Below are 57,671 nucleotides of genomic sequence, written 5' to 3'. Positions count from 1 at the left end.
TTGATTTTAGGCTGGCATCGCTTGCATAAAGCCAGGATTACTGTAAGGAAATGATAAATTTAAATAGTAACCTTCTTTTTCAACTCCTGCTGACTCGTCTTGATAAGTATAGCTCCCAAAGTCTACTTGCGCTGTTCCAGGAGAATGTTCAAGTGGCAAGTATCCTTCATTAGAGTCATAAAGCTCTTTCTTTTTTGTGGATACATAATATTGAACGGTCCGGTACGAAACATTAAAGTCATCCCCAAACATGGCTTTTTGGCGATGAAAAACACGGGTTCCAGTATGGCGTTGTTTCTTTGGAGCTTTCATGTCCTCTTGAAGCCACTGATCGATAAGAGGTTTATAAGGATCTAATTTTGATCCTTTAACTTTTTTCCGTTCTGAAGGAAGGGAATTATCATCCTCTTTATAGGCATATTTCTGAACAGTTTTAAAATCATGATTAGTCTCTCTGGCTATGGCTTGTAAAGAGAGCCCTTTATATTGATGCAAATACTTGATATGATGTTGTTGAATCATTGAAAGCATCCTTTCTTCCTCCTCTAACTGACATTTCTCGCCAATTAGAAGGTTAGTAGAGAAGAGGGGTGCTGGCAATGATTTTTTTTCTTACTGCAGGATTTTTATTTTGCAATTTGCGCCATTTCTATTTTGCAATAAACACTCCTCAAACAATTGATCGAAGTAAAAACCCATACACTATTGTTAACTAGTAATTTATTAGTCATGTGACAATTAAACTATTACGACAATTTTCGACAGAAATTGAGAATTCTTTTGATATAATTAAAACAAAATGTAACTTTTTCTTATAAATAGTATCAAGGTTGTGGTAAAGATGATTACCAAGACAAATGGGGCAAATTTGTATGTGAAAAATAAAGACGGTTGGGCTTCTCTTTCTGATTGGGCGTATTTTTACATAAACGTAGGAAAAGTGTTTTATGATAACTTGCCGACGAAAGCAAAGGCAAGGCTAGTGTTGACATTACCAACGAGATCTTACGCAGGTGTATGTATCGCATATGGGGCTATTTTGTCATCGATATCGGATAAAGTCGATGACGAAACAATTAACGAGCATTTCCAAAAGATTAAAGGGATGGAAATCGGTACATCCGTTATTTATCGAAAACAAAGTAGAACTTATCGTGGAATTTATTCAGGGATTGAAATGGTAGAGGGGGAAGAAAGAATTAGAATTACGATTCAAGAGAAGAAGGCAGGGAATTTGACGGAAATCTTAAACCGTAAGCAATCCCTGTCTGTACAAATAGCAACCGACAAAAACTTTAGGCTTCCTAAAAATCCAATAGGTAGAGAAAACAGGGTTTCCAATTTTCTGAAAACTGGATTTAAAGACTATAACTATAATCGTCTCCTTACCCTTTCTCAGCCGCAGTTTTATTACATCGGGCGTAAAAAATGGGTAAAGGACGAAGCAATTGACACCGAGATAGCCGTGTATGATTCAAAAAAGAATGAGTACATTCAAGGTAATCTCAATGAATTGCTGCGTATGAAAGAATTTATGGGTGAACAAGATTCTTATCAGTCCCATCTATTATCTTCTAGTGCGGCCAGTCATAAATTTGATTTAATAAATTTCAGTCCTTCCACATTTACTATATTTGACGGTGCGATCAGCTATTTGCGTTGGCGCGAAAGGTTTAAATATACACATTCGATTATTATTTTAGATAGAACCGATACACAATTCGAAAGCGCTCTCTTTGAGTTAAATGATGAATATATATTATCGCAGAAGATGGACAAGGATTTTCCAATGGATATCCGACTTATTCCTAAAGGTGTCGAAATGATGTTTTGGGAGGCTTATTAAACAATGAATTCATTTCAAGCAGTCAATACAATCTATGAAATTGCCAATAAATATGAGCTTCATTTTCATCGGTTACAACACTACAGCCTAAGGAACTTTTCAACGGCACTGTATCACTTAGAGAAGGCAATTAGCCGAAGTCAATTATCTCACGACCTTTTACTAGGCGATTTAATCTCCAACTTTCGAAAATATCGTTTTTATGTAGTGGCTTCTCTAATTTCCTTTGATAATTATAATACTTTTCTTGATAAAAATAAACTAGAGCAGTTGTATAATCGATGCCGCTTGTTATTTCCAAACATTTTAGATGAATTAGAAAATTGCTATATGGCATTCGAGAGTCTTATAAAATCGGATGAAAACCCTGTATTACACTACATAAAAGAAAATATAGATACAAGGTTGTACACAGGAGTAATACTGAAAGCAACTTCTGACTATGAAGCCACGAAACAACTTATAGAATCTCTTTCTGTACAATCACAATGTAAGCTAATCGGATCACAGGTCTTAAAAACAAATACTTTTTTTGAACAGCTAATAGTTATCGGCCCTTCCCGTTGGTTTCCTAACTTTATTTATAATAGTCCTCATGCTCCTAAGATTCATACTGTCACTTATAAATGGCTAGAACGAAAATTTCAAGAAGAGTCTTATTTAGAGGGGGAAACGACAAAATCAACTATTTTTTCAGGCCGTTGTGTAACGTATCATGATCCATTCTTTCAAAGAGATGAGTTAGAAGAGGTTATTTTTGATACGAATATCGAAAAGACGGTAGACTATTCACACTTAGAACAGGAAATAAAGGCTAAAAAGCAGAAAAATGAAAATGACGAGAAAGATATAGTCGCAGCCAGGCTTGTGATTCTTAGCGGCAATAAAGGGATTTTCTTTGAAGATGTTTCTTTAAAAAATATCTTTTCGATATATTCCGATTCGGATGGCTTTACAATAGGAAGAACATCAATCAATGAAATAGAACCAAATTCATATGTTCTTGTTCGAACAGGGACAAAACAAGATTTAATTCGTACAAAGGCGGATGAAATAATTGGAATAAGTGCACAAACATACCGGAAATTTCATATGCGATGGAAAAATAGGCTTAAAAAAATTGTGCAACGTAATGGAATAGGTTCTGTTCATTTAGCATTAAAGAAACTTGGTGTAAAAAACCCGACTGAAGCAAATATTCGCAATTGGATGTCGGAAGACAATATTATGCCTGCTTCTGAAACCGATTTTAAGGCAATTTTAGAGTTTGTTAAGTTAGGAGAGGATGAATCTAAACATATTAAAGTCGCAAAGCTTTTGCGTAGGGCTCACCAGGAAGCAGGTTCATTAATTCGTAAAAAGCTTATTGAAGAAATTAAAAATACCGATTTATCCAGTTTAGAGCTTAGAGGAGAACACGTATTCAATTTGCCAGACGAAAAAGGTGTTGCCTTTACAGCGTATCGAGTAGAGCACATTTCGGAGCAAAACTACTACATTCCATCCGATGAATTAAAAGAGGTTATTTCCTTAAGATAGGAGGTATAGATGTGGATTCTATAGAAAAAACAAAAGTCGTCGATTCCTTAACTAAAATACGAAAGCGTAATGTTGAGAACCGTGAAAAAATGATTGATGCTTTAAGAATGGAGTTTATTGGTAAGGGGCCATTTGAAGGAGAGGAACTGGATTGCACTCAGGAAGTCTTTTTTGAAAATGAAGAAGAGGCATTTAAGCTTTATATTCAAAAGGGTTCCAAAGAGGAAATTATACAGCGAGGAACACCACTGACAAGGTATGGGGTTGCAATTTTATTTCCAACAGGTCAAAAGCAAATGGATGAGCAAAAGGATTCAGAAATTAGTTTTACTGATTCTGATGAGTTAAATGAAATTTTCATTGACAAGAAGGAAATAGAAAAGTTCGAAAACCGTGAAGCGGATTATAGACAAGAGGTTCTAGATGATTTTGATATTTCGACCGCGAATTCATTTCGTCCAAATAGTATGGCAGTGAGTTTTAAGGCAAACATTACCGAGCAATCGAATTTAATCGTACATGTAACGGGAGGTAGATATACTCCGAAAACGGTTTTCATTCGTGATAAGGAAAAGGAATGGTGGTTACGCAGTCCCGTTCAAGGAACATTTACTTGTTCGGGAAAAGTGCTTCTTGAAAAAACAGTAAACAACGCCGAACAAATGCAACCAATCGAGTGCCTTGATCTTGAAGTAAAAGTAATTTCGCGTCCACAGAATGATGGAACAAGACTTATAACGGTCAGTTTAACTAATCGGACAGATGGATCTAGTGAAGGTAAGATAGATAGCCTTTGTTTATTTCAATCAGCGTTTACTGTGACAATTGAACACCCTTCAGGTGCACCTTGCATTCTTCCTTATCCAGAAGGGGATATTTTTGATAACCTTGATGATGAGGAAAAATCGATTGCTCTTTTGTACCGTAATTTAAAAACTTATGCTGTCGGTCATGGGTGTGCTGCTGATTGGGGGGAAATAAAGGAAGATAAAGTGTATAGTGTGAGGACGGAATTTCTCCCGACATTTGAAACTAGGAGTATGACACCGGATATTAAACGTGAAGATGGTACAAAAATTGAAGTGTCAATGAAACAATTAGCGGGGTTATATCCCGAAAGGGATGGGTTCCATGAGCTTGAAGAAATTATTTCTTTGTATCGCCTATGGATACAAAAGCAAAGGAAACGAGTGGCTTTGCTTGATCCAAAGTTTCATAAGGTTGCTAATGCTAATTTAGATATTTGTGAAGAATGTGCTGACAGGATGGAAAGGGGATTATCGTATTTAAAAACAGACAAAGAAGCTCTTACTGCCTTCCGCCTTGCAAACCATGCGGTACTGCTGCAACAAATTACTGGTGACCGTCGCTCCGGTGTTGTTCAAGATGGTAATTTAGTTTTTAACAAACCTTATGAGGAGCCAAATCTTAACAATCTTCCTGAAACAAAAGGAAAATGGCGTGCTTTCCAGGTTGCGTTTTTATTAATGTCGATCCATTCTGCTGGAGAGAAAGATTCTGTAGAAAGAGAAATTATTGATTTAATCTTCTTCCCAACCGGTGGTGGTAAAACGGAGGCATATTTAGGCTTAGCAGCTTTTTCTATGTTTATGAGAAGAATTAAAGATAAAAACGATCATGGTGTCGAAGTATTAATGCGCTATACGTTGCGGTTATTAACAGCTGATCAATTTCAGCGTTCTTCAAGATTGATTTGTGCGATGGAGTATTTGCGTAGACAGCACGAGGATTTACTTGGAACAAAAGAATTTTCAATTGGGATTTGGCTAGGAGGAGATACAACCCCAAACACAAATGATGATGCACTAAAAGCATTAAACAAAATTAAAAATGGCAAAATAGAAAATAATCCATTTATTTTAAACGCTTGTCCATGGTGTGGTGCGAAACTTGGTGAGTATAGAGTACAGAATTTAAAGCAACGAGACAATCACTTTGGGCGAAGAAAAAAAAGAAATAACATTGCGTTTTATGGCTATAAGGGAATGGTGGATAAAGTTGTAACCCATTGCCCGGATAACCAATGCCAGTTCTCGGATCATCTTCCAGTTTATTTAGTAGATGAAGAGATTTATAAAGTGAAACCGACTTTTATTATAGGCACAGTTGATAAATTTGCAATGTTAGCCTGGAACCCGAATATTAGGACACTATTCGGGATAAATAATAAAGGCCAAAGGGAAGTATCACCACCCGGATTAATTATTCAAGATGAACTTCACCTTATTTCTGGCCCGCTAGGATCATTAACAGGTTTTTTCGAAACCATTATCGATGAACTTTGTACCGACAGAAGAAATGGAAATGTTTATCGTCCTAAAATTGTTTGTTCAACAGCAACGATTCGTCGTTATAAAGAGCAAGTAAGGTCTTTATATGCGAGGGAAGAAGTTAAGCTTTTCCCAGCACCTGCATTGGATGAAGATGATTCCTTTTTCGCAACGTATGCTGTTGATGAAAATGGGGAATATATGCCTGGAAGGAAGTACTTAGGGATAAATTCTCCAATATTAGGTTCGATGCAAACGTTACAAGTTCGGGCGTTAACCTCTTTACTTCAAGCCCCTATGACATTACCTGACGATGAAAGGGATCCATGGTGGACATTACTTATATTCTTTAACAGTTTAAGAGAATTGGGAACAACAATTACATTACTGCACTCGGATATTCCGAATCATTTAAAGGTACTGAAAAATCGTTTTGGCCTCAGTTATAACGAGGTAAGAAAATTAAAGAAAATTGAAGAGTTAACTTCTAGGCTATCTAATGATGAAGTATCTGTAGCAATTGATAAACTAAAGCAAAAGTATGATGACACAGGGAAAGTGATTGATATTAGCTTAGCCTCCAATATTATCGAGGTAGGTGTTGATATTGACCGTTTATCCCTTATGTCCGTTGTTGGTCAGCCGAAAACAACGGCTCAATATATTCAGGTTACCGGTCGGGTAGGAAGACAATGGTATGAACGACCCGGATTAATTATCACATTATATAGCGCTACAAAGCCTAGGGACCGTTCACATTTTGAAAAATTCCGCAGCTATCATCAAATGCTGTATGCCCAAGTGGAACCAACGAGTGTGACCCCGTTTTCCCCAAGAGTAATTGACCGTGCACTTCATGCGATTATGGTTGCCTATGTTCGTCAATTTGGGGAAAAACATAAAGTTGAAACACCAAGACCCTTTCCAGATGATTTAATAAATGAAATTGAAACGATTATTTTAAAAAGAGTGAAAGCAGTTGACCCTGCCGAATTGGAAAATGTAAAGCGGGTTTTTGAGAAGAGAAAAAGAGAATGGATAGGATATGGGCCTCTACGATGGAGCGGAAATCCAGATGGTGAAGATTATCCATTATTGCGAGTGGCGGGTCAATATGCAAATAAAAAAGCAAAAATTCGTTCATGGCCAACGATGATGTCAATGAGAAACGTAGATGCCCAATGTAAAGGGAAGATTACAGATTTATATGTAGAAATGGAGGAGTTTTAATCGATGGTCGATATACCAATCCGAAGAGCTCAATTGATTGCTCCTTTTGGTCCCGGTGCAATGATGGTTACAAAAGAGGGAGTATCCGTTATTTGTGCAGGATTAGATCATTGGTACAAAGATATGTACGGTAAGTATGATAATTTGGATATAGAGCACTTTAAAATTCATGAATGGCGTTTGGAAAGGTTATTACAAGTAGACCATTTCCGTTTACCTCCCGATTTTCGAAAAAAAGGCCAATCCGATGAAGGAATCAATTTATACTTGCATGTTCCCTTCCTACGATTCCCGCAATGGCATTATTGCCGCTTTTGTGGGAGGATGGAAAAGTTTAAACTCCATACGAGTTTAAATCGGCTTGAGTGTCCATGTTGTAAGGAACAAAATTATAAAAACTATTTAGTGCAAGTTCCATATGTTGCCATGTGTCAGAATGGGCACCTGCAGGATTTCCCATGGCGGGAATGGGTGCATCAATCTGGGAATCCTAGTTGCAATAAACCTATGTATCTAACAAGTACAGGGGGAACGAGTCTCGCTTCTATGGTTGTGAAGTGCGAATGCGGTGTTAAGCCAAGAAGCTTAATGAGAATTACTTCTGTCAATCCGAATGGAACGACTTATTTAAGCGAGCATTTGGACAAGGATAAGAATTCGGTTTTTACTTGTCAAGGAAAAACACCTTGGTTAGGTACAGAAAAAAGTCAGCCTTGTTCGAATCATTTACGAGCTACTTTACGAAATGCTTCTAATGTATATTTTGCAAAGGTAAAAAGCGCTATTTATATCCCTGGGGATACAGTCAAAGAAGTTGATGAGATATTGGAGATGTTTCATAGTGAAATGTTCCAATCTTATTTAAAAATACTAAATCGACATCCTCTCTCTATTGATGAGAAGATAGACGATTTAAGAGTTCTAGCAAATAAGGAATTGAGTCCTTTCACTGATAGTCAAATTAAGGATGCATTGATTCGCATTGAAACAGGTTCTGAAATTATTGAGGTAGAGGACTCTGAAGAAGTTAGCTTAGAACACAAGCTTCGAATCGAAGAATATAATGTGCTTAATCATGAAACAGATCAACATAACTTACGAATTAAAAAATCAAATATCGCAGACTATAAAGCGGATGTTTCTAATTATTTTTCGGACGTATTTTTAGTAGAAAAATTAAAAGAAACCCGTGTCTTCGCTGGCTTTACACGCATATTGAGTGAAAATGGCCTAGGAACCGAAGAATTAAAGGAAATGCTCCGCCTGCATAAACATGACGAAAGAGAAGAAAACTGGCTACCTGCCTACGAAGTATATGGTGAAGGCATCTTCTTAAAGTTAAACGAGGACAAGCTCACGAAATGGGAGCAGCGACCAGAGGTTTTAAAAAGAATAAAACCGTTAAAAGACAAAGCACGTGAGCTATACCGTGAAGGGAGAATGGAAAACAAAACTATTACACCAAGATTTGTTTTGATTCACACTTTAGCCCATCTATTAATAAACCAGCTTACCTTTGAATGTGGATATAGTACGGCTGCGTTACGAGAAAGGCTATATGTATCCAACCATAAAGAAGATAATATGTGTGGATTATTAATCTATACAGCAGCAGGAGATTCAGATGGTACGATGGGCGGATTAGTAAAAATGGGGAAACCGGGCTACCTAGAATCTATTATTAACAAAGCAATTAATAATGCAAGATGGTGTTCCGCTGACCCAGTCTGTATGGAAATCGGTTCTCAAGGAGGCCAAGGGCCTTATTCCTCGAATCTTGCTGCTTGTCATAATTGTGGACTTGTCCCTGAAACAGCATGTGAAGAATTCAACTGCTTTTTAGACCGAGCTCTTATCATAGGGGATTTAAACCTTGATACAATCGGATTTTTTAACTATTAAGAATAATAAGAAATTGTTAACTTTCTGAACACTTAAGTGCATAATAGTACATTTACAAAAAGTAAAGTGAATAAGATTTAATATTTTTCAAATTAGCCCTTAAATAATAGGCTTTCAGAATTTTTAGTCATAAAAACAGTTTTATACAGCGATCATTCTTTGATCAAAATAATTCTTTATGACTAAATGAAATTTATTAATAATCAAAATAGTTGAAAGTCTGTCAACTCTTTTCGATAATTTATTTACAAAAAGAGCCCTTATTAATTAATTGACAGTATTAGAAATAGAAATTTTCCGTTGATATGTTGTAGGAAACTGTGTACTAGTTTGGTCCTAATAAGACCCAGCATGCTCTATATACCGTAGGAAAGCAAATTTGGGCATTAAAGAAGATTTGTATATTTATAGGTATAGCCCCTATACCATAGGGGTTATCTATACAATCAAAGTAATTCGGAGTGGCAAGTGATACATTTTTACTTTCCAAAAACAAGAGATGGGGGCTGAATAAAAATATTGAGTAAAAGTCAGAAGTTGAATCTAAAAAAGGCGGTTTTTTAAGAAAGCACTTCGGTGATAAAAATGATAAGGGAAAATAGTAAAAAATAAACTATAACTCTCATGTCCATTAATTAAACATTGGGCACAGGTTAACAATGCAATAAATAAGGTAAAGTAAAGGAGTTGAAAGTTAAATGTTTCCTGACAATCTATGAAATTCATTAATAATCTGATTTGGCGCCACCTTCATTACGAAAACCTAGATGCCTTCGAAGTGCTAAATCCGAAAAAATTTGGAATCGAATTTATTAAAGGGGAAATCAATATCGGCTGTTCTCCGTGCCCTGATATTTTAACAGAAAACTTTGGAAAAAGTATTTCAATTATGTTTGTTTCAACTGTATATAGTCTTATTCATAGCTATCTTCAAAAAACTTACCAAAGAAACAACAATTCTTGGAAAGAATTTACCCAAGACTTTTATCAAGAATCATCAAAAAGGTATAGGAATTTATCCAAGACCTGAAAGGATATATGATATTGTATCATCCAAATAAAACTGCAACACGAGGTTTGCTTTACTGAATTAGTAAAGTCCGTAATGGTAAATATTGAAATTTATTATTTGAAGAGCGATGACATCAACTTTCATAAAACTATTAAAAGAAATAGAAAGCATGGGGTAAGTGTAACTGGTCGTGATACTTATTAAAATCATTTACATTTAAAACGATTTTTAATATAAAAGAATCTGATATTCATATTATTCCATTGACTTATCCTTCCATAGCAAATAACGCATACTGGTCTGAATTTTCTGCATAACCGCAATTAAGTAAACTAATAGATAATATGCCTTAAAAGCCTTAAAAGAATAGTTTTTGAATGAAAAGAATAGAAGAAGCTATTTAGAGCGTTTCAAGATGGTTTTTGTTAGCAATTCATCTAGATTTTTACCAAGAAGCAATCTGCAATATAATTCCAAAATTCCTGACTACTTACCTGATTTTCGAATAAAAGTGTTAGCAACGCTCTGGATATTTTATGAGGTTTATTACATTATATAGAATATCTTATGAAAGAGATAGAAGTCTTTTACAACTCTTACTAGCTGAAATCGGAAATTAATATGATTAATAATTTCTTGATTATTCCCACCGTTAACACAATATAATAGGAGTCCTATCGTCTCTATAATTTCAAATAAAATAAAATTCTTTTCAGTATTGTCCTCATTTGCTTTTGGAACAAATGCATGAAGTAGTTTTAAGAATTATAGCGAAAACCTTGCAAATATTTCTTGAAGTTAATTAGATTGTAAGACTTACGTATCATTTCTTTTTAAGGGTGTTGCTGGTCAAACACTTCCCCCTTTTTATTTTTTAGCCCAAATAAAAATTAAGATCCCTTTTTGATATTATTGTTTTAGATTATTTTTTGGAGGTAAATTTTATGCCAATTTACAACAAACTCGTCCGCGACCGCATTCCGGAAATTATTGAATCAACCGGAAAACAGTTTTCTACCAGAATCTTAAGTAATGAGGAATACATAAAAGAATTAAAGAAAAAAAGTTTTGAAGAACTTGAAGAGTATGTAAACACATCAAATAATGAAGATGCCATTGAAGAACTGGCAGATCTATTGGAAATCATCCATGCAATTGCCGAGTATCATGGATCCTCTTTCGAAAAAGTAGAAGAAGTTCGCAAACGGAAGGCGGAAAAAAGAGGAGGCTTCAAGGAAAAAATCTTTTTAATTGAGGTTGAGGATGAGTAAGGTTCAGTTAATTACGAAAAGACTTGGAAATCACTTAATAAAGCAAATTGAGACGTCTTCGTCAATTTGCATCTTGACATCTTTCACAATGAAGTCCGGAGTCGAATATTTAAAGAAATCTCTTAAAACGTCAGCTGCGAGATGCGCAGATATTAAGATTTGCACCGGGGACTATTTATATGTCACTCAGCCTGAAGCTCTTGAAGAGCTGCTGAATATTAGTGGCAATATTGAGATACGACTTTGGAAAAGCAACGGGACTTCTTTTCATCCAAAGGCGTATCTTTTTCAAACAGAAGAAAATGACTGTCTAGTTGTCGGTTCTTCCAATCTGTCCCGATCAGCTCTAAGCAATGGGGTGGAGTGGAATATTTCCATAAGCAATGAAAAAGATGTGTTTGAAGAGGCGTTAGAGCAGTTTTTAAAAACGTTCTACGCTGTGCAAACGGTTCCTCTAAATGGAGAAACGATTAAGGAATATAAAAGTTCTTATGAGGAATATCACAAACGCTTTCCGGGGTTTGTAAAGGAATGGTCGGAGAAAGAAGAACTGGACTTAATGCTTCCATCTGAAACAGATGATAAAGCTGCGGCTGAAGTCATCAGAGAAAAGACGGTACCATATGGGGAGATAAAGCCACGATTTGCTCAAGTGGAGGCGCTTGAGGAATTAAACAAGACGCTTGAAGAGGATTATAATAAGGCCCTTGTTGTCATGGCGACGGGGTTAGGCAAAACTTATCTAGCCGGGTTTTTTGCCCAAAACTTTCAGCGTGTCCTCTTCGTTGCTCATTTGGAAGAAATTCTTCATCAGGCAAAGAAATCGTTTCAGGCCATTATGCCGGAGAGATCATACGGGATTTATAATGGCAAAGTAAAAGAAGGAAAAGCAGATACAGTATTTGCGTCTATTTACACCTTAAGCATGAAACACCATCTTCATCAATTCCAGCCTGATGAGTTCGATTTGATCATTGTCGATGAATTTCATCATGCTGCGGCTGATTCTTATCAGAGAGTTCTCGAATATTTTAATCCACAGTTTTTACTTGGAATTACCGCCACACCTGAACGTAATGATAATAAAGATGTTTACGCCATTTGTGATGGAAACGTTGCATTCCGGCTCGACTTTTTAGATGCGATTGAACGAAAGTGGTTATCTCCTTTTAAATATTTTGGGGTATACGATGATACGGATTACAGCCAGATCACTTGGCTCGGCAATCGATATGATGAAGAGGAATTGCTGCAGGTTCAGTTAAGGGATGAAATGGCGGAAAAAATCCTTAATGTTTGGAAAGAGAAAAAGCAAACTAGAACAATTGGATTTTGTTCCTCAATAAGACAGGCTGATTTTTTATCCGATTTTTTTAATCGAAAGGGATATAAAACAGTCAGCCTGCATTCCAAACAAGTTGAAATTGGCAGGCAGAGTGCGATTGAAAAGCTCGAAGCCGGGGAACTTGATGTCATTTTTACAGTGGACTTATTTAATGAAGGTGTGGATATTCCATCTGTTGATACTTTATTGTTTGTGCGTCCGACGGAATCTTTGACCGTTTTCACACAGCAAATCGGCCGGGGGCTGCGCCTGCACCCTGGGAAAGAGCATTGTGTCATTATAGATTTAATTGGAAACTACCGAAATGCTGATATTAAGCTCAGTTTGTTTGATACTGAATCCATTGATTCAAAATCAAAAAAGATTATGCCGAAAGTTCCGGATTTTTGTGAAATCGATCTTGATCTCAAAGTCATAAATTTATTGGAAGAAATGGCTCGAAAAAAACAGCCGAGAAAAGAAAAACTGTTTGAAGACTATATGAAGCTGAAACAGGAGTTGGGCAGAAGGCCGACTTATTTGGAGCTTCACTTAAGGGGAGCATCAGATTCAGCTCAATATCGTCAGGAATTTAAGACTTATTTTGGTTTTCTGGATTGGGCAAATGAACTTTCTATTAAGGAGAAGGAAGTTTTTAGCCGGTATGAAAACTGGCTGATTGAAGCCGAAAAAACGTCAATGTCAAAGAGCTATAAGATGATAGTCTTATTATGTATGCTTGAACGCGGTCCGTCTGATTGGTATAAGCCGATCAGTCCTGTAGAAGCGGCGCCTTTTTTTCATCATTATTTAATGGAAAAAGAATACCGGAAACGAATCGACTTTTCCGATAAGGCATCCAAAAAGTTATGGGATTATAACGAGGACGCCGTCAGCAAACTGATTGCTACTATGCCGATGACAAAATGGAGCAGCAGTTCTAAAGGGTTGGTATCATTTGAAAATGGGATTTTTCAGTTAAATTTTGATGTTTTGAAAGAAGATGAAGAAATCCTTTATGACTGGACTAAGCAAATTTGTGAATACCGGCTGCACTATCATTTTGAGCGGAAGGCGAAGTAATATTTACAAGAATTCCATTTTGATTCATAGTGAAAATAGATTTATCATTTGGTTATTAGATGCAATGCTCCGAATTTATAGACGTATTTGAATAAGGAAGGTTTAGACATGATGGACTACAACTTTGAAATTTTATCCTTATTGGATAATTCCCTCGAATTTTAAAAATTACATAGTAAATTTAGCCGTTTTAATCCATTTAAAATATTGCGTGTCGATAAATTCGAGATACGGCATTCAAATGTTCTTTCATGGCTTTTGAATCCAAGTGAAAATCATAATCTCGGATCGTTTTTTGTGAAAAAACTTTTAGCCAAAACGTTTGTAAAAGCAGAGAATGAACATTTGCTGGAAAGCTACAATTTAATTCAGCTTCACAAACATTCGTTTAATGATTTAGAAGTATATCGGGAAGTTCAAACATCCAATAATAAACGAATTGATATTTTGGCTGTTTCGGAATCACAGAAAGCCGTTATTTTAATCGAAAATAAATACAAGTCTTCAGAGTCTGATGGCCAGTTAAATAACTACTTAAACTTTGTCCGTAAAAAATACAGCGGATATACAATTATTCCAATATTCTTAAGCTTGGACAGTTCCGTTCCTACGAACAAAGAGTACTTTATATTGGACTATCATGATATTTTAGATATTTTGAAAGTATATATGGACGTGAATGGAGACCAAATTTTTGAGCCAATCAAAGAATTTATTAATTACTATATTTCAATATTGCAAGACGAGCTTGTCCGTGATGAAGAGGATATTGAATTAGCCCTTCATATATACAAAAAACATAAAGATGCGATTGATTTTCTTTATGCGGTTCACAATGAAAAGGCTGACAAGTTTATCAGTAACGAAGTGTTAACTCAAATTTCGGCGCTTAGCCCTGAAGATAAATTCGGAATCGATAAAATTTATTTGAACTATCAAGAAACGATTAACTTTATTTATTCGGTCGGTAACAGCATTATCAGGGAAGCCTTTTTGGAGTTTGTTTTTCAAAATGAAATCCCTGAAAAATGCTACCGCGATCATATAAGAGTACCTTCCTTTATTTTTCCGGAATGGAGACAGCTTGATGAGATTTTAGGCGTTCCAAAAGAGGAATGGTGGTTGAACAATGCCTTCATTATTTGGTTTGAGCGGATTTGGAATAACAGATTAAAGCTTACCGTCGAGGTTGGACCTTTAGATTATGAAGAAAGATTAATCCTTCTCAATACACTGGAAAATAAAGGTGTCAAAATAAAGGAAAAATCAAAAGAAAATGGAGCTAAGTACACCCGAATCTATACTTCAGCTGTGAAAATTGAAAATTGGGCTGATAAGAGAGAAATTATAGAGGCAATGAACAGTCTTTATAATAAGAAGGATTTCCACGCTATACTCACAGCCATTTCCGGAGCAATTCATGATATTGTTTATAGACAAAATCCGATGACGAAATGATTCTTTCTGAAAGTGCTGTTCTTATAACAGATGAGGGCAGAAGAGGCAACAACTTTAAAGCAGTAAGTTTCGATCGATAGATATCAGTTTTTATTGAATGTGTAAAACAAGGAAATTTACACAGTTTATATGCAATTGAAATTATATTGGAGTGTTGGAATTGGTTTGGCTGTTTTTGTTACTTTTCATCGTATCTTTTTTCATGGGGGTCTTTGATGTTCCTCAATGGATTTTTCTATCAGTCTTTATTCCTTTTGTTTTAGCTCTGCTTTACATGTTGTATTTTCCGGTTCTATTTGAGAGAGACGTAAATAAGATCATGAATTTCTTAAGAAAATCGAAACAAGCGCACTACCAGTTTATTTACCACTATATAATGATAATGTTACGGAGGCTGAAAAAACAATTCCTCGGATCCGTTCCAAGCAAATGAAAGTGATTTCTAATTTGATACTGCTTTCGAAACAAAAAAGGCACAATGAAGCAAAAGAGCTTCTTCACCAAATGAAAGATAACGTTTATAAGTGGTATTATGGTGCAACCATTGCCTTTAACTAGGCGATCACAGCACATATGAGCAATATAAAGCACGAGTAAAGGACCCGGTTTATCGAACTTGGCTTGAAGCAGAGGAAAGAGTTTGCGAAGGTAAGAAAACGGAAGCGTTGAATATGCTTGACGAACAAATACCAAAGTTAAGAGGCCTTAAATTACTTTCTGCTATTCAATATAGAAAAGAGATTAGCGAGAAGATCTAAAACATTTTTGTTGGGCTGAAAAAGAATGGAAAATTATTTGGCACTGCCAAAAGAGAGAGAGAAAAGGATCGATTGTTTCATCAACGACAATCGATCCTTTCTTTATTATTTTGATTTATTTTGTAAGTCTCATTTTGTGATTTCACTTCGAATATTCGTTTCTTTCGAGAATTCAATCAGCAAGATGTTCAAAGGAGAGAAGGGATCTATTGGATAAAATTCTCTTAAACATGATTGACTTAGAAAATAACCCATGATAAGATAATTCCGAGTAAATCAATACGAATATAATTATTTATACCGACCAGACGAACTGGAGGTCCACATCCTTGCATTTATTGCTTGGGTTTGGACCTCCTTATTTTTGGTTGGGAAGGTTTTGTAGTTAATACATTTGTGAAAGGAGGTAAAGAGGTTGTTTGAACGCAAAAATATTGTCCCAGTTAAGGCGGTATCAGTTGTCAGTGTGGCTTTTATACTTCTTCTATGGGAAATTAGTACAAATTTGAAATGGGCTGATTCTTTGTTTTTACCGTCTCCACAATCTGTATGGATCGCATTTTTAGATCTTTTACAACAAGGATATAAAGGTGCATCCCTACTCCATCACATTTTAAACAGTCTTAATCGGTTATTTCTGGCATTGATTCTTGCTTTGGTTATTGCTGTCCCATTAGGTATCCTGTGCGGATACTCCAAATACTTTCGTGCCATATTTGATCCAATAGTTGAATTTTATCGCCCTCTTCCGCCATTAGCTTATTATGCCTTACTTGTCTTATGGTTAGGTATCGATGATAAATCGAAAGTTGCACTATTATTTCTAACCGGTTTTGCACCTTTATTCATTACAACAGTGTTTAGTGTACAGAAGGTGCCTCGTGATCGAATCAATGGAGCTCTATCGTTAGGAGCATCAAAGTGGAAGGTATTGGTTTATATCATCTTTCCAACTTGCCTGCCTGACATCATTACTGGGTTCCGAACAGCTATCGGAGTCACCTATGCGACATTGGTTGCAGCAGAAATGGTAGCAGCAACTTCAGGCATAGGCTGGATGGTTTTAGACGCAAGTAAATATTTGCGAAGCGATATTGTTTTCGTTGGAATTATTTTAATGGGGACCATAGCTATGCTCATGGACTGGATCATTAGATGGTTTCAACGCCGTCAATTTCCATGGGTTGGAGCCGAAGATTAATCATTAATAATGGAGGAACCTTACATGTCTTTTCAACAAAACATCAAATGGTTGTTATTTACTCTATTTTCGGTATTGCTGACTCTAACCACGGCTTGCTCGAATCAAGTAAACTTAACAGAGTCAAATCCTTCAACAGAGGTATCATCATCTTCAACTTCAGAGGCGATACCAAAAGAAATCCAGATAGGTTATCAAGTTTCACCAAATGGAGAACTGCTAGCGAAAGCTCTGGGTTTATTAGAGAAGAAATACCCGAATACGAAAATAAATTGGATCAAGTTTGATTCAGGACGAGATGTAAATACAGCGATAGCTAGTGGCAGCATTGATTTTGGTCTTGTTGGAACACCTCCTGGTGCCATAGGTATAGCCAAAGGTTTGCCTTACCAAGTGTATTATTTACATGATGTCATCGGGGAAAGCGAAGCATTAGTCGTGAAAAAAAGTTCAGGTATTCAATCATTAAATGATCTTAAAGGGAAAAAGATAGCAACAACCTTTAGTTCGACCTCTCATTTTAGTTTATTGGGAGCCTTAAAAACAGCAGGGCTGGATCCGGAAAAAGATAAGATAACCTTTCTTGATATGCAACCGCCGGATATCTATGCTGCTTGGAAGAGAAATGATATTGATGGTGCCTATATTTGGCAGCCTACTCAAGCGAAACTTGTGAGCGATGGCGGAAATATAATCGTAACGTCTAAGGAATTAGCGGATAAAGGGGTTGTTACCGTCGAATTTGGAATCGTTCATAAGGACTTTGTAAAAAAGTATCCAGACATTGTAAAAGAATATATATCCCTCTTGGATCAAGCTGTTCATTATTATCGTGAAAAACCTGAACAATCAGCTCAATTACTCTCTAAAGAATTGGAGCTATCTCCAGAAGAAAGTCTAAAGACGATGCGGCAAATCATTTGGTTAGATGTTTCTGAACAGAAAAAATATTTCGGGGAATCTGGCCAAATAGGACTATTAGCTAAGGTGTTAAAGGATACGGGGGACTTTATGGTTACACAAAAAGCAATACCATCTGCACCGGATGTAAATACCTATCAACAAGCTCTGTTAAGTGATCTTTACAAATAAGGGGGGGAGTTTGTGTTAGCCTTATCTTCTCCACAAATCAAAGAGCCTCTTATAGAGGTAAAGGATCTGAGTTTATATTACGAAAGCAAGAATCATACTTTACATGTTTTAGATAATATAAATCTCCAATTCTATAAAAATGATTTTGTTTGTGTTTTAGGATCATCAGGATGTGGAAAATCATCACTTTTGAATGTGCTGGCCGGGTTTCAAAAGCCTACTACAGGTGAAGTGATCATTGATGGTAAAAAACATGTGAAACCTAATTCTGATGTAGGTGTAGTATTTCAACACCATAACTTATTTCCATGGTTATCTATTGCAAAAAACATAGAGTTTGGATTAAAAATGAAATCTATTTCAAAGACGGAACGGCAGAAAATTGTTTCATACTATTTGAACATGGTTGGTTTAGAATCTTCAGCAAAATTGTGGCCTTTTCAACTTTCTGGTGGTATGAAACAAAGAGCCTCCATTGCTCGAACACTGGCTACGGATCCAAAAGTGATTTTGATGGATGAACCTTTTGGTGCATTAGATGCCTTGACGCGTGAAAACATGCAGAACCATCTTCACAAGATTTGGAAGAAAACGAGAAAATGCGTATTTTTTATAACTCACGATGTAGAAGAGGCCCTGCTGTTAGGGACGCGAATTTTAGTCATGCACCCCAATCCTGGAAGAATTGTAAAAGACATAGTCAATCCATTATCCAATCACAATAAACCATTTAAAGAACTGAAACAGTTAAGGGTATTTCACGAATTAAGAGATTATTTAATTTCAACAATAAAAGTTAATTGAGAGGAGCATGCCATATGTCAAAACTTAGAATTGATCCAACACGACCACTTAAATTCGAAAATCGCGACATCCACGAAGGACCTCGCATTTTGAGACGTCTGCCTGAAGGGGTAGAAGAGATCCCTTACTCGTTATTTGATGTGAAGCCACTAAGCCCTATAATTGGTGCTGAAATTGTCGGAGTAGACTTAAGAGAGACGATTACTCCAGAACTACAAGCAGAGTTAAATCGAGCACTATTAGAGTGGAAGGTCCTCTTCTTCCGTGACCAACAAATCACCAGTGAGCAGCAGCTGGCATTTGCTAAGCTATGGGGTGAATTGGAAGTTCATCCGTTTTATGAAGTTGAAAAGGGGCAATCAGAAGAAATCGTACGATTCGCAAGAGATAATAAGAAAGCAGGCTCCGAAAACGTTTGGCATGCCGACGTTACTTTTCGTGTCAATCCTGCTAAAGCTGCGGTATTAAGAATGATTGAAGTGCCCCCTGTAGGTGGTGACACAATTTGGGCGGATATGGGCGCAACATACGATAATCTACCCGAAGAGGTGAAGGAGCGTATCAATGGTCTCACTGCGCTACACGACTTCACTCCTGCTTTCAGTCATTTAATGACATTGGAAGAGTTAGCAGTCAAACAGGCGGAATTCCCGGCTGTGGAGCATCCAGTGGTTCGAACTCACCCAGAAACCGGTCGTAAGACTCTCTTCGTGAATCCATCGTTTACAACCCAAATTGTTGGTCTTGACCCTGATGAGAGTGAGAAACTACTCCAATTTCTATTTCGTCAGGCACATGTCCCAGAGTACCAGGTTCGTTTTCACTGGGAACCAAACTCCATTGCCTTCTGGGATAACCGGGCGACTCAACATTACGCTGTTTCCGACTATTATCCATACCCGCGTAAAGCTGAACGCGTTGCCATTGTTGGGGATCGTCCATATTAGATCTCCATTAAAGGTGGTGCATAATGGAACCTTAATAGGTTCCATTTATTGTTTGTTATAGGGGCCATTTATAAAATAGGGAGGGAAGCAAATGAGTTGGCTACTTCTTTTGTTAGGAATTCTTTCGGAGGTAATAGGTACGATGTCTATGAAATTGTCGGAAGGCTTTACGAAGCCAATACCGTCCATTTCCATTTTTGTTTTTTATGGACTAAGTCTTACTTTTGTAACATTGTCCTTAAAACATATTGATGTAAGTATTGCTTATTCTATATGGTCAGGGTTAGGAACCGCCATTATAGCAACCATAGGAATTTTATATTTTAAGGAATCTATTTCTTTAATTAAACTCTTGTCAATACTTGCGATAATCGCTGGTGTTGTTGGATTAAATATATCTGAAGAAATGCATGGAAAAAAAGCATCCGTATCACATATAGAATTAAAGAAGGATATAAATTAATCACAGATAAGATTTGGCGTAGTTTTTTAATTGAGACTTTTTAAAAATTAGAGATTTTACCGCAAGAGAAAAAGAAGACATATTATACCTAACACAGATTCACTTCATTTATTTAAAGTTTTAAAATGATATGAGCATACCTCCAGAATTTCAGAAAAGTACTTTTTTAAGCAGCTTTATCCTGTCTCTTCATCTTTGCCATGGTCGATGCGGAGGCTAAGAGGACAATGGCATTCAGATAAACATGTGTTTTAACTTTTTGCATTCCACCTACATGGACATCATAGGGTAATAACCATAAAGTTATGAACACAATATATACATGGCTGTGATTAATATGCTTAGTAAAAGAGAATTCTCAAACATGTTCGAGATAATAGCTGACACGAACCGCAGAAAAATTATAGACCATCTTAGAAAAAGCCCAAGGTCTGTTGGGGAACTGGTCGAGTTTACTCAATTAAGTCAACCAGGCGTGTCTAAACATCTTCGAAAATTACATGAAGCTGGATTGGTCAAAATTAGCAAGGAATCGCAAAAGTGCATTTATCATTTGCGTGCAGAACCACTAGTAGAAATTGATAACTGGTTAGAGCCTTACCGTAAGGCATTTACAATATAAAAAGAGAATTGAAAGAAAATGAGGTTTCTTTTGGGGGATAAAAATTCTTTAAAGTGGATTAAAAATCTTTATAGGCTATAAATTTTTTTAAGGGATAAGTTAAAAATTCTCTAAGGGGGGATGTTCTTCAGGAGAACCATGAAAGTGTTTATTGCAAAATAAAAGTGCAGAGAGTTGCAGAGAATTTGGTCTGTACAAACTTTACATGGAGAGGTGGGCATGATAGCCTTGTTCGGTGAAGTCAGCCCTTAAAATTACAGGCTTTCTGGCTTCGAAGTCAAGTCCACAGAGGCTCCATGTCAAGTTGCAATTCTCTGCATTCCCCGTTGCACAACTCTGTATTTTTCGATTGCAAAAAACACCATGAGAGCTTGAAGACCGCTTTGATTATGAGGGCTTATCCCGAAAAATGATAAAAGTAAATGGTATTTGGGAAGACCATATGCGTTGGGCAATAGTAAACGAAAAATAATAAGAGCTATAATTCATCAATAATCCTGACTTATGTTCAAAAGGCAAAAAGCTTATAATAATTAGTAACCACCATATCTATATGGATCCATATCCGTAACTGCCGTATCCATATGGGGAAAGTAACGTACCAGCTAATAAACCACCTGCTAAAAGAAAGGCCCACCGAATCCAAACCCACCAAAAGGTCCGCCAAAGCCAAAAGGTCTGCCGAATCCAAATCCACCAAAAGGTCTGCCAAATATTCTTTCATCTGGATTGCCTACTTGATTTTCCTGAGAATATACATTGGGATAAAATTGCATTTCTGAATTCATTAAGAGAAACCTCCATTTTCATTTTCTTATCCAATAAAGAATATGCATTTACCCATCTACTTTCTTGGGTGAATATCTTTGGTTGATAAAAAAATAAGTAAAACTAAATGTATGATGAATTTAAGTTATAAGTTCAATTATGTTGGGGGACTTGTTGAGATGTGAGCAACAGGTCTTTTTATATAGACTCCTTAAGTTGCTGGAACAGGCTATAGTTCTTCAACAAACGGGCCAGATTGTTGAGGAACGTTTTCAGGCAATTAGATTATTCGAGTTTGAATATATCAATGAAATTGTGAAGGTTTTCACTTAAACTAAACCAGCTAATAGTTTGTCGACATTTTTCATTAAAAACCTTTAATACTTCATGTTATACTAAAATAGTCCATGACAAATAACCTTCCAAATTATCTATTTTGGAAGGTTTTGTTTTTTATAGTTAGATGTAGTGGTTAAGCTATATCTTGGAAAGTCGTTCTGCTTTTTAAAAGTGCATAGATCCAGTGTAAGAGCTTATTTACACAGGCTATGACGGCTACTCTGAATGGTTTTCCTTCTTCACGTTTCTTATCATAGAACTCTCGTAGTTTCTTGTTTCTAGGAATAATCTCATCAGTCGTTTTTTGCTTGCGTGCATCTCGAATACCACAACGGACAGCCATATATAATGCATGTCTCAGTCGGCTAGAGCCTCTTTTGGTTATTCGATTAATGGAGGCTGTAAATCTGCCAGAAGCATACACACTGGGGTCTATTCCAGCGAACGCAACCAACTTTTTAGGGTGATTAAACCTTTCTATCTCTCCAATTTCTGAAATGATTGTTGCCGCAATTTTTTCTCCTACACCAGGGGATAGTCTGGATAATCTTATATTCTTCAATTTCTTTAGCGAGGGCATCTATTTCTGCTGCTAACTTAGATAGATGCTCTTCGTATTGAAGAACGATACTAATTAACATTTTTAGATTAAAGATGTGGCTTTCATACAGATTACTCTGAAATGGGTTACGTAATGCAGCCTTTCTTAATTTCTGTGCCTTTTCAATTGCCCATTTCTCTGAGCGACTTATACATAAAGAAGCAATCTTGTCTGTCAAAACATCCTCACTAACACTCAAGACAGTTTCAGAGGTTGGAAAAGATTCAAGCGTCTTTAAAGATACCTTGGAATATAAGTTCCCGAAAACACCTCTTATTTAAATAGACAACAAATGCCAAATCAATGGATACAAGATTGGGATATGTGACAAGCTATCTTCCGTAAATGGGTATGATTTCTGGAAGAATTGTACTAAAGAATCTCGAGGATACGATCTTCCGCAATCGGGCAGGTTAGTTGAAGAAGTATACTTGATGATAAGAGAATAAAACTAATGAAATATTGTCTTAATTAATGTCACCACTGCAGCTGTCGTAGTAGTTCCACTATAAATTGACAGGACACCAATTGGTGTCCATTTTATAAGGGGGGGATTTTGAGCGAGAAAAATCAAGAGCGTGATGTTTATGTAGCCATTGCTGACCCAACAAGACGTAAATTGCTACGTTTGTTGGCAGATGCAGAAGAGTTACCTCTTCACGAATTAACCGCTCAATTTCAAATGGGGCGTACCGCTGTTTCTAAACATTTGGCTATCCTTAAAGAAGCTGCTCTAGTTGCTGACCGTAAAGTTGGTAGAGAAACAAGGTATCGACTAATTGCAGCTCCCCTACAGGAAATTAAAGATTGGGTATCCTTTTACGAGAAATTTTGGAAGGAAAAAGTGGCACTTTTAAAAAATTTATTATCGGAGGAATAAATAATGGCAGATTTATCATTAGATTTTCAGTTTACAAGTTCAATTAATACAGTTTGGAACGCATTAACAGATTCGGATACTCTTGCAAAATGGATAATGGAAAATAACTTTAAACCAATCGTAGGACATAAATGTCAATTCCGAAATGAGCAGTGGAATTTAATTGTTGATTGTGAAGTATTAGTAGTGGACGAGCCTTATAAGTTATCTTACACTTGGGTAGGTGGTCCGATAAACACTACAGTCACATGGACATTGAAGCAAGAGGATGCAATAACCTACTTACACCTTGAACAAACTGGATTCGAAAAAGAAGATCAAGCGTTCAATGGTGCGAAATATGGTTGGGCGAAAATGATTGAAGAACTTAAAAAAATATTAGAGGAAATGTAAGAACCTCTGAACCTGTTTTTTTAGTTTAGCTTAGCTAGCGAATAGTCAAAAGTAAACGGCTCAGTATAGGACTTAGCCGTTTGTTTTGAAAGACTAAATTTTGTGAATTTAGAGGATATCAATATGAAAATAAATCAATTAATTGCCAACAATATTAACTGTTTAGATGCCTTCTTGCCCGAAGATCAAGCAAGCTTGCCAAGTAGGTCATGGAAAATGATTCAAGGTTGATGAATATTCAAGTAAAGCCAAAAAGTGACAGAAAGAATTGGAGAAATTGAGAATGATCATTCTTGACTGTCAGCTGATCGAAATATTGAAAAGGGGTGTTCCTTGATGACAAATAGTAGAATGAATCCTAAGGTTGATGAATTTTTAAGTAATGCCAAAAAGTGGAAGGAAGAATATGAGAAGTTGAGAAATATCGTTCTTGACTGTGAGCTGACCGAAGAATTTAAGTGGATGCATCCTTGTTACACGTTTGAGAAAAAAAACATAGTTTTAATACATGGATTTAAAGAATATTGTGCGCTTCTGTTTCACAAAGGTGCCTTGTTACAGGATGCCCATGGGATTCTAATCCAACAAACGGAGAATGTACAGGCGGCGCGCCAGATTAGGTTCACCAATGTTCAAGAAATAATTGAAATGGAAACCATCTTGAAAGCCTATATTTATGAAGCCATTGAAGTTGAAAAAGCCGGTTTGGAAGTGAATTTTAAAAAGAATACAGAATTCATAATTCCTGAAGAACTTCAAAATAAATTCGATGAAATCCCTGCCTTGAAAACTGCTTTTGAAGCATTGACACCGGGACGACAAAGAGAATACATTCTTTATTTTTCTAAAGCCAAAAAATCCAAAACTCGAGAGTCAAGGGTTGAAAAATGTATGCAAAAAATTCTCAATGGAAAAGGATTAAATGATTGCACTTGTGGACTATCTCAAAAGCAGCCCTACTGTGACGGCTCGCACAAGTACATTCGATAAGAAAATAAATTAATCAAACTTTAAGATATTACCTCACTTTGCGTTCATTCGAACTCCTTTTTAGATCGCAGGTAACACTCAATCAAATATTTTAAAATGGAAAAAAACAAAAAAGTGATTCGTAGAGTATAAGCAAACTAACGTGTAACAGGCTTACGCATTACCAGCTAAGAAAAGAAAAATACTGCACACAAAAGTGTACCCTTTGGATTTTTGCTGAAAGGTACACTTTTCTTGAACTAAACCAGTTAATAGTTTGTCAACATTTTTCAATAAAAACTTAAAATATTTCATGCTATACTAATAATGTGCATGCCAAATAACCTTCCATTTTATAATTTTGGAAGGTTTTGTGTTATTTAAATACATTTTTCATTTAGGTTAAATCTTGGAAAGGCGAATTACTTTTTAAAAGTGCATGTATCCATTGTAAGAGCTTATTGGCAAATGCAATAACTGCTACTTTATAGGGCTTTCCTTCTTCACGTTTCTTATCATAGAACTCACGTAATCTCTTATTACGGGGGATGATTTCATCAGTCGTTTTCATTTTGCGACAATCACGAATGGCAAAACGAACAGCCATATATAAGGCATGCCGTAATCTACTCGAACCTCTTTTGGTTATCCGGTTTACCGTGCCCTTGAATCTACCAGATTCAAAGATACTAGGGTCAATTCCTGCAATTGCCACGAGTTTTTTGGGGTGATTAAACCGATCAATCTCACCAATTTCAGAAATAATCGTTGCCGCGATTTTTTCTCCAATACCAGGGATTGATTGGATAATCTTATATTCTTCAATTTCTTTTGCCAGAGCATCTATCTCGTCTTCAAGCTTAGATAGGTGCTTTTGGTATTCTAGAAGCATTTTGATATACATTTCTAGGGTTAAAATAACCTTCCTTTATACTTAATTTTGTTATATATAGTTTTTTAAGGTATATCTTGGAAAGTTGTTCGTCTTTTTAATAAGGCAAATATCCAATGTAATAGCTTATTTTCACTGGCTATAATTGGCTACCTTATAAGGCTTTCCTTCAACACTCTTTTTATCGTAAAACTCTCTTAAAGATATGAAGCCTACATAGATGATGTGTTAACACAAAGAAATTTACTTAATATAAACTTTTCGCTGATTCATATTAATAGCCATCATCATTATGGTGTTATTGAAGGGACAGGGGAGGCGGATTATATTACTTCTCCAACACTGGTCATTTTGGGGGGAAGTGATTTAATTGTAACGAAATCCTTGCAAGAGGAAATTCTTGAAGATTTAAAGGTAGTTGAAAAAATTTATTACCTAACACAGGTCACTCTCCAATAATCGACAACCTTGAAGGTTTATTAAAAGAAGTAAAAAGTATTCTTTGAACTTGACATATAAGTTTAATCATATTGGGGAGAGACATGGCTGCATTTATATCCATCACTTTGACGTTTCAGCTTGTTTATTATCGAAGAAATTCACATGATCATCTTTAATGATTCCTTTACAAACTGCAAATGTCGTTTTCCAATTGATTTTTCCTCCAAATTTGAATACTGGAAAAATAGGCGGGGTGCTTATTTCTCTATGATTTTCGGTGAAATCAGAGAAACAACCCTGCTTTTTTCTTTTGGTCTAGCAAAATGCCGTACACAAAACTTTATATATCATCTATTAACTATATTACTCGGATGTATATTTTCTTAAACGATGTTAACCTTTACTAAATTTTCTGTAAAAGTTATATTGAAAGTCTTTTTGCATGTTGCGGGAAAAAATAAAATGAAATTGAAAAAGGGAAAATAATATTGAATAGGAGGATCATCGTGAGAAAAATTGTATTCACTGTTACCGCAACACTTTTAATTGGTGCCGCATCCACAGCTCTAGCAATGCCTCAATCGCAACATTACAGTGCAAAAGAGCAAATACTAGATGATCAGTTCCAGCAGCTTTCCCGTAACACAAAGTGGCAGGAAAAAGAAAAGATTCAATTGCAATTTAATGTTTATCACCCTCAAGGAATGACTCGAATCGGAGACCTCTTTTATATGTCCTCTGTGGAAATCATCGAAAAACCGGTGAAGTATGACCAGCCACAAGATGGCTATGATCGCACTCCTGGAAAAGGAGTAGGTCATTTGTTTGTCTTTAATAAAGAAGGTAAACTGCTGAAAGACATCGAACTTGGTGAAGGAATTATTTATCATCCGGGCGGCATCGCATTCGACGGCAAATACATTTGGGTTCCTGTAGCAGAATATCGTCCTAACAGCCACTCCATTATTTACAAAGTTAATTATGAGACATTGAAAGTCGAAGAAGCATTCCGGGTCAATGACCATATCGGTGGAATGGTTCGTGACGCACAAAGTGGAAAACTTATTGGAGTGAGCTGGGGTTCACGTAAATTCTATGAATGGAATGAAAAAGGTAAACAGCTGAGTATAAAAGCAAACTCCAGTCACTTTATTGACTATCAAGATTGTGAAGGTGTAGGTCAAAGTAAAATGGTTTGCAGCGGTATTTCTGAACTTCCAAACCCTGCAACTGAATATACTAAGCCTTACGAGTTAGGCGGATTAGCATTGATTGATATGAAAAATTTGACTACGATTCTTGAAGTACCATCCATGGAGTTTTCTCCTCAAGGACATGTCATAACCCGTAACCCGGTGTTCCTCGAGAATGCTGGTGATGAGCTGCGGCTTTACGCTGTGCCGGATGACGATGACGCATATTTGTTGGTGTATGAAACAACCAACCTAAATTATAAGAAGTAAGATCTGGCAAAGGTTTTGATTAAATAGAAAAAAGGGCTATTCTTCTCAAAAGATATGGGAAGAATAGCTTTTTATATGAAAAGAACTCTTTAAGAAACTCGGCTCTTGTACTTCTCCTTTATTGTTCATGGCAATAAAAATTCATCCACGCAACTTCTTTCGGAAGAAAGTTAAAGATGACATGTTCTTAAGTATTTCATCCACATGATATTTAACTAAAAATTCCATCTCCATAATGTTTGTCTATACATTGAATTATTGTAAAACATAACATATTCCAGATTGTCTTATTAGAGCAAGTTAACTCCTGTGAGTAAGCAAATATTTTATTCATTTGTAATATTATTTTTGACTATATTTACTTTTATTTTATGAAGGAAGGAGAGTAGTTTATGTGTAAATTCGAAAAAGTCCATGAACATATGGTAAAGCAGACTCAAATGTTAAATAAAATCCTACAAGAGCTTCGGGCACGTGAAACGATACCAGAAGGAACAATACTGCAAGAAACATTAAATCATATCTTACAACAGTTACAAGCACAAGAAATAATGATACAAGAAACAAAACAACAAGTTAAACAGCAAGAAGAAGAGATAAATAAAATATTGCAGGAATTAACAAGGATTCAACAACCGCAACAACAATGGCAACCGCCGCAACAACAATGGCAACCACCTCATCTATGGCAAACATCTCAACCACCGTTTCAATCTCAATCCCAATTTCCTTTTAACATACTCGATAAAATTGATATTGATTTAGAAAAACTTGAAAAACTTGAAAAGATTGCTACGTATTTAATGGATCTATATAAGAAGAAGGATAATGAAACAAAAATATAAAGGGAGGCCGATTCGTTCTGCACATTACCCTTTCGAGTAGATACTGAAAAAATAGTATATTTAAGCTGCGGTCTTTTCTTGATATTTGATCGGGGGAAAGACCGCTAAATTTTTCTTGAATCATAGTCCCTTCATTAAACGTCTTTTTTAGCCAAAAAAAATCCCCTCTTAGGTAGATTTCTAAGAACTTATATCAAATGTCCTCTTTTTTACCGTCACCTGAAGGGGGTAATTCCATTATGAGACAACCTTTTTTTATTTCTAAAAATCTATTATCCTAGCCATGATGCTCCAACAATGATTAATAGGATAAACAATACAATAATTAAACAAAAGCCACCTCCATAACCAAAGCCGTTTCCATAGCCATTGCCATAACCATAACCATAGCCATAAACATAACCAGTTCCAAAACCATAACCATAAGGATAACAAACAGGTGCAAAACCACAACCATAAGGATAATACATATTGATCTCTCCCCTAATATATTTTTTGTAAGAGCTCTTAGTTAGTAATATATTCTTTCAACCAATATTTGTATAAGACAAGCATATTAAATATTTTGCGGAATTTTAATTTGAAGGTGAGAAAAAATTCGCAATGAAGAGATCTTATCAAAAAACTAAGTTGGAATAAATAAAACCAAGTTGAGATTTAGGTTATAAATAACTTATAAATCTTAATGGTTGGTGTGTATTTATGCGTACAAAAAATCCGATTAACTCCTATAGATTCAGAGTATTATCGTCCTGAAATCACCCACTGCTTTTGAGCAAACCAAACAAAGAATGTACAGTAAATTGAGAGAAGAAGGGATCGATTGTTTGTTCAACGACAATCGATCCTTTCTTTATTATTTTGATTTATTTTGTAAATCTCTTTTTGTGATTTCACTTCGAATATTCGTTTCTTTCGAGAATTCAGTTTCTTGCTTTTGGCTATTCGGGTATTTATTTTGCCGTTCCCGATTATCATTGCGGTTTGTCATTTTCAAACCTCCTTTCGTTACGATTCTGATTTATTTTTTACAAACGAGTGTTTTTTATTACTTAGAATTTTTTCTTAAAGTAAGTCCAACTTTGTAAAGAATACGGATGAGAGAAAACTCTTTGTTCTAAAAATATGTGTAAAATTTAATAAAAAGCGGTTTAATCTAAATGTAATGTTCCTATTACCAACGTAACAAATTTGGGTGCTATACTTCTGAATGTACAAAATAGTCTGAAAATAGTTTCGAAATGAATGTTGTCATTCTTTCTTATGGATTTTCGAGAGAGAGAAATTTCTTTGTATAGAAGAGTTTTTACAAGTTGTCTTTTTGTTGGCGGTTTACTGAAAAATCTTTTTTGTTTCACAAAAGAGAAAGAAGGTGCAATGAGTGATGAAAAGAATGGTGATGGTGCTGTGCACGTCTATTATGTTTGCAATGGGATTTGTGACTCCATTAGTACAGGCAGAATCCGTTAATGACTTGGCAATTAAAAAAGCGGAAATGAAGGAGAAGATTCAAGCAAGCATATCAAAGGCAGATCAAGAAGTTTCCCAGGTTAATAATGAAATTACCGGATTAAATAAACAAATACAGCAAGTCGATCAAGCAATACGAGATAATCAAAACAAGATCGTAAAGGCAGAAGCAGATATTGTTGAAACAACTTCAGAAATCAAACAGCTGGAAAAAGAGCTTGTTGAAATAGAAAAAAGAATCACAAAACGAAATGAACAATTAAAGGAGCGTGCAAAATCTTATCAGGAAAGCGGTCGTGATGTCAGTTATCTGGAAGTCCTGCTTGGTTCTGAGAGCTTTAGTGATTTTGTAGATCGAGTAGGAGCAGTGGTTATGATTGCAGAAGCAGACAGGGAGCTTTTGGAACAGTACGAAGCTGATAAAAAGGATCATAAAAACAAACAAGATTCTTTACAACAAAAACTTGCTGATTTGTCTGAAAAGAAAGCTGACCTTGAAGGAATGCAGGCACAACTCAAAGAACAACAAAAACAATATGCTTTGAGAAAGGAACAGCTTGCTAAAATAGAAGAAAAAAAGATTGCTTCAAAGGCAGAATCACACATAAAAGCTAGTAATCTTACGGTTACGAAGCAAAAATTAGACAGTCAGGCTAATTTAACAGACGGTGCTGCTGCGCAAAACACGAATAGAGGAACGAATGGAAACATCAAAACTGTCATTACAGCAGGCTACAAATATATCGGAAACTCAGTCTATGTGTTTGGCGGCGGAAGAAACGCTTATGATATTGCGAACGGAAGATTTGATTGTTCCGGTTTTGTTCATTGGGCATTTTCTCAAGCAGGCATCAAAGTGGGTTCCAGTACAGATTCATTAAAAAATTCAGGGCGCCAAATTTCAGTAAAAGAAATGCAGCCGGGAGATCTCGTTTTCTTTGATACTTTTAAAAAGGATGGACACGTTGGCATTTATATAGGAAAAGGGAAATTCATCGGATCGCAAAGCTCCACCGGCGTCGCAATTGCTGATATGTCAACTGGTTATTGGAAACAAAAGTTTAATGGGCGTGTCGTACGAATTTAGTTATTTTTCTTAAAGAATGGAAGAATAAGCAAAAACCGCCTTTTCGGGCGGCTTTTGCGTTATCGGTATGTCATGCTGACAAAATTACTTTCTTAACATGTTAAACACTTGCTCTACGTCTTTATCACCGCGGCCGGATAAATTCACGATTATTACATCGTCTTTTGAAAGTTCTTTTGCCAATTTAACAGCATGTGCAATGGCATGGGAACTTTCCAAAGCAGGGATAATTCCTTCGGTTTTGGATAACATCTGAAAAGCTTCTAATGCTTCTTGGCCGGTAACTGTCACATATTCAGCTCTACCCGATTCTTTCAAAAAGCTATGTTCCGGTCCGACGCCTGGATAATCCAAGCCGGCTGCAATGGAATGGGTAGGTTTAGGCTGCCCATTTTCGTCCATCAACGTTAAGCATTTAAAACCATGAATTACAGCGGGAACCCCTTCAGTTAAAGTAGGAGCTTCACTTGGTTCGACACCGATTAAACGGACATTTGGTTCATCAATATAGTGAGCAAACGCACCAATTGTATTGCTTCCCCCGCCAATACAAGCGATTACTGCAGCAGGGAGTTTCCCTTCTTTTTCGAGAATTTGACGTTTCGATTCCTGGCTTATTACTGATTGAAAATGTTTTACCATGGTTGGATATGGATGAGGCCCGACGGCAGAACCTAACAAATAAAAGGTGTTTTCGTAATTTTGAACCAAGTCATTTAAAGCTTCATCAACAGCATCTTTTAGCCGGCCTTGGCCTTTTTCAACAGGGACCACTTTCGCTCCCAGAAGTTCCATTCGAAATACGTTGAGAGCTTGCCGTTCCGTGTCTGTTTTCCCCATATAGATCACACATTCCATGCCGAACATCGCACACGCAGTAGCGGTGGCGACTCCATGCTGCCCTGCTCCTGTTTCAGCAATGATCCGCTTTGCTCCCATTCGTTTCGCTAATAGAATTTGACCAATTGCATTATTGATTTTATGGGCGCCTGTATGATTTAAATCTTCTCTTTTTAAATAAATCTTCGCTCCGCCAATTTGATTCGATAAATTTTTTGCAAAAGTCAACGGATTTTCCCGGCCGATATATTCTTTAAGATAATACGTGAATTCTTCTAGGAATTCCGGATCATCCTTATATTTCAAAAACTGTTCCTCTAAGTGGTTCAATACATGTTGAAGTTCATTCGGTACAAAACTTCCTCCAAACTCCCCGAAATACCCTAATCTTTCTGTGCTAATACTTGTCATGCTCAGCTCGTCTCCTTCTAACCTTTCATATTTAACTCAGTTACATGAGTTGAAATCATTATAACGACTATTAATTAAAAATCCAATCATTTTTTTAAATTTTCATGAAATTGGAAAAAGACAACAATCTCAGGTTAGTTAACAACCGCCTATTCCAATGATTCAGAATAGTACGCACTATGTGTACAGCGATCAACTTCTCTTTTGTTTTCTTTGATTTCCTCGCGCGATCACACTATTTGTCAACCGCACAAACCATTTGAATTTGTCATACAGGGCTTGTAATCTTTATAACCTTTAGAATGAAGTAATTATACTCAGCAGGTTATAAAGGAGCGGAAATATGATTCTCTCTAAATTTGTAGATGAACTCCCCATTCCCCCTATTTTAAACCCTCGATGGAAAAATCAGTATCATACTTATTATGAAGTGAAGATGACGGAATTTAAGCAATCACTCCATAGTGAGCTAAGTGATACAACTGTATGGGGCTATGAAGGCAGCTACCCAGGACCTACAATTGAAGTAGAAAGCGGAGAAAAAGTGTTTATTAAATGGATCAACAATCTTCCAGATAAGCATCTTTTACCGGTAGACAATACGGTGCATGGTGCCCATGTGGATGTACCGGAAGTACGAACGGTGGTACACGTTCATGGCGCAAGTGTTGAATGGGAAAGCGATGGCTACCCGGAGGCTTGGTTTACAAAGGGATTCAAACAAGTCGGTCCATATTTTAGAAAGCAAATATATCGATATGATAATTACAATCGAGCTTGCACCCTTTGGTATCATGACCATACGCTTGGTATCACGAGGCTAAATGTGTATGCTGGATTGGCAGGATTCTATCTTATCAGAGATCATCGGGAACGTTTATTGAATTTACCAAGTGGGAAATATGAGATCCCTCTTATGATACAAGACAAGACTTTTAATAAAGATGGTTCTCTTTATTACCCGAAGCAGCCAGAAAAACCAATCCCGGAATTAGAAACGTCGATAGTTCCTGAATTTATTGGGGATACCATCTTGGTGAACGGAAAAGTATGGCCGTTTCTAAAAGTGGAACCCCGTAAATATCGATTCAGACTGTTAAATGCATCTAACACCCGTTTCTATAGGCTAAAGCTTGATTCGGGACAACTTTTTTATCAAATCGGGACGGATGGAGGATTAATGCAACACCCGATAGGAGTCAAAGAAATCATGTTGGCACCTGCAGAACGAGCAGATGTGATCATTGATTTTACCAATCTTGAGGGCAAGAATATAATCATGACAAACGATGCACCCGCGCCTTTTCCAACCGGAGATCCGGCAAATGAAAATACAGGTACTGTGATGGAGTTTAGAGTGACTCTTCCGCTGTCAAGTGTTGATACAAGTGTTATTCCGGCTTATATGAGGCCTCTTCCAAAAATGAAAGAACAGACAGCTTCAAAGGTCCGATACCTAACATTAAATGATAATATGGATAAGTACGGTCGTGAATTCATGCTATTGGATAATAAACAGTGGGATGCCCCCATAACCGAAAATCCAAAATTGGGATCAACCGAAATATGGTATCTAATTAACTTAACTACGGATACACACCCTATTCATCTTCACTTAATTGATTTTCAAATATTAGACCGGAGAGATTTCGATGTAGAAAAGTATAAAAAGGAGAGAATGATCCATTATACGGATCCGGCGATGCCTCCCGAACCACAAGAACGAGGATGGAAGGATACTGTAAGAGCTAATCCTAACCAGGTAACTCGAATTATTATGAAGTTTGGCCCTTATGAAGGGTTGTATGTATGGCACTGTCATATTTTGGAGCACGAGGATTATGAGATGATGAGACCGTATATTGTTATCCGATAATACAGTCCATAAAAAACCTCCCTTGAAACAAGAGAGGTTAACAAAATCATTATTTATTGGAAGAAGAATTAGTAGTATCGATCATAAAGAAAGCTATGAAGCATGGCGGGAATTCTTGAGTGAGTTAAAGTCAAGGGGGTTGCAATCCCCAAAGCTGGTGATTTCAGATGCCCATAAAGGATTAAAGAAAGCGATAGAAAAGGAATTTATCGGAACATCATGGCAGCGTTGTACCGTTCATTTCAAACGAAATATCATCGAAACATTGCCTAAAAAAGGCATGGCAGAGGTCATTGTCGACCTAAAAAGGATATTCGAAGCCGTAAAGGTAGAAGATGCCCGTTTCTTTCGCAATGAGTTCTTTAAGCGCTATGAAGAGAATCCGAAACTTGAAAAGGCACTGGAGAAATTAGATGAGGGCTTTGAAGACGCCATCCAATATTTAAGTCAGCCCGCAAAATGGCATCGCCTTATCCGTAGCACCAACTCTCTGGAACGATTAAATCAGGAAGTTCGCCGTCGTGAAAGGGTGATCCGCATATTTCCAAATACGCAGTCTGCCTATCGACTGATTGGAGCTGTCTTAATGGATTATGATGAAGAACAAGCCAAGAAAAAAAACATTTTTACGAATAATGAGAATGTCCCGTATAAATGTCAACACAAATATGTACACTTTTGCTTGTTTAAGGATGTACAAAATCACTCATTTTCTTTCGCTAAATGATCCTTTAAACGATAAGAATCTCCAACGATAGTGACAACGGTTGCGTGGTGTAAAATGCGGTCTAAAATTGCATTGGCCAGCTTGGGTTCTTGAAAGATTTCATCCCATGCCTTAAAATTCACATTCGTTGTAAAAATCGTACTACGCTTCTCATAACGCATATCGATGAGTTGGAAGAAAAGCTTTGCGTCCTCGGCATCAATCGGTAAATAACCGATCTCATCGATAATTAATAGCTTGTATTTTGTATAATGTTTTAATCTGCTCTCTAACCGATTTTCTAGACGTGCTTTCTTCAGATTTTGAATTAAATCATGGCACTTAATGAAATAAGTGCTTGTACGTTTCTTCGCTGCCTCAATCCCAATGGAAGTAGCTAAATGCGTTTTTCCTACGCCACTTGGTCCTAAAAAAACTATGTTTTCATTTTCTTCGATAAATCGAAGCGTTAAAAAATCTAAAATTTGCTTTTGATTTATTGACGGTTGAAAACTAAAATCAAAATCCTTTATTTCTTTCAAATGCGGAAAAGCCGCAACTTTCACCATCGATTGAATCATATTTTGTTCACGTACATCAATTTCGTAATTTGTCAGTTTCACTAGCGTGTCTACCAGTGACAATTGATTGTTAACGCTGAAGTCTAAGACTTCATTTAAATGCAAGGACATTTGCTTGAGCTTCAAATAATCTAAGTTTCGTATGAGTTGTTGATAGTTTGTTGTTGGATTCATTATTTATACACTTCTCCAATCGTCGCTAAATTCCGTTTTGCTAGATCATCAATATCCGGATAATTTGGCATGGAAACGCCCAAGGCTTCTTGATAATGTGCTTCCTGATAATTTAATTTCTTGTTACTTATAGGGTGTTGCGCAATCAGTTCCGTGTTATAATAAATCCATAATTGATTATCATACACTTGTAAGCCTACTTTCTTTCCTTGGTACTGTGCTGGTACCGAGTATTGGTTTGATTTGTAGGAAATCATGTTGGATGCATTGACTTTTACAAGCGTATGTTTGATCCGATAGGAATCTCTTACTTTCTCAGCTGGTAACTGGAGTAGGTGATTCCTTTCTTTTTTGAATTCTATCGCAGGAATTTTTCCAGTTCCTTGGTGGACCTCATGGTTCACCCGATGAGATAAGTCTTGCACAAATTGATGTAATTCTTCCAAGGTCAACTGACCTTGATAAGCATGAATTTCATCTATTATTTTCATTGTGGTTTCGACTTTTCCTTTTGTCCGTGGACGTCCAGCAATGCATGGCTTCACTTCAAAACCAAAATCCTTAGCGAATTGTGCAAACTTGGCATTCACTCTTCCTGGAGAATGTTCTGTTCTTGCCTCATCCATAACGGTTTTCATATTATCCGTGATTATTTCAGCTGGTACCCCTCCAAGAGCTTCGAATGTTTCTGTTAAGAAGGAAAACAGGACACTTTGTGACTTAGAAATACTCATTAGGAAGGTTCTGAAACGTGAATGAGATAGAATCAGTACTGCGATATTGATTTCAACGTTCTGACCATCCTTTGTTTCAAAAGAAATACTCTCTTTCCAATCCAATTGTGCTTGTTTTCCTATAGGCGTTTCAAAACGTGCTGTGCCTTTAGGAGAAGGAATCCGTTTATCTTCTTCAAAGTAAGCATTAAATTCGGGCGTTTTCGCAATATACGCTCGGAACGTCGATGCTGCACAATCCAGTCCATGATTATCCTTTAAATACTGCCATAGCACACGACGATAATAAAATTTCTGCTTAGCATCTTCCGAAAGTAGTGCCGCAATGATTTCATAGTATTCATCAATTTTGGAAGGCTTCTTTCGTATACGTTTAGGAATAAATCCATTTAAATATTTATCAATGGTTCTACGATCTACACCTAGATCTCTAGCTAATTGACTTTTATTAATTTTCATCTTCAAGTTCTCCATTAGTTGTTTTAATTTTGGTAAGTCTTCAAGACTCTTAATCTCAAAATCAGTTTCCACATTTATCGATATGTACATACTAACCACCTCATGATTAGTATGAAATCTAAAGTCAATTTTGTACATTATTATTCAAGCATTTGTGTACATATTTAAATTATCATTTCTATGTCCCGCGCGAGCGCGAAATTTAATTTGATTGGAAGGGGGTACCCCTTCCAATCAAATTAAATGAATACTAAAAGCAAAATCAGGCTAAAACCTTGTAATTAGAATTTTACACAATATTAAGGACTTGACTAATAAAGGCTCATTCCTTCCCTTGATCGTGATTCAGGGTGGGTAAACCTATCAAATTTCAAGCTAAAAAGCAGCTTTTTTACGAAATAAATTTCTATAAAAAATTAATCTGGAAAAATATTCTGTGTAAACGCCTCGTTTCAGACACGACAAACACAAGACGAATTTCTGAGGAACCGATGAACTTAAAATAATTTGACTAGATTCGGTTTTATGCTCGATTTAATTTTTCAAATCTATAAAAAAACCGCCTTTTCGGGCGGCTTTTTCGTTAAATGTAACCGATATATCATGAAAGGTGGTCGAAATATCATGGAAACTGGTCGATATATTCAAAAAGTGGTCGATATATCACCAAAATTGCTCGATATTTTTAAAAATTGATCGATAGATATATCACCAATACTGGTTGATATATTAAAAAAGCAGTCTGATATTTCATGAAAAGCAGTCTATTTATTCGAAAGTAGGTATATGACTATCAGGTTAGTTATTGATTGCACCTTTGGTCGGAGTTGAATCCATAGTTGTGGACCAATTGCCTCCGTTTGGTATGCGTGCCCACGACTTATCCGCGCTGGATGTGGAGTAGTGGTATTGGTCTGTAATGGTTCCATTTGGAGCTTTTAATGTTACATCGTCTCCGGTGTTGTTGTAATAGTTGTTGGTTTCCCAAACAAAATATCCTTTTGCGGGAATGATCGTTCCGTTCGGTATCGTATAAGGGGAGGAACCGCCATTCACGATATCATCCAGTACATATCCGGATAAATCAACAGCAGAATCGGCAGGATTGTAAATTTCAACGAATTCTTTTGTATATATTGTACCGGAAGCAGGCAGTACTTCATTAATAACTAGATTAGTGGAACCTCCGCCGCCTGAAGACTTTTTCGTATAGCCGGCAGCCTGGGCATCGGATTCTGTAAAGAAAAATACACGCTTTTCGATCGGAACTTGCTGGTAATCAGCCGGAGAAACATATAACTTCGTGTAGAAATCTCCCACATACTTATCTTGAGGCTGTCCGGAGACTCGGTCACGAAACTCGAAAGGAAGTTCATTAATCGGGTTGGAAGGGTTCCACATTCCTCTGCCATTTTGTTTCGCTTCGAGGTAGGCTTGCTGGTATTCTTCAAAATGGAGCATATTTGGCCAAATATAATACGTCACGGCATGGCCTTGGCGAACCATTTCTTTATTAACATCAAGAGTACCTTTATGGATATGGGCAAGTAAACGGCCATAAGCGTCTGTTTCTTCTGTATCTGTTTCAATGGTCACTTTTGTACCGGATGGAAGAAGCTGGGTAAGATAATTTTTGGCTGCCGTTCCCCATGGCTCTTGCGCCTGGCCATTATAATTGGTTTCAGGAGTATCGATAGAAAGCATTCTTACCTTATTGGTTCCTTTGATGAGTTCCTTAAGATACACAGTATCTCCATCGACTACACGGTCAATTGTTGCGGTGTAAGTGGCCGCTGAAGAAACTTGCGGAAATAATCCGGAAAACATCATGAGTACTACAAAGAAAGGTAGTACGAGTGAAGAGATGGACTTTTTCATTTTTCTGTTCCTCCTTTTTCATATCCCTAATTACACAAAAATTTCTGGTCCCATGAACAGGCTGTAAAAACAACAAAGCCAAAGTAAAATTATTTCAAATTAGCAAGATCCCTCCCCAAACGTTTTTGTTTGATTCTTGATTTCACAAGCACTTTTCAGTTTAAAAAAGAATTGTGAAAAATTACTTTGCTTTTTTTCTTAAAAGTGTAAATATTTAGATAAAAATTTATAGTGAATTTTCACTAAAAAAATTTACATTAAAATAGGAGTTTTAGAATGTTTAAGTCGTAAAAAAAGAACCAGAGCCTTCTGACTCTGATTCTTCCAATCTATGAGCATAACAAACCTACAGTTTCTCCACATCTACACGGCCGGAGAAGAACGTTGCTCCGCCGCCCATATCTGCTACCCGGTCCGGGGTAAGTGAGTTTACAAGCTGCTTCGCACCTACCCATAGTCCTTGAGTGACGACGACACCTGGAAGTACGTTTTCTCCTACTGAAACTTTCATTTCACATTCTCCGCGGTTGTTCCAAACTCGGACTTGATCTCCATCCTTAATGCCTTTCGCTAATGCATCTTTGACATTCATATGCAAGCGCGGTTCTTTTTCAAAAGAAATGTGTTTTTCATTATTGGAAAAAGTTGAGTTTAAGAAATTATGATTTGGCCCGGGAACAAATAAAAACGGAAAGTCTCCATCGTTAACTAGAGGTGTATAGGTTGGCAGCGGGGGATACCCGTCAACTTCCATCTTTTTTGAATAAAGCTCAATTTTCCCGCTTGGTGTTGGCAGTTTTCCGGGGAACAAAGGTTTTACCTTTGCTTTGACATACTGCTTTTCAACCAATGTTTCATAATCGATTTCTTCTAAATAAAGGTTGTTTGGGTAATCAATTGCCTGCATAATCATTTCTTCATCTGTCTCATTAAAAACGCAATCATCAAAACCCATTTCTTTTGCAAGCAATCGGAATACTTCTGTATTTGATTTAGACTCTCCATATCGTTCAATGACCGGCTGCTGAATCTGAATATAATGATGCCAATAGGATGTATAAAAATCAGTATTTTCAAATGAAGATGTTGCAGGAAGTACAATATCAGCGTATTTTGCCGTTTCTGTTAAAAATAAGTCATGCACGACGACAAAGAGATCTTCTCGTCCTAGTCCTTTTCTTACTTTATTGGCTTCAGGAGCAACAACCGCAGGGTTCGAACCGTACACGAATAAAGACTTTACCGGCGGGTCTAACTCCAGTAATGCCTGGCCTAGCAAGTTCATGTTTATGATGCGTGTATGTTTATTTTTTAATAAATCAGGGCGTTGTAATCTTTCTGTATTATGGGCTAAATAACCTTTGTTTGACTTGATTGCTCCGCCGCCTTTTACAAGCCATTGTCCGGTCAGGGCAGGAAGGCAGGAAATGGTTCGAATACACATGCCTCCATTATCATGATGCTGAGGCCCATTACCGATTCGAATAAAGGAAGGTGAAATTTTCCCGTACATCCGTGCAAGTTTATAAATATCTTCAACCGGAACTCCAGTAATGCCGGAAACAGTGACGGGATCATATTGAACAACATGCTCACGCAATTCTTCATGTCCGACTGTATATTTCTGTAAGAAAGCAGTGTCTACCATGTCCTCGGCAAATAAAATATGCATGATCCCCAGTGCGAGAGCACTATCGGTCCCCGGCAAAATAGGAATGAACCAGTCCGCCAAACGGCCAGTTTGATTCTTATGTACATCAATGACAATAATCTTAGCTCCGTTTTTTCGGGCTTTTTGGGCAAGAACCACCTGATGCATATTCGTGCTTACAGCATTAATCCCCCAAAAAATAATCAATTTTGAATGAATGGTATCCTCCGGGTCTATTCCAAAACTGCCGCCCATCGTATATTTATACCCTGCATTACCTGCGGTTGAACAGATGGATCGATCCAGCTGGGAAGATCCTAACCGATAAAAAAAACGCCGGTCCATTCCTTCAGCGCTAAGATTTCCCATGTTGCCATAGAAGCTATATGGGAGAATACTTTCAGGTCCATATGTTTGAATAAGGTCTTTCCAATGGGAAATTATTGTCTTTATCGCTTCGTTCCAGCTGATCCGCTCAAATTTCTCTTCCCCTTTTGCTCCGGTGCGTTTCAATGGATATTTCAAGCGTTTTTCATCGTAAATTCGTTCAGTCATATTTCGTACTTTGTTGCAAATATTCCCTTTTGTCACGGGATGGTTAGGGTCTCCCTCTATTTTTACGATTTTTCCGTCTTTTTTATGTAGAAGCAAGCCGCATTGATCAGGGCAATCCAAAGGACAGACGGATGGAAATACACCTGTTCGTTGATCCACATAAGAGTGCATATTTAGTCTCCTTTATTCATAAGATAAGTTATTACTTTTTAATGAAAATAATAAAATAATTCTAATAGTCTATCAATAATTAACCTAATAAAGTCAATTTTGCTTTCGGCAGAAAGATTATTTTTCGATTCAATAAAATTATGTTAGAATAAGAGTAAGTGAATAAAAAATCCGTTTATTACGGTAGAGGTTCTAGCTACCCTCTTTAAAAAAACTAAGAAAACAGTGCTACTTTCTTAGTAGTGCTGTTTTTTCTTTGAAAGGAAGTTTGGAAAATGAAAAAAGAAAAGGCCATTGTCGTGTTTAGCGGAGGCCAGGATAGCACGACTTGTTTATTTTGGGCGATGAAGCAATTTGAAGAAGTAATCGCAGTTACTTTCGATTATAACCAGAGACACAAAACGGAGATTGAATGTGCGAAAAACATCACAAAAGAACTTGGCATTAAACACCATATTTTAGATATGTCCTTGTTAAACCAATTGGCACCGAATGCTTTAACAAGGGATGAAATTCCTGTAAAAGATGGGGGAGAAGGGGAGCTGCCGTCAACGTTTGTTCCCGGCAGAAATTTATTATTTCTTTCATTTGCCGGTGTGCTGGCAAATCAAGTAGGGGCAAAACACATAGTAACCGGTGTTTGTGAAACGGATTTTAGCGGTTATCCGGATTGTAGAGATGTTTTTATCAAATCTTTAAATGTAACATTGAATCTTTCAATGGATTACCAGTTTGTCATTCATACACCTTTAATGTGGCTTAACAAAGCAGAAACCTGGAAGCTGGCAGATGAACTCGGCGCTTTTGATTTTGTGAGAGAAAAAACGTTAACTTGCTATAATGGAATCATTGCAGATGGCTGCGGGGAGTGTCCTGCGTGCAAGCTTCGAAAAAAAGGACTTGAAGAATACTTAAAGGTTCGAGGGGGTTTGTAAAACAATGTACGGTTTTCGAATTGTTGATAAACTCCAAAAAATAGATGAAGATATCCGGCGCGATCAGTTAAAGTACCATTCGAAGCGTGTCCTTGTCAGCAAGGAATTTACCTTTGATTCAGCTCATCATTTGCATTGTTATGAAGGCAAATGCAAAAATCTTCACGGCCATACGTATAAAGTCATCTTTGGCTTGAGCGGATATGTCGACGATCGAGGATTACTGATTGATTTCAGTGATATAAAGGATATTTGGAAAAAGGAAATTGAAATTTTTCTTGACCATAAATACTTGAATGAAACACTTCCGCCTATGAATACGACTGCAGAAAACATGGTCGTCTGGATTTATGAAAAAATGAAGGAAGCGTTGGAAAAAGAAGATAGGCAGCAAAAATATCTCGGGGCAAGAGTAGAGTTTGTGCGGCTTTATGAAACTCCTACCAGTTATGCGGAAGCTAGACGGGAGTGGATGGAAGTTGAGTAAAATCCCGGTCATGGAGATATTTGGACCCACCATCCAAGGAGAAGGAATGGTGATTGGACAAAAAACGATGTTTGTAAGAACTGCCGGTTGTGATTATTCATGTTCCTGGTGTGATTCTTCATTTACGTGGGACGGAACAGGCAAGGATTTAGTGAGGCAAATGGAAGCTGAAGAAATCTGGTCTGAGCTTAAAAAGCTTGGCGGCGACGGTTTTTCCTTTGTAACAATTTCCGGAGGCAACCCGGCATTATTAAAAAATTTACGATACTTGATTCAGCTTTTAAAAGAGAATAACATTAAAATTTGTTTAGAAACACAAGGAAGCAAGTGGCAAGATTGGTTCTTTGAAATTGATGAATTAACACTTTCACCGAAACCGCCAAGTTCAAACATGGTCACAGATTTTGACGTACTTGATGCGATCATAAAAAACTTTAATCAAAAAAATTCTGCACAAAACATCAGTTTGAAGATTGTCGTATTTGATGATCAAGATTACGAGTATGCGAAGAAAGTTCATCAAAGATATCCTGATGTCCCGTTCTTTTTGCAGGTGGGAAATGAAGACATTACCTCGACTGAGAAAGAAAAACTTATTTCCCAACTTTTAGGAAAATATGAATGGCTTATCAACAAAGTTATGAAGGATTCTGACTTGAAAAATGTGAAAGTTCTCCCGCAATTGCATACGTACATTTGGGGTAATAAACGAGGAGTTTAGTAAGCTTATAAATTGAGACAAAATGATATGGGCCAAACATTGGCTCATTTTTTTATTTTGCAAAGGGAACAAGCAGGTATATGAAGGGGTCGATAACGAATTCAAACGGAGGAAATCTCATATGATAGACTGATGGACAAAATCCTATCTTGTAAGCGGGATTTCCTAATTTGTTTGTTGTTTAATATCCTCCACATCCGATTTAATTTCGTTTACTGCCATTCTAAGTTCTTTTCTAATGTTCGTAAAGTTCTCAATCGTTAAAGTCGCAAAGTGTTTGAGAGTATCTTTGATCTCATTTTGACCTTGTTCCAGTCTAAGTTGTCCGTCCTTAAGCTGGGCAACATCGGACTTTAATTCAATATAGCCTTTCTCCAATCTATGTTGTCCTTCTTTTAACTCAGCAAAATCTGACTTTAATTCAATTTGTCCTTGCTCTAGTTTATTTTGTCCTTGCTTTAACTCATCAAAATCAGTCTTCATTGATTGAAGATCTTTTAAAATTTCTCCTAAAATTTCCTTTGCCATTTTTCTCACCTCCCTTTATTTAAATTGTATCATAATTTGGTTGCAGTAAAACAAATTGAAATCGAAAATAACTAGAAATAATTTAGGTCCAGTTGAAAATTGATTATTTTTAATCCGATTTTTTAGTGAATTCTTAAAATTTTATAAAATAATATTGACAGTTTAATAAGCATCGTTTAAATTAAAAACCAACAAAATCTATAGAATATCAGGGATTATACTTGCATCAGAGTTTTTATCATAACTGAATATATCTTCGTTTCTTATCCAGAGAGGTGGAGGGACTGGCCCGATGAAACTTCGGCAACAGGCTTTTCAAGTACTGTGCCAATTCCAGCAAGCGAAATGCTTGAAAGATGAGAAAAGAAGTGAGTTTCATTCATGAACCTCTTCTTTTTTCAAAGAAGGGGTTTTTTATTTAGTCAAATTGGATACGACACAGAAAAATGAATCGAAAGCGGGGAGAAGATAATGGGAAAACAAATTATTTTGAATGCGTTTGAAATGACAAGTGCGATGCATAATTCTCATGGGCTGTGGAAACATCCGGAAAGCAAAAGACAGAGACGTTACAAGGAACTTGATTATTGGATTGAAATGGCTAAGTTGTTAGAACGGGGTAAGTTTGACGCAGTCTTTTTTGCCGATGTACTGGGAGTCTATGATACATATAAACAAAGCAAGGAACCGTCCATACGTGATGGTATGCAAATTCCTTTAATTGACGCTGCACTTGTCATACCGGTTATGGCAAGCGTGACAAAACATTTATCGTTTGCCTTTACGGTTAGTACGACATATGAACCTCCTTTTGCCCATGCAAGACGTTTTTCCACTTTGGACCATTTGACGCAAGGAAGAATCGCGTGGAATGTTGTTACTTCCTATCTGCCTAATGCAGCAAGGAATTTCGGTCTGCAGGAGATGATTAGACATGACCGGCGTTATGATATTGCGGATGAGTATTTGGAAGTTTGTTATAAATTATGGGAATCAAGCTGGGAAGATGGGGCTGTAATTGAGGATGTTAAGAAAGGTGTTTTGATAGACCCTTCAAAAGTCCATGAAATCAACCATTCAGGAGAATTTTTTCATGTGGAAGGCCCGCATTTAAGTGAACCTTCTTTGCAGCGTACGCCTGTTCTATATCAGGCCGGGGTATCCGAACGGGGAAGGGAATGTGCTGCAAAGCATGCGGAATGTGTATTTGTTGGAGGGCCAACACCTGAGAGGATCAGGTTCTATACAGAGGATATTAAAAAACGTGCCGAAAAATATGGCCGGAACCCTGACAATATTAAAGTGTTTTCTTTCCTTACAGTAATTGTGGGCGAAACAACTGAGGAAGCGGAACGAAAATATCAGGAATTAAACCGCCTTTGGAGCCCGGATGCTGCAAAAGCGCAATTTGGCGGGGCGAGCGGTTATGATTTGTCGCGGTATGAAAAATCAGATTTGGATCAGCCTTTTGAATTTAAACCGACAGAACACGGACATTATAAAGCAGCATCCTTGACAAAGGATGCATCGAAAAAACTAAAAGTCGGTGAAGCACTTTCCAGGCTCGAAAATATTGACCGGGAGCAAGTTATCGTCGGAAATCCAACGGAAGTAGCAGACGCCATCCAATATCAATTTGAAGCATCCGGTGTTGACGGATTTAACCTTAACCACCTTGTTACACCAGGAAGCCTGGAGGATTTTATCGGTTTAGTCGTGCCAATCCTGCAAAAGCGCGGCCTTTACAAAACAGAATATAAACATGGTACATTAAGGGAAAAACTTTTTGACCATGGAAGCAGTTTATTGCCCGAAGATCATCCTGGCAGCCAATATAGAGGGACCTATTCTACTGTTAAAAACTAAACGGCAAAGAAACAAAATAATTGTGCAGGCAAAAAGAATAACCTCTTCAACATGTGTAGGATTGCCCATCCCCGCATGTTGAAGAGGCTCTCTCAAACATTAGCAGGGATCTAGTTTAAAATTATTGCAACCGCTTTCAAAAGTTGTGGAAGCCGGATGTAACCAGAATCATTTTGGTATGAATCGAACCGCTCGTTCTTTTTTCGGTGCATGTTTGTACGCTTTTGAAAGGCCGTTTTTCGCTATATCAGCTTTATTGACTTCTTTTAATGGCACTTTTACAACAACTTCAGAAGAAAATGGAAAATGAGAAAGGATCACTTTTTCTTTTTCAGCCCATTCGAGCGTGATTTTTTCATGATTAAAAAATGAAAACCGTTGACTGAATCCTTTAGAAAACCATTCCGCATCAGAATGCTGTACCATCGGTTCATACATACAAATGTATAAAGACAGATCATCGCAAAAGCGAAGGATTTGTAAATGAAATTTGATCATTTCCTGTGCGGAGTTATCGGTTAGATTCAAATCATTGATAAGTCTATGCTGCCTTTCGTATTCGGAGTATAAAAAAGCCGGTACGGCATCGTCTTGAATCATTTCAAACAAGGTTGTATATTGTAAACTGCACAATAATGCAGCATATTTATTTTTGCTCTCTACCTCGTCAATACCTTTTTTATAAAAAACAAATCTAGGGGTTAACGGGAAATCACGGAAGGAGAAGGGCAGCTGCTTTTCGTCATTCCAAAATGGTGTTTCATCAAGATCGATCCATCCCCGGTCATGTTCAAAAACAGCAAGCTCAACATCTTCTTTTCGATCCAATGCAATAAAATATTCGTTCCGCCAAGCTTTTGCAAATTTACCTGAAACTCTTGCATGATCATCCTGAGTCACCATGACAAAATCACTTTCTCTTTCATAGACAATCATGTGATACCCCCTTCTTTTATTTACGTATTGTCAAAAATTTTTAGATAAAATTTGGATAATTTATTGATATTTAAGGTTTTATAAACAAAAAACTTGCCACCCCCATTGTTTTAGGGTATTAGTGAGGTAACCACACACACACCAATCCTAAAACAAGGAAGTGACAAGTTGTTACCTCAATTATTAACCTATTTGCTTGAATATATCAAGCACCAAGATCAAATGATTCGAACATTACTTACTCTTCTAATTGGAAAAAACATGTTTGATAAGCCAACAGAAAAGCCTGTAAATAAGCCTTATCAAAAACTTCAGGTGGATGAGCTACCGATTATTGAAACTCTACAAAAGCTTGATTATCAAATTCTTCTCACAGAATATTTGGAGAAGAACGGGAAACCTCTCAAACCTGTTCAGAGGCGTTCCCATTCAAAAGGTAAGGTACCTTCATCCATGAAATGTCCAAGGTGTGGTGCTCCGTCCGATTATCTTTATGCCAATAACGGAGGCAAAGGACAGTATCAATGTAAGGTGTGTGCGTGTCTGTTTAATAAAAAGAACCAATATGCCAAAGAGGCTGTACTCAAATGCCCACACTGTTCTAAAACACTCGAGAAGATCAAGGAAAGAAAAGATTTTCTCGTATTTAAGTGCAAAAACAATGACTGTCCGTATTACAAAAAGAAACTGCAAGGAATGTCTAAAAAAGAGAAAAAGCAGTTCGAAAAGGATCCTCAGTCTTTTAAAGTTCGATACATATTCCGTCAGTTTCAAATTGATTATCAGCCGTTAGCTAAACATTCACCTAAGAAGCCAAAAGTGGATTTGTCCAGGCTTCATGTGTCACCGCATACATTAGGACTCATTTTAACTTACCATGTTAACTATGGCCTATCAGCTCGGAAAACAGCTGCACTGATGAAGGATGTTCACGGTGTAAACATCTCTCACCAGAGTATATTGAATTACGAAAACAGCGTAGCACTGATGCTCAAACCTTATGTGGATCATTATCCTTATGAGCTCTCTGATCAATTCTGCGGAGACGAAACATACATAAAGGTGAATGGCCGTTGGCATTATCTTTTTTTCTTTTTTGATGCGGTAAAGAAGATTATTCTGTCCTACCCTGTTTCTCCAAATCGTGATACGGTGTCTGCCATCCGTGCGATTGATGAGGTCTTATGGAAGATGAAAGAGATCCCGGAAGACCTCACCTTTGTCGTAGATGGCAATCCAATTTACCTTTTAGCACAACACTTTTTTGCCCAACACGGTATTACATTTGATGTGAAGCAGGTCATTGGACTAACCAACGAAGACCTGGTTTCCACGGAATACAGACCGCTAAAACAAATCATTGAAAGACTGAATCGAACATTTAAGGGCAATTACAGATCGACACACGGATTTGGATCCGATCACGGATCCGTTTCTTATGTGACCTTGTTTGTAGCTTACTTTAACTTCTTGCGGCCACATTCAGCCCTAGAAGGCAAAGTGCCTGTAGTTATTCCAGAACTAAAAGAACTGCCGAATATGCCTGCACGTTGGACAAAACTGATTGGTTTAGCTCAACAATGGCTAGTAGAGCAAACTGCCTAACTTTTTGTTTAGCAGAGCCCTTACCAGCATCGGCGAAGCGAACTCTTGACAAACCGAACCAGTCAATGGTTTAAAATGGGAATTGGCAAGGGCTTCTTTGGTGTGCCTTCTTTTTGTTCCCTTCGCCCTTGTTGGTTCAAAATTAAACCATTGACGTGTTTGTCAAGAGCGATTGCGGCGGCATTTTCTCTATTTTCGGTAGAACACATCCTTCCAATACTGAGTTTTCATAGAACTTTTGACACTACCTTTATTTATAATTATTCTATGCCGCAGCAGCGTATTCCTGTTCATCAATATAAGAAAGTTCTTGTTTCATAGAATGTAAGTCTACTCTTATTCTATAGTGAAAATGACTATTGAAAGGCAATTTTGTTGAATTGTGTCAGATGGAATTGTAAAATGAGAGCAAAATTTAAAATATTAAGATTATGCAAAAACTGACAATTTTAATTAACGGAATTCCCTAATTGAAATGCTGAAAGGTTGTTATACATCAAATTGATTGGAGATGTTCTCAATGGAAAACTTAAAAAATCAAGTAAGAGTTGCCGTTGTACAAGCGGCGCCAGTTATTATGGACCTTTATAAAACGATTGAAAAAGTCCGATTGTTAACCGCTGATGCCGCCAAGAAGGGAGCAAAATTAGTTTTATTTCCGGAAGCGTATATTCCGGCCTATCCGAGAGGAATGACATTTGGAACGGTGGTAGGGAGCCGGTCGAAAAAAGGACGGGAAGATTGGTATCGGTATTGGGAAAATTCGATCTTCGTTCCTAGTAAAGAAACGGAAATATTAGGTTCCATTGCGAAAGATAACAGCGTGTATCTCGTTATTGGAGTGATTGAAAAAGAACAATTATCCGGAACCCTTTATTGCACGGTGCTTTATTTCAGTCCAGACGGTAATCTGTTAGGAAAACATCGTAAACTTAAACCGACTGCATCAGAAAGAATTATATGGGGAGAGGGAGATGGAAGCACGCTTCCTGTATTTGATACCTCAATAGGCAAAATGGGCGGTTTGATCTGTTGGGAGAATTATATGCCGCTTGCCCGGATGGCAATGTACAGCAAGGGTGTTGAAATCTATCTTATGCCTACAGCTGATGAAAGAGAAGTTTGGCAATCCACGATTCGGCATATCGCCCTGGAAGGCAGATGTTTCGTTTTGTCATGCAATCAATTTGTGACAAAAGATATGTACCCGACAGATTTGGCCTGCTATGATGAACTGGAGTCAGAACCGGAAATCATGTGCAACGGAGGAAGTGCTATTATCGGTCCGCTCGGTGAATATATCGTCGGACCGGTATACGGAAAAGAAGACATTCTTATTGCGGATTTAGATCTAAAAGACATTGTTAAAAGCCGTTTCGATTTTGATGTGAATGGTCATTATTCTCGGCCTGATGTCTTTCAGCTGACAATAAATGAAGCCGGAAAGACAAATGTTACATGGGAATAATCGAACAAAATAACTGGCCCCTATTTCTTTTTTACCAATTCAAAATTTTTTAAAAAATTATATTGACAGTATTGTAGGCCATGGTATAAATTAATATCAAATAAAAGTTAATGAACCGAATGGGATTACTCCCCATTATGACATCATGTTTTGTTTCCAAGTTTAATATTCTCGTATGTTTTCTTATCAAGAGAGGTGGAGGGACTGGCCCGGTGAAGCCTCGGCAACAGACTTTAAAGTACTGTGCCAATTCCAGCAAGCGACAGCTTGAAAGATAAGAAGAGCAAAAAGATTGTATTCTTTCGCCTCTTCTTATCCAAGAAGAGGTTTTATTTTTGAAAATAAAACCGACTATTTATATTGGATATCATAGGATTAATGAAGTAAATCAATCAGAAATTTGTTGCTATTGGTGCCCGGAAAAAAATATCATTCAGTCCGTGATGGGTTGAAAATAACCAAAAATGGAGGAATGTTTCATGGCAACGATTTTACAGGAAGCAATCAAAAAGAGGAAAGGTTTTCTAATTTCGTTCTTGGTTAACTCAGGCCGCTATATTGGAGATCTTCATTATTTGAATAGGCTGACTTTATCGGAACTTGAGAAAGAATACCGTGATTTAATGAAAAATGGTTGAAATTAGACTTGCAAGTATCAAAAATATCTTACCAAGGGGGCTGCTATGAAACAATTAGATGAAGAGAAAATCAAATATATACTGTCATCGCTGGACAAACTGGAGTATGGCTGCGTGGTGATCACCGTACACGATAGTGAAATTACGCAAATCGATATTACCGAAAAGAAACGGTTTCCTCTTGCGAAAAATAAGAAGCTTGAAGTAAAGAAATAAGAAATGATTTTTCAAAATTTATCAAATAAGGAGTGGAGTTTTTTTGGCAAAAGCAGTTATAATTTCAGGGGCAACTTCAGTAAATTCAAGATTAAACGGGATCGAAAATGAAGTTTTAGCTTTTTTAACCCGTGAGCGGATTGAGTTTGAGCAAATCAAAGTCCGTGAGTTGCCTCCGGAAGATTTAATTTACGGAAAATTCGATAGTCCTGAAATCGCAATAGCCAATAAGAAGGTAGAAAGTGCCGACGCTGTCATCGTGTTAACACCTGTTTATAAGGCATCTTTTACGGGAGTGTTAAAAACATATTTAGACTTGCTTCCGCAAAAAGGTTTTGCAAATAAAATCATATTGCCTCTCGTTATTGGCGGAACGTTCGGACATCTTCTCGTGATTGATTATGCATTAAAACCGGTCTTGTCTGCTTTGGGAGCAACGACCATTTTGAATGGTGTATACACGCTTGATTCCCAAGTTGAACGGATTGAAGATAATCAGTATGAGTTAGATTCTGAAGCTAACGAAAGACTTCAAAAAGCGTTAACCGACTTTGCCGAACACCTTCGCGAATAAAGCAGATTATATTTTATTTGGACCCGCAAATTTCTGAATCTTGCCACAAATCAATTCGTTGAATAAATTTCTCCTGCGAATTCTGGTTTAAAAAAGGGCTGACTCCCATTGGAGGGGTCTTGCCCTTTACAAATCTATATGCTAATATCTCTTCTTTCGAAAAAGACGAACGTAATAATGATGAATACGATATAGTATACTGCCAGAATTCCTAAAGATTCCGGCAAAGTGATATCGTGAAGGATTTTATCCTGAACTGCATATATAGTTAAATCGAGGTGAGGGAAGATTAAAAACTTTGTCCATTCGTATTTTTCGGCTAGTACAACGATATACGCACCTACTGTGGTGGAAAAAAATAGAACAAAAATCCCGATACCTACTGCAAGTGCCTGGCTCTTAAACAGTGTTGAGAGCATGAATGCAATGGTTGTAATGATGAATAAACCAGGCAGATCATAAAGCATTTTTAAGAAGAATTGGGTGCCGACAACAGCTTCTTTCTGCCCATCGACGCTCATTTCAAAAATTTTTGCATGAAAATCACCGTTGCCAAATAAAATCAACCCTGCCAAATACCCTGACATGATCAACGCCAGAACAAGCAACAGAGAGTAGATTAGTACAGCAATATATTTGGACAGTAGAATTGCCCATCTTTTGTGCGGTCTGATCAACAATTGCTTAATCGTTCCATCAGTAAATTCAGCAGATACATTGGAACTGCATACAATAACCGCAAATAACGTGACAAGGGAGCTGATTCCTGTTACGACGCTATTCATGTAATGCCAGTTGCTTTTAGCATTCGGATTAACATTTTTATCCAAATATTGTTGATTTTGCTTGATTTGATCTTGGATCCAGTCTTTCTCTTCGTCAGGAGCACTTTCTAATTGTTTTTCAAGTTGCTGTATCTCTGCCTCAATTTCTTTCCGCCAATTTTCCTTTGGCTCGGGACCTACCTTTTGATAAATGATTCCTCCGACTATACAAGCAGCCAGGATGATAATCATATAAATCCAGCTTGCTTTTTTTGAGAAAATTTTCATCAGCTCATTCCGAAGTAAACCGGTCATACAGGTACCTCCTTGTTCTCTTTATTTGTAATTTCTAAGAAACGGTCTTCGAGAGTAGCCTTTTTACTGCTTATCTCATATACCTTTATTTGATTGGTGACAAGCAATTCATTGGCTTTTGCAACTTCCTCCCGTTGAAGGGCAAGGCTGAATTTTTGATCATTCAAATCCTTAAATTCTTTGTCCAGCCCATGTTCTTTTAAGATCGATACCGCTTTTACCGGATCACTTATATCAAAAATAAACTCCTGAGCAGTTTTTTCTGCTTCCTCTGTCTCATTCATTTTGGAAATATGTATCAACTTTCCTTTTTCAATAATCGCAAAACGGTCACACATCAACTGCATTTCAGAAAGTAAATGGGATGAAACTAAAACAGACATTCCTTCGCTGGCAAGTGTACGAAGATATTCCCTGAACTCCCTGATACCTTGAGGATCGAGCCCGTTAGTAGGTTCGTCTAAAATGAGTATTGACGGATTGTGCAAGAGAGCCTGAGCCACTCCCAAGCGCTGACGCATTCCGAGAGAGTATGTTTTTACTTTTTGATGAATGGATTGTTCAAGTCCAACCAGTTTGATCACTTCTTGGATCCGGGATTCAGGAATTTTTCTTTTTGCCATATTGACATAATGGCGCAAGTTTTTATAACCGCTAATATATTTATAGAATTCCGGATTTTCAACGATCGCACCAATCTCGCTCATGGCCGAGGTAAAATCATCATCGAGACTATAGCCGTTAATGACGACATTTCCTTTTGTCCGGTTGATTAAACTGACGATCATGCGGATAATCGTCGTTTTCCCTGCGCCATTTGGACCAAGCAGACCAAATACTTCTCCTTTCTCAATGGCAAAACTAACATCATCCACAATCAGCTTTTTTCCAATTCTTTTTGTTAATGATCGGACTTCAAGTGCATATTGAGACATAATTCTCCCTCTTTCTTTTTTTGGCTAAATATTCCTCCAACAAATAATACGAAAAAAAAGAGAAAAAAGTTGCGAAAATTGCAAAAAAAAAAAATTTATCGTAAAAAACGTAGGTAATTCTCACAATCTTATATTCGTGCCGGAGCTGTTGGAAAAAGGTGTTCTATTAATTAATATTGTGATGCTAAATTAGAGGTAACAATAAAATCGGGGCTGACCTTTTGTTTTTGAGGCAGCCCCATTTCTTCAATCAATGTCGTGAAATACATTTACCCTTGAAACTTTTGCTTATAATGAGACAAAGCGAGCAAAGAGAAAATGTAGCGGTAGCTGTGGTAGTGCATGTAGAATCCTCCTGCCATTCCCTGTCCTTGCGGGTAAGAACTGGTTCAATCGTTTTTATCGAAAGCCTCAAGTAAAAATCGGACTCCCGATTGAATTTCCGGTGTTGGCTGGTCCGCAGCGGCTATGAGCGCATCGATCGCCCAAGCGGTATGGGTCAATGTGCTTGCCCTGAGAGGAATGTACGTATTCTTGATATCGCTGTTGCAAGACTCTCCCCAGCCGCCATCATGATTTTGGATTTTATGTAGCCAGTTGGCAGCTTTTTGAATAGAAGGGTGATAGGTGGAAACACCTGATGCAATCAGGCCGGTTATCGCCGCCCACGTCCCGTATATATAACAAATTCCCCATCGTCCATACCAGGAACCATCCATTTCCTGATGTTTGATGAGCCAGTTAACACCTTTTTTAATTGATGGATGATTTTTCGATAAATTCGTGTATGCCCCGAAAAATTCTAAAGTTCTGCCGGTTAGATCTGCAGTACTGGGGTCAGTGAGCAGAAATTTTCCTCCTTCAATCGGAAGGAAGGTCAATATTTTTTTGTCAACGTTTTTTTCAAAAGCAGGCCAGCCGCCGTCATCATTTTGCATTGAGAAAAGCCAATGAATCCCTCTGTCCCAAGCTTGATGATAAAGGGGTTCTTGATGAACAATTTTTGAAATGGCTCTTAATGATGAAGTCGTATCATCTATATCGGGGTTGATCGTATTGATGTCTGAAAATCCCCATCCTCCAGGCAAACTCCATGGACTATGGACCGTCCAATCCCCATATTTAGAGTGCTGGCGTTCCAGTAAATAACGGTTTGCATTGGCAACAACCGGTTCAGAAGGGGAAATGCCTGCTTTCTGCAGGGCGCAGCTGATTAATGACGTATTCCAGACCGTTGATGTTGTATACTGCATGTGGGTATGGCCGTTAATTTTGCATTTCATCGCTTTTAATCCGCTGACAGCTCTTATGATGACCGGATCTCTTTTTGAGTAACCGAGCGAAAGCAAGGCAAAAATCATCAAGAACGTGGAACTGAAATAACTGTTGAAGGTGCCGTCCGGTTCAATCCGGTCAAGCATATATTGTTTCGTCCGTTCGATGGAGAGCGAGTGAATATGCATCGGAAAACCGATCAATTTTTTTATTCCCTCTTCTAAAACAGAAAAAATGGACTTCCATTCAGATGAATTTCTCCAATAAAAGAAATCATCTGCTTTTGAATGGAACAAATCTGTAAGATTCGGGCTCCTCTTCGTTTTTTTGCTGTATTTTTTGTCAGCTAAAATCAGAATGGGAGCAAGATTAGCTCGCCCAAAGACGGAGAAATCAAAGAAGTTGGCCGGGAAGGAAAGTGGAAAAAGCACGATTTCAACCGGTATTGGAAAAAATGGCGGCCATGGGTATTGGCCGGTTAGGACAAGCATGATTTTTGTAAACATATGGGACTTTTCAATGCCGCCTTTTGATAAAATAAACCGTTTTGCCGCCCGAAGCCTTTTGTCCTCCTTTTTATAATAGCCTGAATAAAGAAGCGAATAATAGGCTTCTGCGGTTGCGGATAAATTTCCATCCTCTTCATCGTGAAAGAGCTTCCATGCGCCATTTTCCTCTTGTCTGCTTATAATTCTCTCGCTTAAGTCACGGATCAAATCTTCATCATTTATTTCCAGCGTCCTTAATAAAATGATCATATAAGCATCTGTCGAAATCACTGTCTCAAACGGGTAATGCCAGGAACCGTCCGGAGCCTGGTCATTTATTAACGTCTCAACAATTCGGCCTATCCCGGCATCAATGTCAAGTTTTATCAAAATTCACCCAACTCCCTTTTTGATATTCATACTTATCTATACATTTTTTGGCGGGAAAAAAGAATTCAATGGGGGAGGCGAACAACGATTTTTTTTCTGAAAAACATTTGGAAAAAACCGCAAATTTCAGAAAATCTGAAAGAAATTAAAGAATGTTTAATAAAAAAGAGTAAGGCTAAAAAATCCAATTCATGTTTATCGAAGGATGAACTGCTGCTCTTGCATCAAATCCGGATAAAAACAAATGAATGGAACTTGAACAATGTAACAAGAACGAAGGCGTACCTTGACTTTTACCGCAAGTTTCCTGAGATTCACTGGGCATTCCTCGGACATATGGTTTCAAGAAACGGGGGATGGAACATGACTGATTTAAGGGGGGAGCTGCTTTCTAGACTTCTAAATGAAAAGACTAAGAAAGACTTCTTTGCGTTTTTGGAAAGAGGAAACTGGCTGATTTTTCAAGATGCCTATCCGCAATTCTTGGTATATGAAGAATCCATGAAACGAAATCAAAATCTTTTTTATTTGCTGCCTTTTTTAAATATATCCATGTTTATGGAGGTGATGTGGGATTACTTTTGGCATACACGGGACTGCTATCTTTTAGCAATCGCCCTTGTTATTAATGAACAAAGCTATTTAGAAAAACGGATCGTCCTGAATCCTTTTTATAAGGATAAGGTTTTTCATACGCCCGAGTTCATCCTTCAAGATCTTCTTTCTTTTACTCATATATTATTTCCGTTTGAGGGCAAGATGACCGGAAAAACTGCATTTATCGGACAGACCCTGCATCATTTCGGTTCTTTAAACGAACGGATCTTGCTCGGTAAACGGCTGTACCGATTGCTTTTTTACAATAAGAACCAATTGGAAAAAGTCATAAGCTGGGCGGTCAGCCACCCTCATACCGGTTCCCGCAAAGATTATTGGCCGGACGTTTTCAATGACATAAATGAAGGTTTGCCGGACGTTGGATTTACACGCCGGTTAAAGAATTGTCAATTACGGAAAGGAGCGCTCCGGTTATATAGCCCGAGACTCGAGTATGCATGGAAAAATGTTGACCATCCGGACGCTGAGTCCGGAGATTGGTTTCAAGATTGGAGAGTCATAGAATATTTGCAAGACCAAGACGAAAAAAATTGATGGAGAGATCACTCATGAATATTGCGAAACACTTAAAAAACTCGAACTTGCCGCACTCGCCAAGAAAACGATCTTTAAGTAATAAACTTTTATCCTATTTTCCTTCAATCGTGTTTGCATCTTTGGCAGGGACTTATTTAGACCTTTATTTTGTAGGGAAAAATCTATATGAGTTTCCCGTCCGGCCTTTGGCTGATATTTTTTTGATAAATATTGCCTTTACATTGATTGGACTCCCAATTATGACGGGGACTTTTCTTTATATTGCTAAAAGAATAGAAAGATGGAGAAGATGGGGAGTAATGGTTGTTGCAAGTGCTGCCGCATCTGCGGGCGAAAGGCTGTCTGAACAAATCGGTTTCTTTCTTCATTCTGAAGAATGGAACCATATGTATTCTTTCTTCGGTTATTTTCTGTTTTTGGCGATGATTTGGAATGTTTTTAAATGGACGAATTCCGGCAGTGCCAAAAAAAAGTTTTAATCTATTTTATGCACTCTGTTAGTTTTATAGTTTATGCAATTTCTTGTAGACAAACATATTCTGAAAAGATTGATGGGACTATCATCATAATTTGAAATAATTTACGAGCATAAAAAAGGAGGCTGTCTCATAAGGGTCTGACCCCATGCGCATTTATCAATATATAGCACATTTATCCAATATTATGTCCTATATATTGTGTTATGGGGTCTGACCCTTGGTCTTTTGAGACAGCCTCAAATAGTTGGGGGTCAAAACCTATGAATGGATTAACCACTCTAATTGTACCATTTTCACAATTTTCATTCAATATAGTAAAGCATAAAAGTGTTAAAGTATTGAAGACAAGACAAAAAGTAAGGAAATCGATTATAAGCCCGGTACGCACCATCTATAGCCGGGAAAAATACATAAACCTCGTAGTTAAAATCAATCATCTTCCGCGGAGAAATCAAAACAGCGAAATTTGACATTTTTTTATTTTAAGAAGGGAACGGGATAAGGATAAGAATTTTTTTGTTGGCTTTGAATATTTATTAATGAAGCGGACATGCATGTAAAAAAATTTTTTTTAATGCTTGAACTAAATGAAAAAAAGTAAGGTGATTATTATCATTCAACAATTTGCGGCAATCTTTATTGGAAGCATGTTAATAGGTTTGGGCATTAATGGTTTTTTGGTTCCCCACCATTTATTAGATGGAGGAATTGTTGGCATTGCATTAATTCTTCATTATTACTTCAATGTTCAAACAGGGCTTTGTATGATTGTTTTAAGCATACCTCTTTGCTTATCTGCATGGTTTTTGAACCGGAATTATTTTTTCAGCAGCTTTCATGGATTGATGGTTTCCTCCTTTTTTATTGAC

Annotated in this window: 42 protein-coding genes, 9 pseudogenes and 3 riboswitches (1 of these 54 running past the window's edge); of the genes and pseudogenes, 34 read left to right on the top strand and 17 right to left on the bottom strand. The window is 37.2% G+C overall.

Going from position 1 to position 57,671, the window contains the following annotated elements:
- Positions 1-6 precede the first annotated feature (6 nt).
- On the bottom strand, positions 7-531 hold the full coding sequence (locus PB1_RS16600; protein ID WP_004436681.1) for an IS21 family transposase: 525 nt from the start codon (positions 529-531) through the stop codon (positions 7-9).
- 310 nt (positions 532-841) lie between these two features.
- Between PB1_RS16600 and PB1_RS11435 the strand changes: the two genes are divergently transcribed.
- The 14 genes and pseudogenes from PB1_RS11435 to PB1_RS17065 all read left to right on the top strand — a co-directional run.
- On the top strand, positions 842-1,846 hold the full coding sequence (locus PB1_RS11435; protein ID WP_004436680.1) for a hypothetical protein: 1,005 nt from the start codon (positions 842-844) through the stop codon (positions 1,844-1,846).
- Positions 1,847-1,849: 3 nt separating this feature from the next.
- Positions 1,850-3,385 (top strand): DISARM anti-phage system protein DrmE domain-containing protein, encoded by a 1,536-nt coding sequence (locus tag PB1_RS11430; RefSeq protein ID WP_004436679.1) that lies wholly within the window; start codon positions 1,850-1,852, stop codon positions 3,383-3,385.
- An 11-nt stretch (positions 3,386-3,396) separates the two neighbouring features.
- The gene (locus PB1_RS11425; protein ID WP_004436678.1) at positions 3,397-6,906 is read left to right on the top strand and encodes a helicase-related protein; all 3,510 of its coding nucleotides are present in this window, start codon (positions 3,397-3,399) and stop codon (positions 6,904-6,906) included.
- 3 nt (positions 6,907-6,909) lie between these two features.
- Positions 6,910-8,808, top strand: a complete 1,899-nt coding sequence (drmB, locus tag PB1_RS11420) for a DUF1998 domain-containing protein (protein WP_004436677.1) — start codon at positions 6,910-6,912, stop codon at positions 8,806-8,808.
- Positions 8,809-10,764: 1,956 nt separating this feature from the next.
- Positions 10,765-11,091, top strand: a complete 327-nt coding sequence (locus tag PB1_RS11410; RefSeq protein ID WP_004436675.1) for a nucleoside triphosphate pyrophosphohydrolase — start codon at positions 10,765-10,767, stop codon at positions 11,089-11,091.
- Positions 11,084-13,498, top strand: a complete 2,415-nt coding sequence (locus PB1_RS11405) for a DEAD/DEAH box helicase family protein (protein WP_004436673.1) — start codon at positions 11,084-11,086, stop codon at positions 13,496-13,498. The genes PB1_RS11410 and PB1_RS11405 overlap by 8 nt, the downstream gene beginning before the upstream one ends.
- A 111-nt stretch (positions 13,499-13,609) precedes the next feature.
- Positions 13,610-14,932 (top strand): annotated as a pseudogene (locus tag PB1_RS11400) (PDDEXK-like family protein); the annotation flags it as partial.
- 1,197 nt (positions 14,933-16,129) lie between these two features.
- Entirely contained in the window at positions 16,130-16,915 is a 786-nt protein-coding gene (locus PB1_RS11390) for an ABC transporter permease (RefSeq protein WP_004436667.1), read from the top strand.
- 24 nt (positions 16,916-16,939) lie between these two features.
- Complete coding sequence (locus tag PB1_RS11385) at positions 16,940-18,007, top strand: taurine ABC transporter substrate-binding protein (RefSeq protein ID WP_004436666.1); 1,068 nt, start codon at positions 16,940-16,942, stop codon at positions 18,005-18,007.
- Between the two features lie 12 nt (positions 18,008-18,019).
- Positions 18,020-18,811 carry an ABC transporter ATP-binding protein gene (locus tag PB1_RS11380; protein WP_004436665.1) on the top strand — a complete coding sequence of 264 codons (792 nt, stop codon included), beginning with the start codon at positions 18,020-18,022 and terminating at the stop codon, positions 18,809-18,811.
- A 14-nt stretch (positions 18,812-18,825) separates the two neighbouring features.
- Positions 18,826-19,758, top strand: a complete 933-nt coding sequence (locus PB1_RS11375; RefSeq protein ID WP_004436664.1) for a TauD/TfdA dioxygenase family protein — start codon at positions 18,826-18,828, stop codon at positions 19,756-19,758.
- 91 nt (positions 19,759-19,849) lie between these two features.
- Complete coding sequence (locus PB1_RS11370) at positions 19,850-20,221, top strand: DMT family transporter (protein WP_004436663.1); 372 nt, start codon at positions 19,850-19,852, stop codon at positions 20,219-20,221.
- A 364-nt stretch (positions 20,222-20,585) separates the two neighbouring features.
- Entirely contained in the window at positions 20,586-20,843 is a 258-nt protein-coding gene (locus tag PB1_RS11365) for an ArsR/SmtB family transcription factor (protein WP_238533131.1), read from the top strand.
- A gap of 382 nt (positions 20,844-21,225) precedes the next feature.
- A pseudogene (locus PB1_RS17065) lies at positions 21,226-21,315 on the top strand (GNAT family N-acetyltransferase); the annotation flags it as partial.
- Between the two features lie 61 nt (positions 21,316-21,376).
- Here PB1_RS17065 and PB1_RS11360 read toward each other — a convergent pair.
- Positions 21,377-21,631 (bottom strand): annotated as a pseudogene (locus PB1_RS11360) (hypothetical protein).
- A 452-nt stretch (positions 21,632-22,083) separates the two neighbouring features.
- Positions 22,084-22,825: pseudogene (locus PB1_RS11355) on the bottom strand (IS110 family RNA-guided transposase); the annotation flags it as partial.
- A gap of 282 nt (positions 22,826-23,107) precedes the next feature.
- Here PB1_RS11355 and PB1_RS18150 point away from each other — a divergent pair.
- From PB1_RS18150 to PB1_RS11340, 3 genes are all read left to right on the top strand, one after another.
- Complete coding sequence (locus tag PB1_RS18150) at positions 23,108-23,431, top strand: ArsR/SmtB family transcription factor (RefSeq protein ID WP_004436652.1); 324 nt, start codon at positions 23,108-23,110, stop codon at positions 23,429-23,431.
- A gap of 3 nt (positions 23,432-23,434) precedes the next feature.
- Positions 23,435-23,824, top strand: coding sequence for an SRPBCC family protein (locus PB1_RS18145; protein WP_004436650.1), 390 nt, complete (start codon positions 23,435-23,437; stop codon positions 23,822-23,824).
- Positions 23,825-24,160: 336 nt separating this feature from the next.
- The gene (locus tag PB1_RS11340) at positions 24,161-24,814 is read left to right on the top strand and encodes a DUF1801 domain-containing protein (RefSeq protein ID WP_004436649.1); all 654 of its coding nucleotides are present in this window, start codon (positions 24,161-24,163) and stop codon (positions 24,812-24,814) included.
- 376 nt (positions 24,815-25,190) lie between these two features.
- On the opposite strand, the pseudogene PB1_RS11335 reads toward PB1_RS11340, so the two are convergent.
- Both PB1_RS11335 and PB1_RS17530 read right to left on the bottom strand, forming a co-directional pair.
- Positions 25,191-25,712: pseudogene (locus PB1_RS11335) on the bottom strand (IS110 family RNA-guided transposase); the annotation flags it as partial.
- Positions 25,713-25,750: 38 nt separating this feature from the next.
- A pseudogene (locus tag PB1_RS17530) lies at positions 25,751-25,886 on the bottom strand (IS110 family transposase); the annotation flags it as partial.
- A gap of 746 nt (positions 25,887-26,632) precedes the next feature.
- Between PB1_RS17530 and PB1_RS11325 the strand changes: the two are divergent.
- Both PB1_RS11325 and PB1_RS11320 read left to right on the top strand, forming a co-directional pair.
- Positions 26,633-27,589: a DUF6454 family protein gene (locus PB1_RS11325; RefSeq protein WP_004436641.1), complete on the top strand. Its 957-nt coding sequence runs from the start codon at positions 26,633-26,635 to the stop codon at positions 27,587-27,589.
- 392 nt (positions 27,590-27,981) lie between these two features.
- Positions 27,982-28,434: a hypothetical protein gene (locus PB1_RS11320; RefSeq protein WP_034645294.1), complete on the top strand. Its 453-nt coding sequence runs from the start codon at positions 27,982-27,984 to the stop codon at positions 28,432-28,434.
- A 272-nt stretch (positions 28,435-28,706) separates the two neighbouring features.
- Here PB1_RS11320 and PB1_RS11315 read toward each other — a convergent pair whose 3' ends face one another.
- Together PB1_RS11315 and PB1_RS18320 are read right to left on the bottom strand one after the other, a co-directional pair.
- Positions 28,707-28,904, bottom strand: a complete 198-nt coding sequence (locus tag PB1_RS11315; RefSeq protein WP_004436638.1) for a YjcZ family sporulation protein — start codon at positions 28,902-28,904, stop codon at positions 28,707-28,709.
- Positions 28,905-29,290: 386 nt separating this feature from the next.
- Positions 29,291-29,425 carry a hypothetical protein gene (locus tag PB1_RS18320; RefSeq protein ID WP_004436635.1) on the bottom strand — a complete coding sequence of 45 codons (135 nt, stop codon included), beginning with the start codon at positions 29,423-29,425 and terminating at the stop codon, positions 29,291-29,293.
- Positions 29,426-29,818: 393 nt separating this feature from the next.
- On the opposite strand from PB1_RS18320, the gene PB1_RS11310 reads away from it, so the two are divergent.
- On the top strand, positions 29,819-30,991 hold the full coding sequence (locus PB1_RS11310) for a coiled-coil domain-containing protein (protein ID WP_004436633.1): 1,173 nt from the start codon (positions 29,819-29,821) through the stop codon (positions 30,989-30,991).
- Between the two features lie 84 nt (positions 30,992-31,075).
- Here the strand turns inward: PB1_RS11310 and trpB are convergent, their stop codons facing one another.
- Positions 31,076-32,242, bottom strand: a complete 1,167-nt coding sequence (trpB, locus tag PB1_RS11305) for a tryptophan synthase subunit beta (protein WP_004436632.1) — start codon at positions 32,240-32,242, stop codon at positions 31,076-31,078.
- Positions 32,243-32,585: 343 nt separating this feature from the next.
- On the opposite strand from trpB, the gene PB1_RS11300 reads away from it, so the two are divergent.
- Together PB1_RS11300 and PB1_RS11295 are read left to right on the top strand one after the other, a co-directional pair.
- A complete protein-coding gene (locus PB1_RS11300) occupies positions 32,586-34,118 on the top strand; it encodes a multicopper oxidase family protein (RefSeq protein ID WP_004436630.1) in 1,533 nt (510 codons plus the stop codon).
- A 76-nt stretch (positions 34,119-34,194) separates the two neighbouring features.
- Positions 34,195-34,752: pseudogene (locus PB1_RS11295) on the top strand (IS256 family transposase); the annotation flags it as partial.
- Positions 34,753-34,820: 68 nt separating this feature from the next.
- Here PB1_RS11295 and istB read toward each other — a convergent pair.
- The 4 genes from istB to PB1_RS11275 all read right to left on the bottom strand — a co-directional run bounded on the left by istB (position 34,821) and on the right by PB1_RS11275 (position 41,027).
- On the bottom strand, positions 34,821-35,579 hold the full coding sequence (istB, locus tag PB1_RS11290) for an IS21-like element helper ATPase IstB (RefSeq protein WP_003351533.1): 759 nt from the start codon (positions 35,577-35,579) through the stop codon (positions 34,821-34,823).
- Positions 35,579-36,862, bottom strand: a complete 1,284-nt coding sequence (gene istA / locus PB1_RS11285) for an IS21 family transposase (RefSeq protein ID WP_003351535.1) — start codon at positions 36,860-36,862, stop codon at positions 35,579-35,581. Before istA ends, istB begins: the two co-directional genes overlap by 1 nt.
- Positions 36,863-37,570: 708 nt before the next feature.
- On the bottom strand, positions 37,571-38,650 hold the full coding sequence (locus tag PB1_RS11280) for a thermonuclease family protein (RefSeq protein ID WP_004436623.1): 1,080 nt from the start codon (positions 38,648-38,650) through the stop codon (positions 37,571-37,573).
- A gap of 346 nt (positions 38,651-38,996) precedes the next feature.
- The gene (locus tag PB1_RS11275) at positions 38,997-41,027 is read right to left on the bottom strand and encodes a molybdopterin oxidoreductase family protein (RefSeq protein ID WP_004436621.1); all 2,031 of its coding nucleotides are present in this window, start codon (positions 41,025-41,027) and stop codon (positions 38,997-38,999) included.
- 180 nt (positions 41,028-41,207) lie between these two features.
- Positions 41,208-41,251, top strand: a riboswitch (PreQ1 riboswitch).
- Positions 41,252-41,302: 51 nt separating this feature from the next.
- Between PB1_RS11275 and queC the strand changes: the two genes are divergently transcribed.
- The 3 genes from queC to queE are packed head-to-tail and all read left to right on the top strand — an operon-like array spanning position 41,303 to position 43,170.
- A complete protein-coding gene (gene queC / locus PB1_RS11270; RefSeq protein ID WP_004436619.1) occupies positions 41,303-41,962 on the top strand; it encodes a 7-cyano-7-deazaguanine synthase QueC in 660 nt (219 codons plus the stop codon).
- 4 nt (positions 41,963-41,966) lie between these two features.
- Positions 41,967-42,449: a 6-carboxytetrahydropterin synthase QueD gene (gene queD, locus PB1_RS11265; RefSeq protein ID WP_004436618.1), complete on the top strand. Its 483-nt coding sequence runs from the start codon at positions 41,967-41,969 to the stop codon at positions 42,447-42,449.
- Positions 42,442-43,170 carry a 7-carboxy-7-deazaguanine synthase QueE gene (gene queE / locus PB1_RS11260; RefSeq protein ID WP_004436616.1) on the top strand — a complete coding sequence of 243 codons (729 nt, stop codon included), beginning with the start codon at positions 42,442-42,444 and terminating at the stop codon, positions 43,168-43,170. Before queD ends, queE begins: the two co-directional genes overlap by 8 nt.
- A 165-nt stretch (positions 43,171-43,335) precedes the next feature.
- Here queE and PB1_RS16595 read toward each other — a convergent pair whose 3' ends face one another.
- Positions 43,336-43,698 (bottom strand): hypothetical protein, encoded by a 363-nt coding sequence (locus PB1_RS16595; protein WP_004436614.1) that lies wholly within the window; start codon positions 43,696-43,698, stop codon positions 43,336-43,338.
- 260 nt (positions 43,699-43,958) lie between these two features.
- Positions 43,959-44,061, top strand: a riboswitch (SAM riboswitch).
- Between the two features lie 108 nt (positions 44,062-44,169).
- Here PB1_RS16595 and PB1_RS11250 point away from each other — a divergent pair.
- Complete coding sequence (locus PB1_RS11250; RefSeq protein WP_004436611.1) at positions 44,170-45,564, top strand: LLM class flavin-dependent oxidoreductase; 1,395 nt, start codon at positions 44,170-44,172, stop codon at positions 45,562-45,564.
- A gap of 168 nt (positions 45,565-45,732) precedes the next feature.
- Here PB1_RS11250 and PB1_RS11245 read toward each other — a convergent pair whose 3' ends face one another.
- Positions 45,733-46,500 (bottom strand): DUF3891 family protein, encoded by a 768-nt coding sequence (locus tag PB1_RS11245; protein WP_004436609.1) that lies wholly within the window; start codon positions 46,498-46,500, stop codon positions 45,733-45,735.
- A 168-nt stretch (positions 46,501-46,668) separates the two neighbouring features.
- On the opposite strand from PB1_RS11245, the gene PB1_RS11240 reads away from it, so the two are divergent.
- The 5 genes from PB1_RS11240 (at position 46,669) to ssuE (ending at position 51,001) form a co-directional block, all read left to right on the top strand.
- Positions 46,669-48,105: a DDE-type integrase/transposase/recombinase gene (locus PB1_RS11240; protein WP_003350502.1), complete on the top strand. Its 1,437-nt coding sequence runs from the start codon at positions 46,669-46,671 to the stop codon at positions 48,103-48,105.
- A 520-nt stretch (positions 48,106-48,625) separates the two neighbouring features.
- Positions 48,626-49,573, top strand: coding sequence for a carbon-nitrogen hydrolase family protein (locus PB1_RS11235; protein WP_004436607.1), 948 nt, complete (start codon positions 48,626-48,628; stop codon positions 49,571-49,573).
- Positions 49,574-49,753: 180 nt separating this feature from the next.
- Positions 49,754-49,854, top strand: a riboswitch (SAM riboswitch).
- Between the two features lie 198 nt (positions 49,855-50,052).
- On the top strand, positions 50,053-50,211 hold the full coding sequence (locus PB1_RS17055; protein WP_004436605.1) for a Fur-regulated basic protein FbpA: 159 nt from the start codon (positions 50,053-50,055) through the stop codon (positions 50,209-50,211).
- A gap of 45 nt (positions 50,212-50,256) precedes the next feature.
- A complete protein-coding gene (locus tag PB1_RS17050) occupies positions 50,257-50,427 on the top strand; it encodes a YezD family protein (RefSeq protein WP_004436603.1) in 171 nt (56 codons plus the stop codon).
- 43 nt (positions 50,428-50,470) lie between these two features.
- Complete coding sequence (ssuE, locus tag PB1_RS11230) at positions 50,471-51,001, top strand: NADPH-dependent FMN reductase (protein ID WP_004436600.1); 531 nt, start codon at positions 50,471-50,473, stop codon at positions 50,999-51,001.
- Positions 51,002-51,135: 134 nt separating this feature from the next.
- On the opposite strand, the gene PB1_RS11225 is transcribed toward ssuE, so the two are convergent.
- The 3 genes and pseudogenes from PB1_RS11225 to shc all read right to left on the bottom strand — a co-directional run bounded on the left by PB1_RS11225 (position 51,136) and on the right by shc (position 55,165).
- A complete protein-coding gene (locus PB1_RS11225) occupies positions 51,136-52,080 on the bottom strand; it encodes an ABC transporter permease (RefSeq protein ID WP_004436599.1) in 945 nt (314 codons plus the stop codon).
- A complete protein-coding gene (locus PB1_RS11220) occupies positions 52,077-53,015 on the bottom strand; it encodes an ABC transporter ATP-binding protein (RefSeq protein ID WP_004436597.1) in 939 nt (312 codons plus the stop codon). Before PB1_RS11220 ends, PB1_RS11225 begins: the two co-directional genes overlap by 4 nt.
- A gap of 269 nt (positions 53,016-53,284) precedes the next feature.
- Positions 53,285-55,165 (bottom strand): annotated as a pseudogene (shc, locus tag PB1_RS11215) (squalene--hopene cyclase).
- Between the two features lie 108 nt (positions 55,166-55,273).
- On the opposite strand from shc, the pseudogene PB1_RS11210 reads away from it, so the two are divergent.
- The 3 genes and pseudogenes from PB1_RS11210 to PB1_RS11195 all read left to right on the top strand — a co-directional run.
- Positions 55,274-56,402: pseudogene (locus PB1_RS11210) on the top strand (DUF2515 domain-containing protein).
- On the top strand, positions 56,335-56,802 hold the full coding sequence (locus tag PB1_RS11205) for a CBO0543 family protein (protein ID WP_004436593.1): 468 nt from the start codon (positions 56,335-56,337) through the stop codon (positions 56,800-56,802). The pseudogene PB1_RS11210 and the gene PB1_RS11205 overlap by 68 nt, the downstream one beginning before the upstream one ends.
- A 587-nt stretch (positions 56,803-57,389) precedes the next feature.
- Positions 57,390-57,671: the 5' end (the start) of a YitT family protein gene (locus PB1_RS11195; protein ID WP_155816429.1), read on the top strand. Its footprint extends 324 nt past the window's final position; 282 of the gene's 606 nt are visible here — the first part of the coding sequence; it begins with the start codon at positions 57,390-57,392; the stop codon falls past the right edge of the window.

The organism is Bacillus methanolicus PB1 (genome assembly GCF_000262755.1).
Taxonomy (GTDB): Bacteria; Bacillota; Bacilli; order Bacillales; family Cytobacillaceae; genus Bacillus_Z; species Bacillus_Z methanolicus.
This window is presented reverse-complemented; position numbering and strand designations above follow the sequence as displayed.

Bases quoted from the DNA above. Each gene is read 5' to 3' on its own strand.
- PB1_RS11320 (WP_034645294.1), top strand. From the start codon at position 27,982: ATGTGTAAATTCGAAAAAGTCCATGAACATATGGTAAAGCAGACTCAA.
- PB1_RS16600 (WP_004436681.1), bottom strand. From the start codon at position 531: ATGCTTTCAATGATTCAACAACATCATATCAAGTATTTGCATCAATAT.
- queD (WP_004436618.1), top strand. From the start codon at position 41,967: ATGTACGGTTTTCGAATTGTTGATAAACTCCAAAAAATAGATGAAGAT.
- PB1_RS11280 (WP_004436623.1), bottom strand. From the start codon at position 38,650: ATGAAAAAGTCCATCTCTTCACTCGTACTACCTTTCTTTGTAGTACTC.
- istA (WP_003351535.1), bottom strand. From the start codon at position 36,862: ATGTACATATCGATAAATGTGGAAACTGATTTTGAGATTAAGAGTCTT.
- PB1_RS17050 (WP_004436603.1), top strand. From the start codon at position 50,257: ATGAAACAATTAGATGAAGAGAAAATCAAATATATACTGTCATCGCTG.
- PB1_RS11250 (WP_004436611.1), top strand. From the start codon at position 44,170: ATGGGAAAACAAATTATTTTGAATGCGTTTGAAATGACAAGTGCGATG.
- PB1_RS11365 (WP_238533131.1), top strand. From the start codon at position 20,586: ATGTTCGAGATAATAGCTGACACGAACCGCAGAAAAATTATAGACCAT.
- drmB (WP_004436677.1), top strand. From the start codon at position 6,910: ATGGTCGATATACCAATCCGAAGAGCTCAATTGATTGCTCCTTTTGGT.
- PB1_RS11435 (WP_004436680.1), top strand. From the start codon at position 842: ATGATTACCAAGACAAATGGGGCAAATTTGTATGTGAAAAATAAAGAC.
- PB1_RS18145 (WP_004436650.1), top strand. From the start codon at position 23,435: ATGGCAGATTTATCATTAGATTTTCAGTTTACAAGTTCAATTAATACA.
- PB1_RS16595 (WP_004436614.1), bottom strand. From the start codon at position 43,698: ATGGCAAAGGAAATTTTAGGAGAAATTTTAAAAGATCTTCAATCAATG.
- PB1_RS11315 (WP_004436638.1), bottom strand. From the start codon at position 28,904: ATGTATTATCCTTATGGTTGTGGTTTTGCACCTGTTTGTTATCCTTAT.
- PB1_RS17055 (WP_004436605.1), top strand. From the start codon at position 50,053: ATGGCAACGATTTTACAGGAAGCAATCAAAAAGAGGAAAGGTTTTCTA.
- PB1_RS11375 (WP_004436664.1), top strand. From the start codon at position 18,826: ATGTCAAAACTTAGAATTGATCCAACACGACCACTTAAATTCGAAAAT.
- PB1_RS11405 (WP_004436673.1), top strand. From the start codon at position 11,084: ATGAGTAAGGTTCAGTTAATTACGAAAAGACTTGGAAATCACTTAATA.
- queC (WP_004436619.1), top strand. From the start codon at position 41,303: ATGAAAAAAGAAAAGGCCATTGTCGTGTTTAGCGGAGGCCAGGATAGC.
- PB1_RS11370 (WP_004436663.1), top strand. From the start codon at position 19,850: ATGAGTTGGCTACTTCTTTTGTTAGGAATTCTTTCGGAGGTAATAGGT.
- PB1_RS18320 (WP_004436635.1), bottom strand. From the start codon at position 29,425: ATGACAAACCGCAATGATAATCGGGAACGGCAAAATAAATACCCGAAT.
- PB1_RS11235 (WP_004436607.1), top strand. From the start codon at position 48,626: ATGGAAAACTTAAAAAATCAAGTAAGAGTTGCCGTTGTACAAGCGGCG.
- PB1_RS11275 (WP_004436621.1), bottom strand. From the start codon at position 41,027: ATGCACTCTTATGTGGATCAACGAACAGGTGTATTTCCATCCGTCTGT.
- PB1_RS11220 (WP_004436597.1), bottom strand. From the start codon at position 53,015: ATGTCTCAATATGCACTTGAAGTCCGATCATTAACAAAAAGAATTGGA.
- trpB (WP_004436632.1), bottom strand. From the start codon at position 32,242: ATGACAAGTATTAGCACAGAAAGATTAGGGTATTTCGGGGAGTTTGGA.
- PB1_RS11300 (WP_004436630.1), top strand. From the start codon at position 32,586: ATGATTCTCTCTAAATTTGTAGATGAACTCCCCATTCCCCCTATTTTA.
- PB1_RS11385 (WP_004436666.1), top strand. From the start codon at position 16,940: ATGTCTTTTCAACAAAACATCAAATGGTTGTTATTTACTCTATTTTCG.
- PB1_RS11340 (WP_004436649.1), top strand. From the start codon at position 24,161: ATGACAAATAGTAGAATGAATCCTAAGGTTGATGAATTTTTAAGTAAT.
- PB1_RS11410 (WP_004436675.1), top strand. From the start codon at position 10,765: ATGCCAATTTACAACAAACTCGTCCGCGACCGCATTCCGGAAATTATT.
- PB1_RS11225 (WP_004436599.1), bottom strand. From the start codon at position 52,080: ATGACCGGTTTACTTCGGAATGAGCTGATGAAAATTTTCTCAAAAAAA.
- PB1_RS11245 (WP_004436609.1), bottom strand. From the start codon at position 46,500: ATGATTGTCTATGAAAGAGAAAGTGATTTTGTCATGGTGACTCAGGAT.
- PB1_RS11430 (WP_004436679.1), top strand. From the start codon at position 1,850: ATGAATTCATTTCAAGCAGTCAATACAATCTATGAAATTGCCAATAAA.
- istB (WP_003351533.1), bottom strand. From the start codon at position 35,579: ATGAATCCAACAACAAACTATCAACAACTCATACGAAACTTAGATTAT.
- PB1_RS11310 (WP_004436633.1), top strand. From the start codon at position 29,819: ATGAAAAGAATGGTGATGGTGCTGTGCACGTCTATTATGTTTGCAATG.
- PB1_RS11205 (WP_004436593.1), top strand. From the start codon at position 56,335: ATGAATATTGCGAAACACTTAAAAAACTCGAACTTGCCGCACTCGCCA.